The sequence below is a fragment of the Stenotrophomonas sp. YJH_SMC_64 genome (assembly GCF_059371375.1).
Genome location: NZ_JCAFUN010000002.1, coordinates 51,411 through 105,410, shown reverse-complemented (window position 1 = coordinate 105,410; position 54,000 = coordinate 51,411). Strand labels below are relative to the sequence as shown.

54 protein-coding genes and 8 tRNA genes (1 of these 62 cut by a window edge) are annotated in these 54,000 nt (G+C 65.7%); 45 read left to right on the top strand and 17 right to left on the bottom strand.

The window, feature by feature from the left end:
• The 4 genes from AC5P9L_RS02225 to AC5P9L_RS02210 all read left to right on the top strand — a co-directional run.
• Positions 1-412, top strand: partial view of a cytochrome b gene (locus AC5P9L_RS02225; RefSeq protein WP_005408840.1) — the final stretch only. 848 nt of this gene lie to the left of the window's left edge; only the last 412 of its 1,260 coding nucleotides appear in the window; its start codon lies beyond the left edge, outside the window; it ends in the stop codon at positions 410-412.
• Entirely contained in the window at positions 405-1,154 is a 750-nt protein-coding gene (locus AC5P9L_RS02220) for a cytochrome c1 (protein ID WP_005408841.1), read from the top strand. Before AC5P9L_RS02225 ends, AC5P9L_RS02220 begins: the two co-directional genes overlap by 8 nt.
• A gap of 134 nt (positions 1,155-1,288) precedes the next feature.
• Positions 1,289-1,924, top strand: coding sequence for a glutathione S-transferase N-terminal domain-containing protein (locus tag AC5P9L_RS02215; RefSeq protein ID WP_005408842.1), 636 nt, complete (start codon positions 1,289-1,291; stop codon positions 1,922-1,924).
• A gap of 84 nt (positions 1,925-2,008) precedes the next feature.
• Complete coding sequence (locus AC5P9L_RS02210) at positions 2,009-2,461, top strand: ClpXP protease specificity-enhancing factor (RefSeq protein ID WP_005412806.1); 453 nt, start codon at positions 2,009-2,011, stop codon at positions 2,459-2,461.
• 46 nt (positions 2,462-2,507) lie between these two features.
• Here AC5P9L_RS02210 and AC5P9L_RS02205 read toward each other — a convergent pair whose 3' ends face one another.
• From AC5P9L_RS02205 to AC5P9L_RS02190, 4 genes are all read right to left on the bottom strand, one after another.
• Complete coding sequence (locus AC5P9L_RS02205; RefSeq protein WP_005408844.1) at positions 2,508-2,858, bottom strand: DUF3301 domain-containing protein; 351 nt, start codon at positions 2,856-2,858, stop codon at positions 2,508-2,510.
• Positions 2,859-2,925: 67 nt separating this feature from the next.
• Positions 2,926-3,927: a DUF2272 domain-containing protein gene (locus AC5P9L_RS02200; protein WP_012479671.1), complete on the bottom strand. Its 1,002-nt coding sequence runs from the start codon at positions 3,925-3,927 to the stop codon at positions 2,926-2,928.
• A gap of 114 nt (positions 3,928-4,041) precedes the next feature.
• On the bottom strand, positions 4,042-4,893 hold the full coding sequence (gene nadC / locus AC5P9L_RS02195; RefSeq protein ID WP_005408846.1) for a carboxylating nicotinate-nucleotide diphosphorylase: 852 nt from the start codon (positions 4,891-4,893) through the stop codon (positions 4,042-4,044).
• A complete protein-coding gene (locus AC5P9L_RS02190) occupies positions 4,890-5,159 on the bottom strand; it encodes a Trm112 family protein (protein ID WP_005408847.1) in 270 nt (89 codons plus the stop codon). Before AC5P9L_RS02190 ends, nadC begins: the two co-directional genes overlap by 4 nt.
• Positions 5,160-5,217: 58 nt before the next feature.
• On the opposite strand from AC5P9L_RS02190, the gene purE reads away from it, so the two are divergent.
• The 3 genes from purE (at position 5,218) to AC5P9L_RS02175 (ending at position 7,319) form a co-directional block, all read left to right on the top strand.
• Positions 5,218-5,721 (top strand): 5-(carboxyamino)imidazole ribonucleotide mutase, encoded by a 504-nt coding sequence (purE, locus tag AC5P9L_RS02185; protein WP_005412808.1) that lies wholly within the window; start codon positions 5,218-5,220, stop codon positions 5,719-5,721.
• Positions 5,718-6,866, top strand: a complete 1,149-nt coding sequence (locus AC5P9L_RS02180) for a 5-(carboxyamino)imidazole ribonucleotide synthase (protein WP_005408849.1) — start codon at positions 5,718-5,720, stop codon at positions 6,864-6,866. Before purE ends, AC5P9L_RS02180 begins: the two co-directional genes overlap by 4 nt.
• A gap of 111 nt (positions 6,867-6,977) precedes the next feature.
• Positions 6,978-7,319, top strand: coding sequence for a carboxymuconolactone decarboxylase family protein (locus AC5P9L_RS02175; RefSeq protein ID WP_005408850.1), 342 nt, complete (start codon positions 6,978-6,980; stop codon positions 7,317-7,319).
• Positions 7,320-7,435: 116 nt separating this feature from the next.
• Here the strand turns inward: AC5P9L_RS02175 and AC5P9L_RS02170 are convergent, their stop codons facing one another.
• On the bottom strand, positions 7,436-8,014 hold the full coding sequence (locus AC5P9L_RS02170; RefSeq protein WP_032966020.1) for a superoxide dismutase: 579 nt from the start codon (positions 8,012-8,014) through the stop codon (positions 7,436-7,438).
• Positions 8,015-8,135: 121 nt separating this feature from the next.
• On the opposite strand from AC5P9L_RS02170, the gene grxD reads away from it, so the two are divergent.
• The 11 genes from grxD (at position 8,136) to AC5P9L_RS02115 (ending at position 21,612) form a co-directional block, all read left to right on the top strand.
• Positions 8,136-8,456, top strand: coding sequence for a Grx4 family monothiol glutaredoxin (grxD, locus tag AC5P9L_RS02165; RefSeq protein ID WP_005408852.1), 321 nt, complete (start codon positions 8,136-8,138; stop codon positions 8,454-8,456).
• Positions 8,453-9,229 (top strand): SDR family NAD(P)-dependent oxidoreductase, encoded by a 777-nt coding sequence (locus AC5P9L_RS02160; RefSeq protein ID WP_005412811.1) that lies wholly within the window; start codon positions 8,453-8,455, stop codon positions 9,227-9,229. Before grxD ends, AC5P9L_RS02160 begins: the two co-directional genes overlap by 4 nt.
• Positions 9,230-9,461: 232 nt before the next feature.
• Positions 9,462-12,710: a TonB-dependent receptor gene (locus AC5P9L_RS02155; protein WP_080101792.1), complete on the top strand. Its 3,249-nt coding sequence runs from the start codon at positions 9,462-9,464 to the stop codon at positions 12,708-12,710.
• A 252-nt stretch (positions 12,711-12,962) separates the two neighbouring features.
• A complete protein-coding gene (gene ppnN, locus AC5P9L_RS02150) occupies positions 12,963-14,351 on the top strand; it encodes a nucleotide 5'-monophosphate nucleosidase PpnN (RefSeq protein ID WP_005408855.1) in 1,389 nt (462 codons plus the stop codon).
• Between the two features lie 161 nt (positions 14,352-14,512).
• Positions 14,513-15,028, top strand: a complete 516-nt coding sequence (locus AC5P9L_RS02145) for a GspH/FimT family pseudopilin (RefSeq protein ID WP_005408856.1) — start codon at positions 14,513-14,515, stop codon at positions 15,026-15,028.
• Positions 15,025-15,525, top strand: coding sequence for a type IV pilus modification protein PilV (pilV, locus tag AC5P9L_RS02140; protein ID WP_005408857.1), 501 nt, complete (start codon positions 15,025-15,027; stop codon positions 15,523-15,525). Before AC5P9L_RS02145 ends, pilV begins: the two co-directional genes overlap by 4 nt.
• Positions 15,522-16,691: a PilW family protein gene (locus AC5P9L_RS02135; RefSeq protein WP_005408858.1), complete on the top strand. Its 1,170-nt coding sequence runs from the start codon at positions 15,522-15,524 to the stop codon at positions 16,689-16,691. The genes pilV and AC5P9L_RS02135 overlap by 4 nt, the downstream gene beginning before the upstream one ends.
• Before the next feature lie 3 nt (positions 16,692-16,694).
• Positions 16,695-17,216, top strand: coding sequence for a pilus assembly PilX family protein (locus tag AC5P9L_RS02130; protein WP_005408859.1), 522 nt, complete (start codon positions 16,695-16,697; stop codon positions 17,214-17,216).
• An 11-nt stretch (positions 17,217-17,227) separates the two neighbouring features.
• The gene (locus AC5P9L_RS02125) at positions 17,228-21,049 is read left to right on the top strand and encodes a pilus assembly protein (RefSeq protein ID WP_111118097.1); all 3,822 of its coding nucleotides are present in this window, start codon (positions 17,228-17,230) and stop codon (positions 21,047-21,049) included.
• A gap of 13 nt (positions 21,050-21,062) precedes the next feature.
• Positions 21,063-21,488, top strand: a complete 426-nt coding sequence (locus AC5P9L_RS02120; RefSeq protein WP_062607567.1) for a type IV pilin protein — start codon at positions 21,063-21,065, stop codon at positions 21,486-21,488.
• Between the two features lie 47 nt (positions 21,489-21,535).
• Positions 21,536-21,612 (top strand) — tRNA-Asn (locus AC5P9L_RS02115).
• Positions 21,613-21,660: 48 nt separating this feature from the next.
• Here AC5P9L_RS02115 and AC5P9L_RS02110 read toward each other — a convergent pair.
• Complete coding sequence (locus tag AC5P9L_RS02110) at positions 21,661-22,197, bottom strand: GspH/FimT family pseudopilin (RefSeq protein ID WP_099470581.1); 537 nt, start codon at positions 22,195-22,197, stop codon at positions 21,661-21,663.
• Positions 22,198-22,326: 129 nt separating this feature from the next.
• Here AC5P9L_RS02110 and uvrB point away from each other — a divergent pair, with 129 nt between their 5' ends.
• The 3 genes from uvrB to AC5P9L_RS02095 all read left to right on the top strand — a co-directional run bounded on the left by uvrB (position 22,327) and on the right by AC5P9L_RS02095 (position 24,706).
• Entirely contained in the window at positions 22,327-24,351 is a 2,025-nt protein-coding gene (gene uvrB / locus AC5P9L_RS02105) for an excinuclease ABC subunit UvrB (protein WP_005408863.1), read from the top strand.
• 107 nt (positions 24,352-24,458) lie between these two features.
• A tRNA-Val gene (locus tag AC5P9L_RS02100) sits at positions 24,459-24,533 on the top strand.
• Positions 24,534-24,631: 98 nt separating this feature from the next.
• Positions 24,632-24,706, top strand: a tRNA-Val gene (locus AC5P9L_RS02095).
• A 94-nt stretch (positions 24,707-24,800) separates the two neighbouring features.
• Here the strand turns inward: AC5P9L_RS02095 and AC5P9L_RS02090 are convergent.
• The 3 genes from AC5P9L_RS02090 to AC5P9L_RS02080 form a co-directional block, all read right to left on the bottom strand.
• Positions 24,801-25,133 carry a hypothetical protein gene (locus AC5P9L_RS02090; RefSeq protein ID WP_005408864.1) on the bottom strand — a complete coding sequence of 111 codons (333 nt, stop codon included), beginning with the start codon at positions 25,131-25,133 and terminating at the stop codon, positions 24,801-24,803.
• 257 nt (positions 25,134-25,390) lie between these two features.
• Positions 25,391-25,579 (bottom strand): hypothetical protein, encoded by a 189-nt coding sequence (locus AC5P9L_RS02085; RefSeq protein WP_005408865.1) that lies wholly within the window; start codon positions 25,577-25,579, stop codon positions 25,391-25,393.
• 112 nt (positions 25,580-25,691) lie between these two features.
• Positions 25,692-26,261 (bottom strand): TlpA family protein disulfide reductase, encoded by a 570-nt coding sequence (locus AC5P9L_RS02080; protein WP_005408866.1) that lies wholly within the window; start codon positions 26,259-26,261, stop codon positions 25,692-25,694.
• A gap of 162 nt (positions 26,262-26,423) precedes the next feature.
• Between AC5P9L_RS02080 and AC5P9L_RS02075 the strand changes: the two genes are divergently transcribed.
• Positions 26,424-26,564, top strand: coding sequence for a hypothetical protein (locus AC5P9L_RS02075; RefSeq protein ID WP_005408867.1), 141 nt, complete (start codon positions 26,424-26,426; stop codon positions 26,562-26,564).
• Positions 26,565-26,606: 42 nt separating this feature from the next.
• Here the strand turns inward: AC5P9L_RS02075 and AC5P9L_RS02070 are convergent, their stop codons facing one another.
• Complete coding sequence (locus AC5P9L_RS02070) at positions 26,607-26,891, bottom strand: hypothetical protein (protein ID WP_005408868.1); 285 nt, start codon at positions 26,889-26,891, stop codon at positions 26,607-26,609.
• Between the two features lie 30 nt (positions 26,892-26,921).
• A complete protein-coding gene (locus AC5P9L_RS02065) occupies positions 26,922-27,689 on the bottom strand; it encodes a MipA/OmpV family protein (protein WP_495230533.1) in 768 nt (255 codons plus the stop codon).
• A gap of 145 nt (positions 27,690-27,834) precedes the next feature.
• Here AC5P9L_RS02065 and AC5P9L_RS02060 point away from each other — a divergent pair, with 145 nt between their 5' ends.
• From AC5P9L_RS02060 to AC5P9L_RS01970, 19 genes are all read left to right on the top strand, one after another.
• A complete protein-coding gene (locus AC5P9L_RS02060; protein WP_005408870.1) occupies positions 27,835-28,506 on the top strand; it encodes a response regulator transcription factor in 672 nt (223 codons plus the stop codon).
• Between the two features lies 1 nt (position 28,507).
• On the top strand, positions 28,508-29,851 hold the full coding sequence (locus AC5P9L_RS02055; RefSeq protein ID WP_049397611.1) for a sensor histidine kinase: 1,344 nt from the start codon (positions 28,508-28,510) through the stop codon (positions 29,849-29,851).
• 59 nt (positions 29,852-29,910) lie between these two features.
• Positions 29,911-32,310, top strand: coding sequence for a DNA internalization-related competence protein ComEC/Rec2 (locus AC5P9L_RS02050; RefSeq protein ID WP_049417678.1), 2,400 nt, complete (start codon positions 29,911-29,913; stop codon positions 32,308-32,310).
• A 3-nt stretch (positions 32,311-32,313) separates the two neighbouring features.
• Positions 32,314-32,976: a MotA/TolQ/ExbB proton channel family protein gene (locus AC5P9L_RS02045; protein WP_005412819.1), complete on the top strand. Its 663-nt coding sequence runs from the start codon at positions 32,314-32,316 to the stop codon at positions 32,974-32,976.
• A gap of 3 nt (positions 32,977-32,979) precedes the next feature.
• On the top strand, positions 32,980-33,402 hold the full coding sequence (locus AC5P9L_RS02040; RefSeq protein ID WP_004152323.1) for an ExbD/TolR family protein: 423 nt from the start codon (positions 32,980-32,982) through the stop codon (positions 33,400-33,402).
• A complete protein-coding gene (msbA, locus tag AC5P9L_RS02035) occupies positions 33,399-35,147 on the top strand; it encodes a lipid A export permease/ATP-binding protein MsbA (protein WP_005412820.1) in 1,749 nt (582 codons plus the stop codon). The genes AC5P9L_RS02040 and msbA overlap by 4 nt, the downstream gene beginning before the upstream one ends.
• Positions 35,147-36,166 (top strand): tetraacyldisaccharide 4'-kinase, encoded by a 1,020-nt coding sequence (gene lpxK, locus AC5P9L_RS02030; protein WP_049397614.1) that lies wholly within the window; start codon positions 35,147-35,149, stop codon positions 36,164-36,166. The genes msbA and lpxK overlap by 1 nt, the downstream gene beginning before the upstream one ends.
• A gap of 74 nt (positions 36,167-36,240) precedes the next feature.
• Positions 36,241-37,014 carry a 3-deoxy-manno-octulosonate cytidylyltransferase gene (kdsB, locus tag AC5P9L_RS02025; protein ID WP_049397615.1) on the top strand — a complete coding sequence of 258 codons (774 nt, stop codon included), beginning with the start codon at positions 36,241-36,243 and terminating at the stop codon, positions 37,012-37,014.
• A complete protein-coding gene (locus AC5P9L_RS02020) occupies positions 37,011-37,499 on the top strand; it encodes a low molecular weight protein-tyrosine-phosphatase (protein WP_005408877.1) in 489 nt (162 codons plus the stop codon). The genes kdsB and AC5P9L_RS02020 overlap by 4 nt, the downstream gene beginning before the upstream one ends.
• Positions 37,496-38,908 (top strand): hypothetical protein, encoded by a 1,413-nt coding sequence (locus AC5P9L_RS02015; RefSeq protein ID WP_012479687.1) that lies wholly within the window; start codon positions 37,496-37,498, stop codon positions 38,906-38,908. Before AC5P9L_RS02020 ends, AC5P9L_RS02015 begins: the two co-directional genes overlap by 4 nt.
• A complete protein-coding gene (uvrC, locus tag AC5P9L_RS02010; RefSeq protein WP_005408879.1) occupies positions 38,905-40,749 on the top strand; it encodes an excinuclease ABC subunit UvrC in 1,845 nt (614 codons plus the stop codon). The genes AC5P9L_RS02015 and uvrC overlap by 4 nt, the downstream gene beginning before the upstream one ends.
• 18 nt (positions 40,750-40,767) lie before the next feature.
• A complete protein-coding gene (gene pgsA / locus AC5P9L_RS02005) occupies positions 40,768-41,394 on the top strand; it encodes a CDP-diacylglycerol--glycerol-3-phosphate 3-phosphatidyltransferase (protein WP_012510614.1) in 627 nt (208 codons plus the stop codon).
• Positions 41,395-41,629: 235 nt separating this feature from the next.
• Positions 41,630-41,705 (top strand) — tRNA-Gly (locus AC5P9L_RS02000).
• 138 nt (positions 41,706-41,843) lie between these two features.
• Positions 41,844-42,950, top strand: a complete 1,107-nt coding sequence (locus AC5P9L_RS01995; protein WP_049459966.1) for an NAD(P)/FAD-dependent oxidoreductase — start codon at positions 41,844-41,846, stop codon at positions 42,948-42,950.
• Between the two features lie 115 nt (positions 42,951-43,065).
• Positions 43,066-43,141, top strand: a tRNA-Gly gene (locus AC5P9L_RS01990).
• 369 nt (positions 43,142-43,510) lie between these two features.
• Positions 43,511-44,974: an efflux transporter outer membrane subunit gene (locus tag AC5P9L_RS01985; RefSeq protein ID WP_111118175.1), complete on the top strand. Its 1,464-nt coding sequence runs from the start codon at positions 43,511-43,513 to the stop codon at positions 44,972-44,974.
• Positions 44,971-46,110 (top strand): ABC transporter permease, encoded by a 1,140-nt coding sequence (locus AC5P9L_RS01980; protein WP_033835993.1) that lies wholly within the window; start codon positions 44,971-44,973, stop codon positions 46,108-46,110. Before AC5P9L_RS01985 ends, AC5P9L_RS01980 begins: the two co-directional genes overlap by 4 nt.
• A gap of 10 nt (positions 46,111-46,120) precedes the next feature.
• Positions 46,121-46,849, top strand: coding sequence for an ABC transporter ATP-binding protein (locus AC5P9L_RS01975; protein WP_012479691.1), 729 nt, complete (start codon positions 46,121-46,123; stop codon positions 46,847-46,849).
• The gene (locus AC5P9L_RS01970; protein ID WP_111118174.1) at positions 46,846-47,766 is read left to right on the top strand and encodes an HlyD family secretion protein; all 921 of its coding nucleotides are present in this window, start codon (positions 46,846-46,848) and stop codon (positions 47,764-47,766) included. The genes AC5P9L_RS01975 and AC5P9L_RS01970 overlap by 4 nt, the downstream gene beginning before the upstream one ends.
• A gap of 6 nt (positions 47,767-47,772) precedes the next feature.
• Here the strand turns inward: AC5P9L_RS01970 and AC5P9L_RS01965 are convergent, their stop codons facing one another.
• The 4 genes from AC5P9L_RS01965 to AC5P9L_RS01950 form a co-directional block, all read right to left on the bottom strand.
• Positions 47,773-48,216, bottom strand: a complete 444-nt coding sequence (locus tag AC5P9L_RS01965) for a hypothetical protein (RefSeq protein WP_043034359.1) — start codon at positions 48,214-48,216, stop codon at positions 47,773-47,775.
• Positions 48,217-49,917, bottom strand: a complete 1,701-nt coding sequence (locus AC5P9L_RS01960; RefSeq protein ID WP_043034358.1) for a hypothetical protein — start codon at positions 49,915-49,917, stop codon at positions 48,217-48,219.
• Between the two features lie 115 nt (positions 49,918-50,032).
• Positions 50,033-50,506, bottom strand: coding sequence for a hypothetical protein (locus AC5P9L_RS01955; RefSeq protein WP_100443202.1), 474 nt, complete (start codon positions 50,504-50,506; stop codon positions 50,033-50,035).
• Positions 50,499-50,900, bottom strand: a complete 402-nt coding sequence (locus tag AC5P9L_RS01950) for a hypothetical protein (RefSeq protein ID WP_043034356.1) — start codon at positions 50,898-50,900, stop codon at positions 50,499-50,501. Before AC5P9L_RS01950 ends, AC5P9L_RS01955 begins: the two co-directional genes overlap by 8 nt.
• Positions 50,901-51,030: 130 nt before the next feature.
• Here AC5P9L_RS01950 and AC5P9L_RS01945 point away from each other — a divergent pair.
• The 3 genes from AC5P9L_RS01945 (at position 51,031) to AC5P9L_RS01935 (ending at position 51,464) form a co-directional block, all read left to right on the top strand.
• Positions 51,031-51,106, top strand: a tRNA-Gly gene (locus tag AC5P9L_RS01945).
• Between the two features lie 142 nt (positions 51,107-51,248).
• Positions 51,249-51,324, top strand: a tRNA-Gly gene (locus AC5P9L_RS01940).
• A gap of 66 nt (positions 51,325-51,390) precedes the next feature.
• Positions 51,391-51,464: transfer RNA gene (locus tag AC5P9L_RS01935), tRNA-Cys, on the top strand.
• Positions 51,465-51,968: 504 nt separating this feature from the next.
• Here AC5P9L_RS01935 and AC5P9L_RS01930 read toward each other — a convergent pair.
• A complete protein-coding gene (locus AC5P9L_RS01930; protein ID WP_157806719.1) occupies positions 51,969-52,220 on the bottom strand; it encodes a hypothetical protein in 252 nt (83 codons plus the stop codon).
• 28 nt (positions 52,221-52,248) lie between these two features.
• Between AC5P9L_RS01930 and AC5P9L_RS01925 the strand changes: the two genes are divergently transcribed.
• The gene (locus tag AC5P9L_RS01925) at positions 52,249-52,482 is read left to right on the top strand and encodes a hypothetical protein (RefSeq protein ID WP_100443203.1); all 234 of its coding nucleotides are present in this window, start codon (positions 52,249-52,251) and stop codon (positions 52,480-52,482) included.
• Between the two features lie 140 nt (positions 52,483-52,622).
• Here the strand turns inward: AC5P9L_RS01925 and AC5P9L_RS01920 are convergent, their stop codons facing one another.
• Positions 52,623-53,117 (bottom strand): hypothetical protein, encoded by a 495-nt coding sequence (locus AC5P9L_RS01920; RefSeq protein WP_143566029.1) that lies wholly within the window; start codon positions 53,115-53,117, stop codon positions 52,623-52,625.
• Positions 53,118-54,000 lie beyond the last annotated feature (883 nt).

Here is a 54,000-nt window from a genome sequence, read left to right as displayed (position 1 = left end):
GGAGCACGACAACTTCACCGAGGCCAACCGCCTGGTGACCCCGGAACACATCAAGCCGGTCTGGTACTACACGCCTTACTACGCGATGTTGCGCGTGGTGCCGAACAAGCTCGGTGGCGTGCTGGTGATGTTCTCGGCCATTGCGATCCTGTTCCTGGTGCCGTGGCTGGACAAGGCCAGGGTGAAGTCGGTGCGCTACCGCGGCTGGATCTCGAAGGTGATGCTGGGCGTGCTGGCGGTGTGCTTCGTGTGGCTGGGCGTGATTGGTTCCGGCCCGGGCACCGACGTGCACGAGACCTACATCGGGCGGGTGCTGACCTTCCTGTACTTCGCGTTCTTCATCACCATGCCGCTATGGACACGGTTGGACAAGACCAAGCCGGTACCGGAGAGGGTGACCACCCATGACTGATCGCTGGATGGTCCGGTTGGCCCTGACGGCCACCCTGATGCTGGGCAGTTTCCTGGCCTCCGCCGCCGAAGGTGGCACCAAGCTGCTGCAGGCCGGCAACGATCTGGGCGACCGCGCTTCGCTGCAGCGCGGCGCGCAGCTGTACATGAACTACTGCTCCGGCTGCCACGCGCTGAAGTACCTGCGCTATTCGCGGATGGCGCAGGACCTGGGCCTGACCGAGGAAGAGGTGATGAACAACCTCAACTTCACCGGCTCGGCGATCGGCGACCCGATCCCGGTGGCGATGCCCAAGGAGAACGCGGAGAAGTGGTTCGGCAAGATGCCGCCCGATCTCAGCCTGATCGCGCGCGTGCGGGGCAGTGACTGGGTCTACACCTACCTCAAGTCGTTCTATCTGGACAGCAGCCGGCCGCTGGGCTGGAACAACGCGCTGTTCGCCAATGCCTCCATGCCCAACCCGCTGTGGGAGATGCAGGGCCTGCAGCATGCGGTCCATGGCAAGGCGGAAGCGCCCGGCATGGACCCGCCGGTGACCGGCCTGAAGATCGAAACGCCGGGTTCGGTTGATGCCGGGCAGTACGACCAGGCGGTGCGGGACATCACCAACTTCCTCGAGTATGCCGGCGAACCGGCCGCGCTCAAGCGCCAGCAGCTGGGCGTGTGGGTGATCCTGTTCCTGGCCCTGCTCACCTTCCTGCTGTACCTGCTGAAGAAGGAATACTGGAAGGACGTTCACTGAATCTGCCGCCGGCCATCGCACGGGCCTATTGGCTTTTGTGATGGTCGGTTGCACACTCGGGGAGGAGTCGACCGCCGGCACGGTGCCGGCGGCGCCGATGCGGCAGGCGGTCTCCTGTCGTGGGAGAGCCTTTGATGGCGGCGAGCGTACGCATGCGCAATACACTGACGCTGTTTTCCTCGAACGACGATGTACTGTGCCACCGTGTACGCCTGGTCCTGGCGGCCAAGGGTGTGACCTTCGACTTCGTTCCGGTCGATCCACAGAACCCGCCTGAAGACCTGATCGACCTCAATCCGTATCACTCGGTGCCGACCCTGGTCGAACGCGAGCTGGTGCTGTACGCCGCATCAGTGGTCAGCGAGTACCTGGACGAACGTTATCCGCATCCGCCGCTGATGCCGGTCGATCCGCTCTCGCGTGCGCGCATCCGCCTGGCGATGCTGCGCATCGAGCACGACTGGGTGCCACAGGTGCAGGCCATCCAGCTCGGCAACAAGACCCAGGCCGAGGCTGGCCGCAAGCGCCTGAAGGAGCTGCTGACCGCCTCGCTGCCGCTGTTCAAGGCCAGCAAGTTCTTCCTCAACCCGGAAATGAGCCTGGCCGACTGCGCGATGGCGCCGATCATCTGGCGCCTGCAGTCGCTGGACGTACCGCTGCCGAAGGACGGCAAGGCGATCGAGGACTACGGCAACCGCATCTTCCGCCACCCCGGTTTCGTCCGCAGCCTGACCGATCAGGAAAAGAAGCTGCGCGATCTGCCGGTCTGATCCGGGCCTGCGTTACCCGTCTGCACGCCGACCGGCGTGCAGGTGATCCGCCCCGGCGGGGCGCCGGGCGCGTACACTTCACGCATGACCGAAGACTTCTTCCACATGACCAGCCACCGCCCGTACCTGCTGCGGGCGCTGGTGGAATGGATCAACGACAACCAGCTGACCCCGCACATCCTGGTCGACGCCGGCGTTCCCGGCGTGCAGGTCCCGCCTTCGGCGGTCAAGGATGGCCGGGTCGTGCTCAACATCGCCGAACGTGCTGTCGTGCGGCTGATGATCGACAACGAGATGGTGAGCTTCTCGGCGCGCTTCTCCGGTACCAGCTACCCGGTGCAGGTGCCGATCAGCGCCGTGCTGGCCGTCTACGCCCGCGAGACCGGGCAGGGCATGGCGCTACCGGATGACATCCCGGGCAACGAGACCGCTCCGACCAGCGATGAGCTGCTGCACGAGGAAGGCACGCCGCCGGACGATACGCCGCCGGCCAGCCCGCCGCCGAAGGGGCGCCCGAACCTGCGCGTGGTCAAGTAACCAGGTAACGGTGGGTGCCGACCGTTGGTCGGCACGCCTTCAGCCCTTACACATCCTCGGCATCGTCCACATCCGCGCGGATCTGGCTGATCCGCGCCGCGCCCGGACCAGTGAATGAGATCAGCTGGTCGCCGCGCAGCACCATGCGGCCCACGTGGCGATCGATGCCGTCGTAGGAATACTCGAACTTGAAGGTACGTTCGAAGCCGAGCCGGCCATCTTCGCCGCGCGACAGGCGCAGGCCGGTGGCGTGCACCGCCTGATCCAGCCATTGCACGTCGGCAGCACGGCAGGCATTGCGCCCCAGTTCGACCGCGCGCTCGGCGGCCGAACGCGCCGCGTTCCAGAAGAAATAGATGATTCCGCCGGCAATCAGCAACAGCAGCAGGGTTGGCATGGCGTCAGCCGTCAGGGGTCGATCCCGCAAAGATGGCGGCGAACGCGCGCGGGATCAAGCGCTGCACTCACCGCCGCGGCTGCGGTTCGCTGGACATCGGCTGCGTGGGCACGATGACCGGTTGCGGTGCCGGAGTGGGCTGCATCGGCGTCGCAGTGGGCGAGGGCATCACCAGCGGTGAGGTTGCAGTCAGCTGCAGCAGCGCTGCCCAGTCCTGCCGGTTGAAGCTGCATTCGTCCTCGCGACCTGGTGTGCAGCCGGGGTCGATGCCGGTGCTGTTGCGTTCGCGTGCCGGAGGCAGCTTGATCAGCCCCGTACGATCCAGCTGCAGCAACCGCATCGCTACGGTGTTCATCACGTTGCCACCGACCAGGTACAGGGTCTGGTCGCCGCCGAGGTTGGCCGCCACCACCACTTCGCAATGCGATTTCCAGTGGCCCACCGAGCCATTGCCCAGTGCCTGCACCAGCCCGCTGTAGCTGAGCGTGGTGCTGCGGTCGCGCAGGAAGCACAGCAGGTCGCCCGGTGCGGGTTTGGCCGTGGCCGGGTCGACCAGCCGGTACGGCACGCCCGAGGGGCCGCCCTGGTAGGCGGCACGGATGTAGTCGATGTGGCGTGGCGACGTATTGAAGCCAGGAACGCCGGACTGCACCATCACCCAGGAAATGAACGCGGCCGACCACGGGTTGTCGATCAGGAAGGCGCGGCAGTCGCTGTCGGTGTAGCGCGTGCCCAACGGCGCCAGGCAGCTGCTGGCGCCCGCGATGCTGCCCATGGCATTGAGTGTGCCGCTGTTGCGCCAGTAGCCGGCCACGCGCTGCCAGGCGATCAGGCCATTGTCTGCCAAGTGATCGCTTTCGGCTTCGGTGACGCTGAGGCTGGCGGCACGGCCTTCACGATCGATGAAGGGCCGGTACCAGAGCCGGTGCTCATTGCAGGCGGTGTTGCGGATGGCCACCGCCAACGGACTCAGGCCGAAGCGGGGCGGAACATCGCAGGCCTCGGCGGCCGCTGCGGACAATGGTGCCGCGGCCAGCAGCAGGCAGGCAGGCAAGAGCATCCGGCGCATGCGCGGCTCCTGTGGGGGATACCTCAGCGTCGCAGCGCTGTCGTGAACGCCGGGTGTGAGAACGGGGTCAGATCCCTTTTCCCATGGACAACGGATCGGCCCCCACGCCAGGCCTCAACCCGGCGGCGGGCCCAGCTTCAGCGACAGATCGATGGCCTGCACGTGCTTGGTCAGTCCACCGATGGAGATGCAGTCAACGCCGTCCTCGGCGATCGAACGCAGGCCGCCCAGGCCCACGCTGCCGGACACTTCCAGCGGAATGCGGCCGGCCGTGATGCGCACTGCCTCGCGGCGCAGGTCGGGGCTGAAGTCATCCAGCAGGATGCGCTCGCAACCGGCTTCCAGCGCCTGGCGCAGCTGGGCCAGGTCCTCGACCTCGACCACCAGCGGCAGCGCGGGCCATTGCCGGCGCGCGGCGGCCACCGCCGCGGCCAGCGAACCGGCGGCACGGATGTGGTTTTCCTTCAGCATCACCGTGTCATAGAGGCCGAAGCGGTGGTTGTCGCCGCCGCCACAGCGCACTGCGTACTTCTGCGCCAGGCGCAGGCCAGGCAGAGTCTTGCGCGTGTCGAGGATGCGCGTGCCGGTACCGGCCACCGCCGCCACGTAGCGGGCAGTGGTGGTGGCGGTGCCAGACAGCGTCTGCAGGAAGTTCAGCGAGGTGCGTTCGGCGCTGACCAGGCTGCGGCTGCGCCCGTGCAGCAGGGCCAGCACGGTGCCTGCGGTGACCGCGTCACCTTCGGAGACACGCCATTCGATGCGCACGTCCGGGTCGAGTGCGCGGTGGGTGGCGTCGAACCACGGGCGGCCGGCAATCACCCCGTCCTGCTTGCACAGCAGGTAAGCGCTGTCGGCCTGGTCGGGCAGCAGGGCGGCGGTGACGTCGCCGCTGCCCAGGTCCTCGGCCAGCGCCCGCGCGACATCGGCGGCGACAACGGCCGCATCCGGCGTCGGCAGCGCGCTCATGCGGCCGGGAAGTCGGCGATCTGGGCGGTCGGGATGGCTTCCTCGGCCAGCAGCACCGGGATGCCGTCGTCAACGCGGAACACCTGCTTGCGGTCGCGGGTGACCAGGGCTTCGCGCAGCGGCTGCGCCAGCGGGTTGCCATCGGCCTTGTTCACCGCGCCGGCGGAAATGGCCTTGTTGAGGGCTTCCAGGCCCTTGCCATCCAGCAGGGACAGGGGCTGGCGGGTGTCCGGCGACACCAGCAGGTCGAGCAGCTTGCGATCCATGGTTCTTCGTCTTGCGTGGAAGATGGCTAGAATACGTCTTTAAGGCAGGTGACGGCCAATGACCCCCAACCCGATCGCGCCGCTTGTCGGCATCGTCATGGGTTCCCGTTCCGACTGGGAAACCATGCAGCACGCCGCCCAGAAGCTTGAAGCCCTGGGTGTTCCGTTCGAAGTGAAGGTGGTGTCCGCGCATCGGACGCCGGATGTGTTGTTCAGTTACGCCGAGCAGGCGGGCCCGCGTGGCCTGCGCGCGATCATCGCCGGTGCCGGCGGGGCCGCCCACCTTCCGGGCATGATCGCCGCCAAGACCGCCGTGCCGGTGCTGGGCGTGCCGGTGCAGTCCAAGGCCCTCAACGGCATGGATTCGCTGCTGTCGATCGTGCAGATGCCGGCCGGCATCCCGGTCGCCACCTTCGCCATCGGCAATGCCGGCGCGTCCAACGCGGCGCTGTTCGCTGCTGCGATGCTGGCCAGCGACCAGCCGGCGATCGGCCAGGCGCTCGACGCCTTCCGTGCACGCCAGACCGAAGACGTGATGGCCCACGACGATCCGCGCCAATGAGCCTGACCGTCGGCATCCTGGGCGGCGGCCAGCTCGCCCGCATGATGGTCCTGGCCGGTGCGCCGCTGGGACTGCGCTTCCAGCTGTACGACCCGGCGGCCGACGCCTGCAGTGGCCCGCTGGCGCCGCTCACCGTCGGTGCCTTCGATGACCGCCACGCGCTGGCGGACTTCGCCGCCAAGGTCGATGTGGTCACTTTCGATTTCGAGAACGTGCCCGCAGACAGCGCGCAGTTCCTGGCCGACCGCGTGCCGGTCTATCCGCCGCCGGCCGCGCTGGCGGTGGCCCAGGACCGATTGAGCGAGAAGACCCTGTTCCAGCAGTTGGGCATCCCGCTGCCGGCCTTCGCTGATATCCGCAGCCGTGACGAGCTGGCTGCGAAGGCGGCTGAGTTCGGCCTGCCGTGCATCCTCAAGACCCGCCGCCTTGGTTATGACGGAAAGGGCCAGTTCCGCCTGCGCAGCGAGGCCGACATCGACGCCGCGTGGGATGCACTGGGCGCGCAGGTCGAGCGTACCGGCCTGATCCTGGAAGGCTTCGTGGCGTTCCAGCGCGAGGTCAGCGTGGTCGCCGTGCGTGGCCGCGATGGCAGCTTCGAAGCCTGGCCGGTCACCGGCAACTGGCATGTCGACGGCGTGCTGTCGGCCAGCGTGGCACCGGCTGTGCTGTCCGATGCCGAGCAGCAGGCCGCGATCGGCTATGCCCGCCGTGTCGCCGAGCACCTGCAGTACGTCGGCGTGTTCGCGCTGGAGCTGTTCTGTCGCGATGGCGAGCTGTTGGCCAACGAGATGGCGCCGCGCGTACACAACTCCGGCCACTGGACCATCGAGGGCAGCGAGACCTCGCAGTTCGAGAACCATCTGCGTGCCGTGCTGGGCCTGCCGCTGGGCAGCACCCGCATGCTCGGCCACGCCTGCATGCTGAACTGGCTGGGCGCGATGCCGGACCCGGCACCGGTGCTGGGCCAGGCCAGCGGCCATTGGCACGACTATGGCAAGGAGCCGCGCGAAGGCCGCAAGGTCGGCCACGCCACGTTGCGCGATGACGATGCTGCCGCGTTGGCCGATGCGCTGGAGCAGGTCGGCCTGGAGCTGGATCGCCAGGCCCAGGTGGCGCCGGCGGTGCACGCGCTGCGCAATCGCTGAGCCCGGTAGTGCCGGCCGCTGGCCGGCAGTGCAACGCTGTGAAGCGCCGGTGCAGGCATCGGCGCAACATTCCCGGTGGTAGCGTGGAGCTCCTCTCACAGGAGTCACCCCATGCTCGACTGGAATGCCTACCGCAAGGAACTGAAGGGCCGTATCGGCGAGATCGGCAAGCTCTCGCCGGATACGGTGAAGGGTTACGCCACGCTGGCCAATGCCGGTGCCCAGACCAACCACCTCGATGCGAAGACCCGCGAGCTGATCGCGTTGGCGGTGGCGGTCACTACCCGCTGCGACGGTTGCATCACCGTGCACGTGGATGCCGCGCTGAAGCACGGTGCCAACCGCGAGGAAATCGCCGAGGCGCTGGGTGTGGCGGTGTCGCTCAATGCCGGTGCGGCGCTGGTGTACTCGGCGCGGGTGATGGATGCGGTGGCCGCGCACGAGAACGCGTGAAGCCACGCTCTGCTTTCCGGTAGTGCCGGCCGCTGGCCGGCAGATTCGCCATCTCTGTACACCGATGGGGGGATGCCGGCCAGCGGCCGGCACCACCCCGGGGCGGTGCCGCTGCCTCAGCGTAGCTGGCTCTCAGCGAATTCCCAGTTGACCATCTGCCAGAACGCGTCCAGATAGCGCGCGCGATCATTCTGGTAGTCGGTGTAGTAGGCGTGCTCCCAGACATCGCAGCACAGCAGCGGCGTGCTTTCACCCGTCAGCGGCGTGCCGGCATTGCGGGTCGCCTGGATGCCCAGCTGTCCGCCCGGATGCTGCACCAGCCACACCCAGCCGGAGCCGAACAGGCCCAGCGCGGTGCGGTTGAATTCCTCGCGCAGGCGCTGCACGTCGCCGAACTGGCGCTTCACCAGCTCGCCCAGGCGACCCTGCGGTTCGCCACCGCCACGCGGTCGCAGGCACTGCCAGTAGAAGCCGTGGTTCCACGCCTGGGCGGCCGCATCGAACAGCTTGCCCTGGGCCTGGCGGACGATCTCTTCCAGTGACGCGTCTTCCCACTCGGTGCCGAGGATGCCGGCATTGACCGCATCCACGTAGGCGCGATGGTGGCGGCCGTGGTGCAGCTCCAGGGTCTGTGCGGACAGGTGCGGCTGCAGGGAGCCGGAAAGGTAGGGCAGGGCAGGCAATTCGACAGGCATGGACAGGTTCGTGGCCAGAGGGGCGGCGGCAGCCGGTTCCATCCGCTTACAATGGCGGCTACCGTGGGCAGTCTAGCCGACCACCGCGGTCGGTTTGTCCGGCGAAGCAAGGAGTGAGGTTGTGGCGGTAATGCAGCAAATCCAGGCCGAGGTCGATCGTTACCCGCTCGTGCTGTTCATGAAGGGTACCCCGCAATACCCGATGTGCGGTTTCTCCAGCCGCGCCGTACAGGCGTTGATGGCAGCCGGCGCGGTCACCCTGCGCACCGTCAACGTGCTGGAAGAACCCGAGATCCGCGCCAACCTGCCGCGGTTCTCCAACCTGCCGACCTTCCCGCAGCTGTTCATCAATGGAGAGCTGATCGGCGGCTGCGACATCGTCCTGGAACTGTTTGAAGCCGGCGAGCTCAAGCGCATCGTCGAAGAGGCGACCCAGGGATGAGTGCCTGGCCATCGACGTCACCGACCAACGGGGCGCTCGATGGCCGCCCGTTGCAGGATCGCGTGGTGCTGGTTGCCGGCGCCGGCGGTGGGCTGGGCAGTGCGGCGGCCGTTGCCGCCGCCGCCGCCGGGGCCACCGTGGTCCTGCTGGGCCGCAAGCCGCGCCGCCTGGACCGTGTCTACGCCCAGGTCCAGGCCGTCGGCCCGGAACCGCTGCTGTATCCGCTGGATCTGGAGGGTGCGGGCCCCGACGACTATGCCGAACTGGCCCAGGCCCTGCAGCGCGAGCTGGGGCGCCTGGATGGAGTGCTGGTCTGTGCCGCCCATTTCCCCGGATTGACCCCGTTCGAACTGGCCGACCCGGCCAGTTTCGCCCGTGCGGTGCATGTCACGCTCACTGCCCCGGCGTGGCTGGCCCAGGCCTGTCTGCCGCTGCTGCGGCAGCGCGAGGACGCGGCCCTGGTGTTTGCGGTCGATGCCTCCGAACGGGTGGGGCAGGCCTATTGGGGGGGATACGGTGTGGCCCAGCATGGCCTGCGCGGGCTGATCACCAGCCTGCATGACGAACTCGGCCGCAGCCCGGTGCGGGTCAGCGGCCTGTATCCGGGCCCCCTGCGCACGGCGCTGCGCGCCAGGGCCTATTCCGTCGACCAGGACCCGGCCGCCCGGGGCCCGGAGGCCGCCGCTGCGGCGGCCGTGACCCTGCTGTCCAGCGCTGGGCTTGCCTGGCGGGGCCGGATTCTCGACGCCAGTGAGGCGCCCCTGCCGGAATGAGGCCGGGGGAAAGGCGGAGTGAAGATCCCGTCACGATTGCGTTGCGATCCGGTGCCGTTTGTCGCACAACCGTCACATTGATGGCGTAGCGTGTTAATCTAGTGTTAACCGTTGTGGCTGCCTTCAGCCAAGCGGTAGGGAACCCCAGATAAATCTCCGACCAGCCACCCGCAGGGCTGTTTGGATGCGCTTTTTTTCCGCCATCGCCAACTCGCATCGAGGCTACCGAAAAATGACCCACCCACTCCGGATGTCCAAGCTCACCCTTGGTCTCGTGGCTGCGCTCGCCGCCGCTCCCGCCTTCGCCCAGAGCACCTCTGCCGGTGTCGGCGGCCAGGTGATGTCCGCCGCAGGCCAGCCTGTCGCCGGCGCTGAAGTCACCATCACCCACACCGAGTCGGGCACCGTTTCGCGTGCCACCACCGATGCGTCGGGTCGATACAACGCGCGCGGCCTGCGCGTGGGTGGTCCGTACACCATCACCATCACCAAGTCCGGTGAAGGCACCAAGACCGAAGAGGGTGTCTACCTGAACCTGAACCAGGTCAACACCGTCAACGCCAACCTGGGCGGTGACCTGGCTGCGACCAACCTGGACGCGGTGAACGTTGTTGCGACCGCCGGCGGCCTGGACCTGTTCAGCGCCAACAAGATGGGCACCGGCAGCAACGTGACGCGCGAAACGATGGACGCGCTGCCGTCGGCCAACCGCAACATCCAGGACTACATCCGCCTGGACCCGCGCATCTCGCAGGTCAGCAAGGCTGACGGCGCGATCTCGGCCGGTGGCCAGAACACCCGCTACAACGCCATCCGCATCGACGGCATCAGCGCCTCCGATCCGTTCGGCCTGGGCTCCAACAACCTGCCGACCGAGCGTCAGCCGGTGTCGATGGATGCCATCCAGGAAATCAACATCGACCTGGCCAACTACGACACCACCATCGCCGGCGGTACCGGTGCGGTGATCAACGCCGTGACCAAGTCGGGTACCAATGAGTTCCACGGCACCGTGTACGGCTCGTACCGCGACAAGGACATGGTCCGTTCGCGCCTGGAAGGTGACAAGTCGGACTTCAATGGTTTCAAGGACGAGAAGACCTACGGCATGACGTTCGGCGGTCCGATCCTCAAGGACAAGCTGTTCTTCTTCACCAACTATGAAAAGTACGAGCGTAGCGGCGGCGGCGTGAGCCTGAGTGACAGCCCGTACAACAAGGATCCGTCCAAGGGCGGCATCAGTGACGCCGACATCTCGGCAGTCCAGAAGCGCATGAGTGATCTGGGCTATCCGGTCGGCGGCGTTGACGGTCTGAACAACAAGACGACGATCGAAGAGTACGCCGTCAAGCTCGACTGGAACATCAACGAGAACCACCGTGCGGCCCTGCGCTACAACAAGATGAAGCAGGACGTCGTCCGCTTCCCGCAGGTCAGCAGCAGCGCGCTGTCGCTGAGTGACTTCTGGTACACCCAGCCGACCCAGTACGAAACCTGGATGGGTGAACTGTTCAGTGACTGGTCCGAGAACTTCTCGACCGAGTTCAAGGTTTCGCACAAGGACTACTCGTCCAATCGTGTCGCGGCTTCGCACCTGCCGCAGATGCGCGTGCGCTTCGGCAACAACTCGCTGTACCTGGGCACCGAGCAGAACACTCACACCAATCTGGTCGAGTCGAAGGAACTTAGCGCCTTCGGTGCCGGTACCTGGTACATCGGTGACCACACCGTCAAGTTCGGTTTCGATTACACCGACAATAACCTGATGAACTTCTACGGCCGTAATCTGTACGGCGCGTACGACTTCCGCGACTTGGCGTCGTTCCTGAAGGGTACCGCCAACGGCTACCAGCTGCGCGTGCCGCGTCCGGGTGGCAGCTTGGATGATATTCCGGCCAAGTTCCATCTGAAGAACACTGGCCTGTTCATCCAGGATACCTGGGCGATCAACTACAACCTGAGCCTGATGTTTGGTGTCCGTCTTGATATCCCGGACTTCACCAGCCAGAACAAGTACAACACCGACATCCAGTCGCGCTACGGCTACGACAACACCAAACTGGTGGACAAGAGCCTGTTCCAGCCGCGTGTTGGCTTCAACTACACCTTCGACAGCGATCGTCCGACCCAGCTGCGCGGTGGCGTTGGCTTGTTCGGCGGTGCAGCACCGAACGTGTGGCTGGCAGGTGCCTACCAGAACACCGGTCTGAACTACGTCGAGTACAACGTCAGTGGCAACCCGGGTGGTTTCAGTGCTGATGCCGACAATCCGTTCATTCCGGATCCGTCGAAGATCATTGCTCGCCAGAACGTGGACATTATCGCTCCGGGCACCCGCCTGCCGTCGGTGTGGAAGGCCAACCTGGCGTTCGACCATGAGCTGCCGTGGTACGGCATCGTGGCGTCGGCTGAAGTGCTGTTCACCAAGGTCAAGGATGGTCTGTACTTCGAACGTCTGGACCTGACGGACGGCAAGGGCAAGGGTGCGACCTTCGTTTCGGCGCAGGACGGTCGTGAGCTGTACTGGAACCCGGCAGGTCTGAATCAGGCCAACAGCAAGATCGACAGCCGTTCCGGCGACAACCTGGGCATGGAGAACGGCACCAACGGCGCGCTGAACCGCGCCAACCGTCCGAACAACATCGGTGACGTGATGTTGCTGCGCAACACCGACAAGGGTCGTGGCAGCCAGGCTACCTTCTCGCTGGCCAAGCCGCTGACCGAGAACTGGGGCTGGTCGCTGGGTTACACCTACACCCAGTCGAAGGAAGTTAGCCCGCTGACCAGCTCGCAGAACACCTCGAACTGGAACAACACCCAGATCCTGAACGCCAACGAGAACATCGCGTACAACTCGCGCTATGCAATCAAGGACCGTATCACCGGCACCCTGGAGTGGAAGCACAACTTCTTCGGTGACAACGCTACCCGTATCGGCCTCTTCTACGAAGGTCGCTCGGGCCGTCCGTACAGCTACGTGTTCTACAACGATGCCAACGGCGACAGCGCCATCGGCAACGATCTGTTCTACGTGCCGAAGGGTGTGGGCGACGTGCTGTTCACTGGCGGCGCAACGATGGAGAAGAAGTTCTTCGATTGGCTGGCGCAGAACCCGGAACTCGAGGCCTACCGTGGCAGCGTGGTCCCGGCCAACTCGCACCGCGCCAAGTGGGTCAACAGCTTCGACGTTCGTATCAGCCAGGAATTCCCAGGCTTCGTGAAGGGTCACAAGGGTGAAGTCGCCCTGGACATCATGAATGTCGGCAACCTGCTGAACAAGAAGTGGGGCCTCATTGACGACTACGGCTTCTATGCAACCCGCCGCGTGGGCAACTTCGCAGGTATCGATCCGGCCACCGGGAAGTATGTGTACTCGTTCACCGGTGCGGATGATTCCTCGATCCAGGAAAACAACAATGACAAGGGCAACACTGCCGTGTCGCGTTGGTCCATGCAGCTGACTGTGAAGTACAAGTTCTGATCCGTCAGAGCTTGATGATGTAAACGGAAACGGCCGGGGAAACCCGGCCGTTTTCCGTTCAGGCGAAAGTCCTTGCAGGCCACTCTGCATCGGCGTAGCATCCAGAAATGTGCGCGGTGCCAACGCCGCCGATGCGGTCCCGGAAAGGCGAACGCGGGGAGCACACATCCAACGGTCGGGCTTCCCGGCCGTTTTGCTTTTTAAGGGGGCGGCAGTACAGTCGGAAACCTTGAAGGAAGCAAAAAATTGGACATGACCACGAACGAAAAATCAGCCCGCGCACTGCCAGTGCAGGACGCGCGGATCTACCCGCGCGGTGGGCTGGATGTGCTGTCGCGGGCCGAAGTGGCCCGCTTGCGCGATGCCTCTGCCGGCGGCATGCACGAGCTGCTGCGCCGCTGCGCGCTGGCCGTGCTGACCAGCGGCAGTGCCTCTGACGATCCTCGCGCGGCGCGCGATCTGTATCCCGATTTCGACATCCAGGTGGCGCAGCAGGATCGCGGCGTGCGCATCGACCTGGTCAACGCACCGGCCATGGCCTTCGTCGATGGCGAGATCATCCGCGGTGTTGCCGAACTGCTGTTCGCCGTGGTGCGTGACCTGGCCTACATGGCCATCGAGATGGGCCCTGCCTACGCGGCCGAGCTGGAGTCGTCCGAGGGCATCACCAACGCGGTGTTCGGCCTGCTGCGCAATGCGCGCATCCTCAACCCGGGTGACCCGAACCTGGTGGTGTGCTGGGGCGGCCACTCGATCTCGCGCGACGAGTATCTGTACACCAAGCAGGTGGGCTATGAACTGGGACTGCGCGGCCTGGACATCTGCACCGGCTGCGGCCCGGGCGCGATGAAGGGTCCGATGAAGGGTGCCACGATCGCACATGCCAAGCAGCGCCGTACCGTGACGCGCTACATCGGCCTGACCGAGCCGGGCATCATCGCCGCCGAGTCGCCGAACCCGATCGTCAACCACCTGGTGATCATGCCGGACATCGAGAAGCGCCTGGAGGCCTTCGTCCGCATCGGCCACGGCATCATCGTGTTCGCCGGTGGCGTCGGGACCGCCGAGGAGATCCTGTACCTGCTCGGCATCCTGCTGCGCGAGGAAAACAAGGACCTGCCGTTCCCGCTGATCCTGACCGGACCGACCGTGGCGGCGCCGTACTTCGAGCAGATCGACCGCTTCATCCGCCTGACCCTGGGTGACGCGGCCGCCGAGCGCTACGAGATCATCATCGGCGACCCGGTGGCGGTGGCGAAGAAGATGGCCAATGGCATCAAGCGCGTGCGCGAGCACCGCCTGGCGCAGAAGGACTCGTTCTTCTTCAACTGGTCGATCGAGATTCCGTGGGAGTACCAGCAGCCGTTCGTGCCCACCCACGAGGCGATGGCCGCATTGGACCTGCACCACGGGCGTGCGCCGCATGCGCTGGCGGCCGACCTGCGCCGCGCGTTCTCGGGCATCGTCGCCGGCAACGTGAAGGAAGACGGCATGCGTCGCATCGAACAGTTCGGACCGTTCCAGATCCATGGCGACCCGGACATGATGCAGGCGCTGGACGCGTTGCTGCGCGCTTTCGTCGAGCAGCGCCGGATGAAGATCTCCGGCGAATACCAGCCCTGCTACCAGGTGCTGGCCTGAGCCCGGGCCGGTGCGATGGGGATCGCGCCGGCCGGGGTGGGAAGGTGCGGGTCGTCAAGGCTTTGACGCCCGTCGCCCTGGATTGACCGTTCATCCTGCCGCCGCTTGCCGGTGGCGGGACGATGGCCCATCGTGGCCATCAACACGCTGGGGAGCGTCCAATGTCTTTGCGCCGGCAAAACGGCTTCACGCTGGTCGAGTTGATGATCACGCTGGTCATCCTGGTCATTCTGGCCAGCATCTCCTATCCCAGCTTCCGCACCGCGATGCGCTCGAACCGGCTGACCACCACGAACAACGAGGTGATCGGTCTGTTGTCGCTCGCTCGCAGCGAGGCCATCCGCAACCGCCATGGTGGCGGGGTGTGCGGCAGCAGCAACGGCACGTCCTGCGATGGTGAGTGGAGCAAGGGCATGCTGGCCTGGGGCGACGCCGATGGCGATGGCTCCGTCAGCGGCAGCGAAAGCGTGCTGCGCTTCTCCAAGGGCAGCAGCAGCCTGGCGGTCGAGGCTCCCAGCCCAACCGTCATCACCTTCGATTCCCAGGGACGCCGCCGCGCGTCCGCCGACCAGGTCGTGAGCCTGGTGCCGCAAGGCTGCAAGACGGGTGACCCCATGCGGACCCTGACCGTCCTGTTCTCCGGCCAGGTCCGCTCCACCGCAGGAACCTGCAAATGAAACGTCGTCGTTCCGGCATGGGCGGGCCTGCCCGCAGTCGTGGCTTCAGCCTGATCGAGGTGCTGATCGCGCTGCTGGTGCTGGCGTTCGGCCTGCTTGGCTTTGCGCTGCTGCAGACCATGAACGTGCGGTTCGTGCAGAGCGCCAGCCAGCGCACCCAGGCCACCAGCCTGGCCTACGATCTGATCGAGCTGATGCGCGTACAGCGCAGCGAAACCCTCAACGGTGGCGAATACACCAAGGCCTCCTTCACTGCCGGCTCGGTCACCGCGCCGGCTGGCCCCTGCACCTGGCCCAACAGTGCCGACGTGACAGCCTCCAAGGCGAACGTGGCGCGCTGGCAATGCCAGGTCGTCAAGGTGCTGGGAGGCAAGGCCAGCGCCAACGTGACCGTCAATGATGGTCTGGTCACGGTGGGCATCGGCTGGGGAGACGAGCGATGGAACGCAGCCAATCCCGACAGCATCACCACGTTCACCCTGGTTACCCGTCTATGAAGCGCGCGCCTTCCGCTGCCAGCCATGCGGCTGGCCTCTCGCTGGTTGAACTGCTGATCTCGCTGGTCATCGGCCTGGTGCTGATGCTGGGCGTGACCCAGATCTTCATGGCTTCGCGGGCGGCCTCGCAGCTGTCCGAAGGTGTCGCGCGCACCCAGGAGAACGCCCGATTCGCGTTGGAGTTCCTCGAGCGCGACATCCGGATGGCCGGGCACATGGGCTGCGTGAATGACCAGGCGCACCTGGTGCGCGCCCAGGACAGTGTCAAGGTCAACATTGCCGGCGTGAAGTCGGGTGATGGCAGCCCGATGGACTTCTCGGTGCCGATCCAGGGTTACGAGGCACAGGGCACCGCGCCTGGCAACAAGCTGACCCTCGGCGCAAGCTGGGGGGCTGCCGGCAGCACGCCGTCGGCGATCACCAATCTGAAGCCCAAACCGCTTGGCGGCAGCGACATCATCGTGATGCGCTACCTTGCGCCGGAAGGCTCGCCGGTGCTGTCCATCGGCTCCGGTACTTCGCCGGACATCACGATCGCCAGTGACGCGGCGGCCCGCCTGTCGGCCGGTGCCGTCACCACGCCCTCGGCGTTTGCCGTGGCCGATTGCAGCAAAGTGGACGTGTTTGCCGGAAAAATCGCCGGCAGCACGATCACGGCCAGCAAAGCCGATCTCTCGGCGTATTCGGCCAACAACGCGGTGACCATGGTCTATCGGGTGGAATCGATGGCGTACTACGTGGCAACGAATACCGCCGGCGAACCCGCGCTGTACCGCGCGCGTGGCGCTGGCGACAACACGTTCGCCACCGGTGAGGAGCTGGTGGAGGGCATTGAGAGCCTGCAGTTCCTCTACGGCCAGGATACCGAGACGGCGATCAGCAGCACCGCGCCGCCGACCGGGGTAATCGCCTTCCAGAAGACTGCCAGCGGGGTCAGTACCGGTACCGATGCCGCCGCTGTCGCTGCGTGGCGACGGGTTGGCCTGGTGCAGTTTGGACTGCTGGTGCGCAGCCCGCAGCGCGCCGCGGCCGAGCAGGCCAATACGGCCGTGGCCCAGCTGGGCGTGCTCGGCGTTGGCTTCAATCCGCCCACGACCTACGACGATCGTTACCGTGCCTCCTACGAGGTGTCCGTGGCACTGCGCAACCGACTGTTCGGGAACTGACCCATGAAGCCCTCCGTCTCCCGTCGATTCCAGGGGCGTACGCAGCAGCGCGGTGCGGTGCTGTACGTGGCTCTGATGCTGTTGATCCTGCTGTCGCTGATCGGCGTGGTCGGCATGCAGGTGGCGAGCATGCAGGAGCGCATGTCCTCCAACTACCGGGCCGCCAACGTGGCGTTCCAGGCCAGCGAGCGGGCGGTCCGTGACGCCGAGCGGTCGATCGAGGAGATCGACAACAATACCGGCGACGGCGGCTCGTTGAAGGCTGACGCCATCAAGCGCATCTGCGATGACGGCTTCGATCCCACCCGCTGGGTGGGAGAGCAGAAACTGTCGGCGGCGCCGGTGGTCAGCGTGCGCCGCATCGACGCCTGCATCCAGGGCGAATCGACGCTGGGCATGGGCACGCCGGAAAGCGAAGAGCCCACCCGCGTCTACCAGATCACCGCGTTCGGCTCCGATCGCGATGCCGCCACCAGCAACGAGGGTACTTCCTCGGCGGCTGTCGACACTGTTTTCAAGCTTTGAGGAACCCGGTCATGGCGACCCGAAAGATCAAGATCCTGGCCGGCTCCGGGCTGTTACTGGCGGTGGCTGGCGGCACCTGGCTTGCGATGAACCTGTTCGCCGCGCAGGCGCAGGGCACATTGTCGCAGCACCCGATGAACCTGAAGGTCTCCGCGCCGCCGTCATTCATCATGGCGGTGGATGATTCGGGTTCGATGACCTTCCAGACCCAGTTCCCAGGGCAGGATGGAACGGCGTGCTGGAACTATGCCCGGCAGAGCTTCTTCAGATCCAAGGGTGTACTGAACACCGTTGACGACATCATCAGTGGCTACGATCGCTATGGAAATCCCATCTATGGCGCGGGTGAGTGCGACTACTTCTATGTACTGCCAGGTGCCCGAATCAACGACAACAGCGGCATTCCCGCGCTGGACGTATTCGGGTTCGCGCGATCGGCCGCCTACAATCCGGCGTACTACGATCCGAACATCAAGTACGAGCCTTGGCTGAACATCGTCAAGGAAGAGGTCGTGTCCTATCCTCAGGCCAATACGACAGCCACCCTCATTGATCCGCGTGACACGGGTAATTCGCTGTCGCTTGCTGCGAGCTACCTGGGTAAATCCAGTTGGGATGTCCAACGGATGCAGAAGGGCATGGTCGCGCCGCAGGGGCAGGCCTATGCGAATGTGACCCGATACGAGGATCGCTCGGGGAACGTAACGTATACATTCGGTAGCGAAAACAGCAATGGCAATAGCGCTGGCCGAAGCTGGACTTCGGCGGATTACGCATCTCTCAGGTACGTTCCGGCAACATTCTTCATGCCCTACAGCAGTGATGCGGACCCCCGTCCCCAGCTGCCGGGGACGACCAATGCATATGCGGGCGTGAAGCGCACCAGAATTGCGGGTGCCTGTGGCCCAGGCTGTGACATGTGGAAGTATGTCATCGCATCCGGTGATGCCGCCGCGCTCCAGAATTTCGCCAACTGGTACTCCTACTACGGTAACCGAAACCGCGCGATGATCGCTGGCATGACGCATGCGTTGAACGTCAACGACATGTATGTCGGCTACTTCAAGATCAACGACTTCCTGAAGTACAACAGCTCGTCGGATGATGCGAAGCGTCTCGCGATCCAGGACATGAGCCTGATCTCGCAAAAGGCGAAACTGTACAGCGACATGATTGCGCTGACCGCCAATGGCGGTACGCCCAACCGAAATGCGGTCAATGCGGCCGGCCTGCAGTTCATGCGAACCGACGATGCGGCCCCCATCAAGCTTTCCTGCCAGAAAAACGCGGTGATGCTGTTCACCGATGGCTATAGCAACAACGGCAACGGGTTCCCATCGAGTTCGATTCCCACCCCAGGGAACATTGACGGTGCCATGGGTGCCCCGTTCAAGGACAGCAACTCGGATACGATGGCTGATATCGCGGCGTACTATTACGTCAATCCGTTGCGCACCGATACCGCGATGCCCAAGGGCAATGTGCCGGTGCCGGAGCAGTGCGCGACCAGTACCGACAAGTCGCTGGACTGCAACAAGAACCTGCATATCAACTTCTACGGGATCACCCTGGGTGCGCGTGGCAACCTGTTCGATCCGGACAAACAGCAGAATCCGTATACCGATTCGGCCATCTACAACAACTGGCCGCCACGTCAGAACAACAACCCCAGCACCGTGGATGACATCTGGCACGCCGCGACCAATACCCGCGGTGAGTACATCAACGCGCGTACTCCGGCAGACATCACCACGGCCATGCGCCGGGTGCTCTCGTCGGTCACCTCCGGGCCAGCGCCTTCGGGCAGCCAGGGCCTGACCGGCGCGCGTATCGGTACCGGGTCGCTGGCGGTCACGCCCCAGTTCGAAGTAGCCAACGAGGAAACCGATTGGTTCAGCCGCCTGAAGGCATCCGCGCTTGCGGTGAACGACAAGACGCAGCAGACCGAGTACACGCAGGTGTGGGAAGCGGCGGAGAAACTGGGGGCGCAGCGTTCGCGCACCATCGTTGCCACCAAGGGCAACGCTGCAGTTGACTTCAGCAGCACCAACATCGCGTTCACCGACCTCTGCAACAAGGATGAGAAGCAGTATCCGGGCATTGCGCGCTGTTCCGCGACCGAGGCTGAAAAGCTGGGCGGCGACATCGCCACGGCCATGGCTTATCTGCGCGGCGACGCATCGCGCGAAGTACGCAACTCGGGGGGCATCTATCGCACCCGTACCACCGTGCTGGGCGACATCGTCAATTCCAGCCCGGTGATCAGTTCGCCCCGCGACGACTATGGCTACCAGCGCATCAGCACCGCTATGGCGACCTCGTATGCCACGTATCTGACCCGCAAGCGCAACAATGGCCGCTACATGGTCTATGTCGGTGCCAATGACGGCATGCTGCATGCCTTCGACGGTGGCATGAACGGCAATGGCGTAAGTGACGGTGCCGGTGGCAGCGAGACCTTCGCCTACATCCCTGGAACCGCGCTGGGCCACATGGCCAACCTGCTGTATCCCTACGTGGCGGCCAACAAGTCCGACCAGCGCTTCCGTCATCGCTACTACGTGGATGGACCGATCGCGGTGGCGGACGCGCAGATCGGTGGCAACTGGGCCACGGCACTGGTCGGTACGGCCGGCGCCGGTGGGCGCTCGGTGTTCGCGCTGGATGTAACCACGCCGTCCAGCTTCGGCACCGGCAATCGCCTGTGGGAAATCAGTGACGTGGCGCCGGGGCTCGACAGCACCATCAAGGCGAACATCGGCCATGTCCTTGGCAAGCCGGTGATCGTGCCGGTGAAGGAAGGGACCGGGGTGGCGTGGAAAGCGATCTTCGGCAACGGTTACAACAGCCTCAGCCGCAAGGCCGTGCTGTTCGTGGTCGACCTGGGATCGGGCGCGGTGCGGATGATCACTGCTACCGAGGCCGCAGCAACTGCACCCGCCGGTGACAATGGCCTGGGCAACATCGTGGCTGTCGACCGTTGGCGCGCCGACAGCGCCGGTGGGACGGGGCGTGTACGTGGCCGTGACGGCCTGGCGGACACGATCTATGCGGCCGACCAGCGCGGCGCGCTGTGGAAGTTCGACCTGGAAAGCACGGCGACCTCGGTCACCACGCCGGTGTTCACCACGGCGCGCCAGACCAACAACAACAACCAGGTGTATCGCCAGCCGATTACCGGTGGCATGACCGCCGTGACCGGACCCGGTGGTGGCGTGATGCTGGTGCTGGGTACCGGCAGCTTCTCCTTCGACAATGACCCCCAGGATCTCACCGCGCAGTCGCTGTACGGTGTCAACGACACCAGCAAGGACCAGCCGGAGGCCACGATCGTGCCCGCCAATCTGCTGGCCTATACGGTGACCACCACCAACAAGTTGCGCACGGTCACGGCCACGCCCTTCTCCGGGGCGGCGCGCGGATGGAGCATTGCACTGCCCGGCGCAGGTGAACGCTTTGTTGGTAATCCTGCCGTGGCGTCGGGAACGGTGTTCATGCCGACCTACATGCCTACCGCGGGTGGCCGTGGCTGTTCGACCGAGGGAAGCAACTGGCTGTTTGGCCTCAATCCGATCTCGGGTGTTGCATCGCTGGAGCAGGCGCGGGTCGGGTCCATTACCGGCACGCCCTACGGAGCGGGCACGGCTGGCGTGAGTCTCGACACCGGCGGCACCGCACCGGTGAAGGACGTCAATGTCTCGGTGATGCCGCGCCTGGCAAAGGGTGCCGATCGAGGCGGACGTGCCTGCTGGATGGCGGTCAACGTGGCGGGTGCTCCGACGATGTACGTGCCTTATCCCTGCGGTCGCCAATCCTGGCGCCAGATCCAGTAACGAAGACATGCCCATGAGCCTGAACACTCTTTCCAGTACCCTGCGTCGTCCCGGCAAACAGCACGGTTTCTCCCTCATCGAACTGATGATCGTGGTGATCGTGCTCGGCATCCTGGCCGCGATTGTCGTTCCGTCGTACCAGCAGTACATCCGCCAGTCGCACCGGGGCGTGGCCAAGGCGGACCTGGTGGAATACGCGCAGCGTGCTGAGCGCTACTACTCGGTGAACAACACCTACTCGGGCTTCGCGCTGCCCAGCAAGGTGTCGCCGCGCGAGGGCGGGACCACACGGTACGCGATCACGTTCGATGGCAAGGCGTCCTCGTTCACGCTGACTGCGACGCCTCAGGGCAACCAGACCAAGGACAGCTGCGGGACGCTGAGCGTGGACCAGGCCAACCGCAAAACGGCCAGCGGCACGGTTTCCGATTGCTGGTAAATCAGGTGTTGATCTTTCTCTGAACGCCCAGTATAATGCGCCTCCCCGCCCGAATAGCTCAGCCGGTTAGAGCACTTGACTGTTAATCAGGGGGTCGTTGGTTCGAGTCCAACTTCGGGCGCCAGATACTGCAAAAGCCGCGAGAAATCGCGGCTTTTGTCGTTTTGGCCCGTCAGCAGGGAAGGGTGCGGTCGACACGCTCGCTGCGGATGCGGCCGCCGTTGTTGATGACCAACCTGCCATGCAGCCGGTCTCCTGCGCAGATGCGCAGTGTCAGATTGGCACCGGGACTGCGCCCGTCAGGCTGGAAGAACAGCAGCGGCCGTCCACCGCTGGCCTGGGCGACGATGGCGATGTCGGTCCGGCCTTGATGGTGGATCAGGATGTCCTGGGCGGATGCTGGTGTCCCCCGGTGCCTGCCGCTGCGATAGATGATCCACCCTGCGCTCCAGTCGCGGGAGCACTGCTCACCGTCGTCGCTGGCGCACAGCCCGATCAGTTCGCGGCGCTTCAGGGCCTCGCTTCTGGCGCTGGAAAGACTGGCATGCAGGGTCAGCTGCAGGGCGTCGGCGCGTTGCCGCAACAGCACCGGGCGCAGGGCCGGCCAGCCCACGGCCAGCAGAACGGAAAGGATGGCGATCACCACCAGCATCTCGACCAGATGCATGCCGCGTGATGCTGAACGACAGTGGGCGGGAGTGCGATGCATGGCATCAAGCCTCGCGCCGCAGCGGGACGGCCGCCATCAGGCACTGCCGCGCCCGCCTGCCCGGAAAGCCCTCAGCCGGCCGTCACCCCTTGCCCCGTATACTTGTCCTTCCCGGGAACTGGCAACACCATGAGCGACCGTTTCGAACTCGTCTCGCCGTATTCGCCGGCGGGCGACCAGCCTGATGCCATCGCGAAGCTGACCAGCAACTTCGAGGCGGGCATCGCCAAGCAGACCCTGCTGGGCGTCACCGGCTCGGGCAAGACCTACACCATCGCCAACGTCATCCAGAACGTGCAGAAGCCGACGCTGATCATGGCACCGAACAAGACGCTGGCGGCGCAGCTGTATGGTGAGTTCAAGGCGTTCTTCCCGCACAACGCAGTCGAGTATTTCGTCAGCTACTACGACTACTACCAGCCGGAGGCCTACGTGCCTTCGTCGGACACCTTCATCGAGAAGGACAGTTCGATCAACGAGCACATCGAGCAGATGCGGCTGGCCGCGACCAAGACCCTGCTGTCGCGCCCGGATGCGATCGTGGTGGCCACGGTGTCGGCGATCTATGGCCTGGGTGCGCCGGAGGACTACCTGTCGCTGCGCCTGATCCTGTCCAAGGGTGAGCGCATCGACCAGCGCGACCTGATCAATCACCTGACCCAGCTGCAGTACACGCGCAATGAGTACGAGCTGCAGCGCGGCACGTTCCGCGTGCGTGGCGAAGTGATCGACGTGTTCCCGGCCGAGTCGGACAGCGAAGCGCTGCGCATCGAGCTGTTCGACGGCGAGGTCGAGAAGATCACCCTGTTCGACCCGCTCACCGGTGAGACGATGCGCAACATGCAGCGTTTCACCGTCTACCCCAAGACCCACTACGCCACTACCCGCGAGCGCGTGCTGGCCGCGGTGGAAACGATCAAGGTGGAGTTGAAGGAGCGGCTTGAGCAGCTGTACGCGGAAAACAAGCTGGTGGAGGCGCAGCGCCTGGCACAGCGCACGCAGTTCGACATCGAGATGATGGCCGAGGTCGGGTTCTGCAACGGTATCGAGAACTACTCGCGGCACCTGACCGGCAAGAACGCCGGCGAGCCGCCACCGACGCTGTTCGACTACCTGCCGCCGGACGCGCTGCTGGTCATCGACGAATCGCACGTGACCATTCCGCAGATCGGCGCCATGTTCAAGGGCGATCGCTCGCGCAAGGAGACCCTGGTCGAGTTCGGATTCCGCCTGCCGTCGGCACTGGACAACCGACCGCTGCGTTTCGAGGAATGGGAGGCGCGTTGCCCGCGCGCGATCTACGTGTCCGCCACGCCGGGCCCGTATGAGTACCGCGAGGCCGGCGACGAGATCACCGAGCTGGTGGTGCGCCCGACAGGCCTGATCGATCCGGTGGTGGAGATCCGCCCGGTGGGCACCCAGGTCGACGACCTGATGAGCGAGGCCAACGCGCGCATCAAGGCCGGTGACCGAGTGCTGGTCACCACGCTGACCAAGCGCATGGCCGAGAACCTCACCGAATACCTGACCGAACACGGTATCCGCGTGCGTTACCTGCACTCGGACGTGGATACGGTCGAGCGCGTGGAGATCATCCGCGACCTGCGCCTGGGCAAGTTCGATGTGCTGGTGGGCATCAACCTGCTGCGCGAAGGCCTGGACATGCCCGAGGTGTCGCTGGTGGCGATCCTCGACGCCGACAAGGAAGGCTTCCTGCGCTCCACCGGTTCGCTGATCCAGACCATCGGCCGCGCCGCCCGCAATGTGCGCGGCAAGGCGATCCTGTATGCGGACAAGGTGACCCGCTCGATGCAGGCAGCGATCGACGAGACCGACCGCCGCCGCGCCAAGCAGGTCGAGTACAACGAAGAACATGGCATCGTGCCGCGCTCGGTGGCGCGCCCGATCGTCGACGTCCTCGAAGGTGCGCGTTCGGATGCGGCGGAGAAGGAAGCCAAGAAGGGCAAGGGCAAGGGCAGGGCGGGTGTTGCCGAGGACGGAGCCGATTACCGTTCGCTCGGTCCGGCCCAGCTGGCGGCGCGTCTCAAGGCGCTCGAACAGCAGATGTACCAGCACGCCAAGGACCTGGAATTCGAGGATGCCGCACGGGTGCGTGACCAGATCCGGCAGCTGAAGGAAGCGAGTCTGGGCTGAACGCGGCGGTGCAGCATCTTCTTCACAAAAGTGTTGCGCTTCACGGCCGGCATCCGTAATATACGCGGCCTGCACCGACGCAATCGCGGACGTTCAGAAGCAAAAACGGGCGGTTAGCTCAGCGGTAGAGCACTACCTTGACATGGTAGGGGTCACAGGTTCGAACCCTGTACCGCCCACCACGAAGTCTCCGGAAGGAGGCTGTCGTGAACTGAAGAGCCCGGCCCTGGCGCCGGGTTTTTACGTAGCAGGGCCAGCTTTCGGGCGGCAAGAACAAGATGGGCGGTTAGCTCAGCGGTAGAGCACTACCTTGACATGGTAGGGGTCACAGGTTCGAACCCTGTACCGCCCACCACCTGGCTCCCGGCATTGCCGGTGCAGCGGTGGATCACGATGAAAGCCGGCCCTGTGCCGGCTTTTTCGTTTGCGACGGTCGCCGGTGCCCCAGGTCAGCGCTGGGCAACCCATTCGTCGATGCTGATCATGCGCTGCAGCCGCCAGTGCCCGTCCACGCGTTCCCAGACCTGCGCGAAACGTGCTGAACCGGCCTGATGCTGCTGGCCGCCTGCAGGCAGGCGCTGGTTGCCCACGCGCAGCACGCGGTCCTGGCGCAACCGGTACAACTGCAGGGCCGTCGGCTCCGGTGTCTGGTCATGTGCCGGGGGCACGCCCGCCTGCCCGACGTCGGCCTGCAGGATCTGGCTGCGCAGGGAGGCATCCCCGGCGTCGGCATCGCGGCCGAACAGGCCAGCGCACAACAGCAGCAGGGCAAGCATCGGCATGGCACGGTGCTCCGGAGAAGGGAGTCCAGCGTGGCACTGCCCCCCGCACTGTGAAACCGGTATGCGACGAAAGCCGGAAAAGCGCCCGCCAAGTCGCTGCGGGAAGGATGAATCCGGGCCAGGAAGTGCCGGGCCGCGCTTCAAGGCGGCCCGGCGTGGTGGGCCACTGCGGGGTGGCCCGGTCATGGCCGCGGCGCTGGCTCAGCTCCGCGGCGGGTGTGGCAGGTCAGCGATGCCGACCCCATGCACGGATCCGGTTACAACGGATCGCAGCACAGCAGCTGGCCGTGCTTGCCCGCGTTGCCGAACGGGCACTGCGGGTGTGGTTCGCAGCCCGGTGCATATCCGGTCTTGGGCGAGACGGCGAAGGCCTGGCTGGCGCCGAAGGCCATGGCCGCGACAACGACGATACCGGCGACGGACGAAAGCACTTTCTTTCCGATCATGTGTATCTCCTTGGTTGGCGTTGTGGAGTTGCAGTTGCCGAAGGCACGGGAGTGCCGGTTGTGGCGCGAATGCGGTAACAGGGGGCCGCGACGCAATGCGCGGCACGCGGGATCAGGGCAGCGCCGGCTTCGGTGCGAGCGACGCGACGGCAGCCTGCACGACCTGGGCGTCGAGCTGGCCGACATGCTTGTAGGCAACGCGGCCATCGGCAGCCAGCACCATCAGCATCGGCGTGACGGTGGCGCGATAGCGCGTGGACGCGGCGGCTTCGTTGTCGATGGCGATCGGGAAGCGCAGTGCATGTTTGCCGGCGTAGTCCGCCAGCTGGTCGTATGGCGGCATGCCGACACCGACCAGTTCGCTGTTGCCGCGGGCCGCAGCGATCTGTTGCAGCTGCGGTACCGAGGCCAGGCAGTAGCGGCATGCGGTGGAGAAGAAATAGAGGATCTGCGGAACCTCGCGGGCACCGCCGATATCGACGAAGGTCTGCTGCGTGGTGCGCAGCGCCAGCGCATCCGGGCGACTACCCAGTTCGAGGCCATGTGCTGCAAGACGCATGTCCTGCAGCTGCGTGGCCATCTGCTCATTGATCTGCCGCAGCTGGCGGTTCTGCCATCCGAGCGCGATGACCAGCACGGACAGCAGCAGGGCGACAACGGGGAACAGGACGCGCTTGAGCATCGATCATCCTTGAACACAGCGTTGGGTCGAACATACCCGAACTGGCGCGCAGGTTGTTAAGCGGATGTTCCCGGCACATCCTCCGACGGAGCGCATGTACTAGAGTTGTGCCCGCGCAGGCATGCGTGCATGCCCTCCACCCATCCCCAGGATCTTTCAACGATGAGCGATCATGTGCCGGTTTCCAGGCCCAATCCGTTCTTTGAACTGCTGTTCGGCGGCAACATGCTGGAAGGTACGTTCAAGGCAGTGATCTGGGTCGCCCTGTTGTCCGCTGTGCTGGCCTGGACCACGTTCCGCTGAGCGGGGGCGCGGCACTGCCGCCGCGTTGCGGCAGGCCGGTGCTCAGGCGCTGAAGGCCTGGCGCAGGCTGCGCAGGGTGGCCTGCCGGTGCTCTTTCGCGCTGGCCTCGCCCATTTCCAGTTCCTGCAGGCGCAGCCCGACCAGGGTCATCGAAAGCGCGTATCCCCGGGCTGCGTCGGCAACGCGCGACTGGCCGAGCGCGCGACGTGCAAGCGCGCTTACGTGCTCAAGGTCGGGCATCAGGCCAAGGTAGACGCGTTCGGCGCTGTCCAGATCGGGGGCTCGCAGGATCGCGTGTGCTTCGGAGGTGGGGGAGACGGAGGCCATGGGGAGTCCTTGTCCGTAGCGGGTGCTCGTTCAGAACGAGCGCATCAGGGAAATGAAGGCCGATGACTGAGTACCGCGTCGTGCCATCGGGCTGTCCTTTACTGCATTGCCGAACCACTGGTTGGCGACCACGCCGGTCGCGCGCCACTTCGTGCCCAGGGGCGTGCTGACCGCGATCTGCAGGCTCGGTGATGTCGCGCTGCCCGGGTTGTAGGCGGCAAGTCCCGAGCGCAGCGCTTCCTCATCGCTGATGCCGTAGTAGTAATCCAGCAAGCGTGCGCTGGAGTGGACCACGCCGACCTTCGGGACCCAGGTGAAGCGACCCGCCTGGATCGGATAGCTGTAGTGCAGGCGCGACTCCATGCCACCTCCGTGCCCGGTGACCTCGCGCATCACGCTGGCCTCGACGATGCCCCAGTCGGCGCTGTATTCACCATTGATGCCGGCCATGGCGGACATCTGCCGGCTGTGCAGCCGGCGCAGCTGCGGATCGTTCACGTCGTCGGTCTTGAAGCGCAGCGTGTAGGGCGTGACCGCCGCCGACAGGCGCAGGCCCTCGCGCTTGTAGAGGTACATGCCCAGCGAGCCCGGGCTGGCGAAGAAGCGCTGGCCCTGCCAGGCAATGGACGGGACCACCAGTGGCTTGACGTCGTAGTGCGCATACGCGCCCGAGGTCGCGCCAGCACTGATGCCGGCCTGTACGCCCGGGTTGCTGTCGGCGGCCTGCGCGAACACCGGCAGGCCAAAGGCAGCGGAGAACAGCAGCGGGCGCAGCAGGGTCGAGGGCAGTGGCGGCATCGGTCAACGACGTTGCGGAGGATGGCTGCGCATGATGGGGGAGCAACATTGTCAGAACATTGCGTCGGCGCATCCGCCAGGCCGAAGCGGAAAAAGTGGGCGCCAGGCACTATGATCGGCACCGTTTCCGGTAGCCGAGCCCCCGATGCGCATCCTCCTGGTCGAAGACGATCCTGACCTGTCCCGTGCCCTGCAATCGGGGCTGGAGCGGCAGGGCGTGGTCGCCGATGTGGTTGGTTGCCTGGCCGAAGCGGCCATCGCGCTGCGCGAACCGGTGCACCAGCTGATGCTGCTCGACCGCCAGTTGCCTGATGGCGATGGCGCTGGCTTCGTTGCCGTTGCGCGGGCCCTGCGTCCGAACCTGGCGGTGATCATGCTGACGGCCAAGGGCACGCTGTCGGACAAGGTCGAGGGCCTGGATGTCGGCGCCGATGACTATCTGGTCAAGCCGGTGGCGATCGAGGAACTGATGGCGCGCATCCGTGCGGTCTCGCGACGGCCCTCGGCAATGGTGACACCACGCTTGCGACTGGGCCGGCTGGAGTTCGATTTCGAATCGCTGCAGGCGCAGGTCGATGGCCAGCTGCTGGCGCTGCCCCGGCGCCAGGTGCTGGTGCTGCAGGCGCTGGCGATGCGGCAGGGGCGTACCGTCACCCGCAGTGCACTGGAGGCGGCGGTGTACGGCTTCGATGACGAGATCCAGTCCAATGCACTGGACGCGCATATCTCCAAGCTGCGCAAGGCGCTGCAACAGGCCGGGGCCGGCGTGGAGATCCATGTGATCCGCGGCGTCGGCTACCTGCTGGCGGAGGCCTGAGATGGCACGCCCGATCCGTTCCATCACCCTGGGCCTGGCCTGGCGCCTGTTCCTTGCGCAGGCGTTCACCGTACTGTTCGCGGTGGTCGCGCTGATCCTGACCTGGGGTGACAAGGACTCCTGGGGCATGGACATGTTCACGGCCGAGGCGGTGGCCAAAGCCGTGCACAGCGAAGGCGGCCGGCTGGAACTGGACCAGGCGCGCTGGGACAAGCTCAATGCCGGGGCCGGCGGCAACCTCTGGTTCGCGGCGGTTGATGACAGGGGCACGTGGCTGGAGCGCGGCACGATTCCTGCGGTCCACGCGCCATTGCTGGCACGCTTGCCGACAGTGGGCGCCACCGAACTGGGTTCACTGGTGCCACCCTATCTGGACGTGGCGCGGGTGATGATCCGCAACGAGGATGGACGCCGCATCACGGTGATGGTCGGTGGTGCTCCGAAGGGTGGGTTGCTGGATGGCGCGCTGATGGTGCTGCGCCTGATCGGCCTGTGGTTCTTCCTGCCGTTGATCGTGATCACGCTGCTGGTGATGCCGACGGTGATCCATCGCGCGATGCGCGGCGTGCGCCGCTCCGCGCAGCAGGCCAAGGAACTGGACATCGGCCAGCCGGGCGCGCGCCTGGATGCGCAGCTGGTGTCCACCGAGGTCGCACCACTGGTGGAAGCGTTCAACGATGCGATCGACAAGGTGCAGCAGGGCTATGCAGCGCGCGACAAGTTCCTCGCCGATGCCGCGCATGAGCTGCGCGTACCGATCGCGGTGGTGCAGGCGCGCCTGTCGCAGCTGCCGCAGGGTGAACTGAAATCGCAGTTGCTGACCGACGTCGCCCGCCTCGGCAACGTGGCTGAGCACCTGCTCGACCTGCAGCGTCTCGATCGCAATGTCGGCGCGCTGCAGCGGCTGGACCTGGCGTTGCTGGTGCGCGAGGCGGCCGCCGATCTGGCGCCGCTGGTGGTCGGCGCCGGTTATGGCTTCGAGGTGGATGCGCCGGAGTCGCCCGTGTGGATCCATGGCGACAGCCTGGCGCTGGGGCGGGTGATCGCCAACCTGGTGCACAACGCCATCGTCCATGGCGGCGGGCGCGGCACGATCTGCGTGCGCCTCGATGCACGCGGCCTGCTGGAGGTCAGCGACCAGGGCGCCGGCATTCCGGTCGGCGACCGCGAAGCGATCTTCGAGCCCTTCCACCGCCTGCGTGCAGCCGGCAGCGGCAGTGGCCTGGGCCTGCACCTGGTGAAGGAAATCGTGCAGCACCACGGTGGCTCGGTCAGCGTTGGCGAAGCGGCTGGCGGCGGCGCCAGCTTCAGAGTCAATTTCCACCGCGGTACCGTACGGCGCTGACAGGCGCACGGGGAAAGGCCCGATAGGCAGCCTGCGGCCTCCAGCGGCAGGCTGGGGAAATGGTTCCCGATCGATCCGCCCCGGCCCTGTTTGGCTTTGGCTGCGCTGCAGGCCTGGTGCTGGGGGCGCTGGCCTGCGTGCAGATGCCGATGTTGCTGCCGCTGTGGCTGAGTGTGCTGATGGCGATCGCCGGCGCCGGCGGCTGGCTGTTGCCCTGGCGCGGCCGTGCCTGGGCCGCGGCCCTGCTCGGCCTGGCCTGGGCAACGGTGCACGGGCACTGGGTCCTGCATGGCCAGCTGCCACCCGGCGCGCCACCGCAGGATGTGCAGGTGCGGGGCCGGGTTGCCGACCTTCCCCAGCAGGGGCCCGGCTACACGCGTTTCGTGCTGCATGTCGAAGATGCCGGCGCGCTGCCATCGCTGCGTGGCAAGCGCCTGCAGGTGACCTGGAACGATCCGTGGCGCGGATCGCCGGCGCACGAGGCGGAGGGCGAGCGCCATGCGGTTCGCGCAGGATCGCATTGGCAGTTGTCGCTGCGCGTGCGCGCGCCACGCTCGCGGATCAATCCCGGCGGCTTCGATGGCGAGCGCCACGCCGTGCTGCGGGGCATCTCCGGCAATGCCTCGGTGCGTGATCCGGCCCGTGCGCGGGAGTGGCTGCCGGCGCAGGGCCTGCAGGCCTGGCGGGAACGCAGCAGTGCGGCGATCGCCGTGCAGGTGGCACATCCTGCCGCGCGGTTCGTGCAGGCGCTGGCACTGGGCGATACCCGTGGCCTGTCCGATGCCGACTGGGAACACCTGCGCGCGCTGGGCCTGACCCATCTGGTCGCCATCTCCGGTTTCCACGTGGGCGTGGTGGCTGGCTTCGGTGTACTGCTGTGCCGCTTGTGGTGGTGGCTGTGCCCGCTGCTGGGACGGTACTGGCCACGGCCGCAGGCCGCCGCATGGGGAGCGGCGCTGGCCGCAGCCACCTATGCCGTGGCGGCGGGTGGTGCGCTGCCGACGGTGCGCGCAGCGCTGATGATCGGGCTGGTCGCACTGGCCAGGGCCGGGCGTCGCCCGGTGGGCGCAGGGCAGGGGCTGGCGTTGGCCGCGATGGTGATGCTGTTGCCTGCGCCGCTGTCGGTGCTCTCGGCTGGATTCTGGCTGAGCTTCGGTGGCGTGCTGTGGCTGCTCTGGTGCCTGCCGAGGACGGGGCCGGAGGGAATCGGTGGCGGGCTGCGCGGGTTCCTTGCCGCGCAGGGTGTTGCCAGCCTTGGGCTGCTGCCGCTGTGCATCGCCTTGTTCGGCGGGACGGCGCGGCTGGGGCCGCTGGTCAACCTGCCGATCATCCCGTGGTGGACAATGCTGGTTGTTCCGCTGTCGCTGCTCGGTACCGGCCTGCACGTGCTGCATGACGGCGCGGGGCGTTGGGCCTGGCGTGCCGCGGCCTGGCTGTTCGAGCTCAGCTGGGAGGCCCTGCAGCCGTTGGCACTGCATCCGCAGGCGATGTGGTGGCTGGCCGAGGCGCCGCGCTGGGCGCTACCCGTGGCCTTGCTGGGCGTGTTCTGGTGGCTGCTGCCGCGCGGCGCCGGCGGTGGCCTGGCGGGCCTGCTGCTGTGCCTGCCGCTGCTGTGGCCGGCCCGGCATGCACCGGCCGCGGGGGAACTGGAGCTGCTGGTGCACGATGTCGGCCAGGGCACGGCGGTGCTGGTGCGCACGGCGCGGCACGCGCTCTGGTACGACGTGGGGCCGCCGACTGGCGGCGAGGGCAACGAACGCATCCTGGTCCCGGCCCTGCGCGCGCTCGGCCAGGGGCCGCCCCGGCAGGTGATGCTCAGCCATGACCACCTGGATCACACCGGCAGCCTGCCCAGCCTGCGACGGCAGTTGCCCGGGCTGCAGCTGCTGGCGCCACCGGGCAGCACCATCGGCGGCGCCACGCCCTGCCAGCAGGGGATGCGCTGGAAGTGGGACGGGGTTGATTTCCAGGTCCTGCACCCGGCGCCGGGCGGCCGGCAAGCCGAAAACGAGGACAGCTGCGTGCTGCGCATCGCCAGCCGTCACGGCGTGGTCCTGCTGCCGGGTGACATCGGTCGACCGGCCGAGGGGGCGCTGCTGCAGGCGTATCCGCACGCGCTGAGGGCGGACGTGGTACTGGTGCCGCACCATGGCAGCGGCGGCAGCTCCAGTGCGCCGTGGGTTGCGGCGGTGGCGCCGCGGCTGGCGGTGGTCTCGGCCGGGCACCGGAACCGCTTCGGCCACCCGCGCCAGGAGGTGGTCCAGCGCTGGCAGGCGCAAGGCGCGGAGGTGCTGGCCACGGCCGACTCCGGGGCGATCCGCGTATGGCTTGGCGCACAAGGCCTGCAGCTGCGTGAACAGCGCATCCATGCATCCCGGTGGTGGGATGCCGCTGGGCGGGCGCGGTCGGCTGCTATCCTATCGCCGATCGAACAAGCGGCCGTTGGGCCGGAGGGTTGAAACGTGTGGGAACTGGTCAAGGCCGGTGGCTGGCCGATGGTGCCGCTGCTGCTGTTGGGCGTACTGGCTTTGGCGATCATCCTGGAGCGTTTCTGGTCCCTTCGGCGGACTGAAGTGCTGCCGCCCGGCCTCGGCCAGGAAGTGCGCAACTGGGCCGCTCGCGGCAAGCTCGACCCGGCCCACCTGCAGACCCTGCGGGCGAACTCGCCGCTGGGCGCGCTGCTGGCTGCCGCTCTGGAAGCCCGCAACCGCCCGCGCGACCAGATCCGCGAGCGCATCGAAGACACCGGCCGCCACCTGGTACACCGCATGGAGCGATTCCTGAACGCACTGGGCACCATTGCCTCGGCCGGCCCGCTGCTGGGCCTGCTCGGCACGGTGATCGGCATGATCCAGATGTTCCTGGGCATCCTCGACCACGGCGTGGGCGACGTGAACCAGCTGGCCGGCGGCATCGGCAAGGCGCTGGTGTGCACCGCCACCGGCATGATCGTGGCGATTCCGGCGCTGATGTTCCATCGCTACTTCAAGGGCCGCATCCACGGCTACGTGGTGGAGATGGAGCAGGAAGCCAGCGCCCTGCTGGATACACTCGACGGCCGCCCCGGGGTGATGAACCCGGCCCCGGCCGCGCGCCAGTCCGGCGCCGCCACGGCGAAGGCCTGATCGATGCGTATCGGCAACGACCGATCCCAGGATGAGCCGCATATCGACCTGGTGCCGCTGATCGACGTCATCCTGGTGCTGATCATCTTCTTCGTGGTCACCACCACCTTCGACGCGCGTTCGACGCTGCAGGTGCAGTTGCCGACCGCCAGCCAGCAGCAGACCAACGAGCCGCCGCGCTCGCTCAGCGTGCTGATCAACGCCGAAGGCCGTTACTTCATCAACGACCAGGAAGTGCTGCGCAGCGACGTAGAGTCGGTCAAGCAGACCATCGCCGCCGTGGCCGGCAGCGATCGCGAGCAGACCGTGCTGCTGCGTGCCGACGCACGCACTCCCTACCAGGCCGTGGTGACCGCGCAGGACGCGCTGGGTCAGCTCGGCTTCCGCCGTATTGCCATTGCAACAGCACCCGAGGTGCGTCCATGAGTTCCAATCACGCGCCGGTGTGGCCGATCTACAAACGTCTGCTGGGGTACACCCGCGCCTATTGGGTGTTCATGGTGGCCGCGGTCATCGCCATGGTGGTCGAAGCCCTGGCGGGCTACCACTTCACCAAGTTGATGGAGCCGCTGGTCAACCGCGGTTTCGTCAACCCGGAACCGCGCATGGCGGTGATCCTGCCGCTGACCATCCTGGGCCTGTTCCTGATGCGCAGCGTCGCCACCTGGGTGAGCGACTACGCGCTGGCCAAGACTGGTCGCAGCGTGGTGCGCGACCTGCGCGAACAGGTGCTGGCCAAGTACCTGCACCTGCCGTCCTCGCATTTTGATACCGAAGCGACGCCGGTGATGGTCAGCCGCCTGAACTTCGATACCGAACAGGTCACCCAGGCCAGTGCCGACGCACTCAAGACCGTGGTGGCCGACACCCTGACCATCATCGCCATGCTGGCGGTAATGCTGCAGATGAGCGTGAAGGTCACCGTGGCGATGCTGGTGGTGGTACCGCTGATCGGCGTGATCGTGTCCTACGTGGGCAAGCGCTACCGCCGCATCAGCCGTGGCATCCAGGATGGTATGGGTTCGATGGCGCAGACCGCCGAACAGTCGCTGGCGGCGCAGCAGGAAGTGAAGGTGCACGGCACCCAGCAGCATGAGATCTCGCGCTACTCGCGCCTGGCCAACCGCATGCTGTCGCTGAACATGAAGGTGGAAGTCACCCGTGCTGCCGCCTCCAGCGTGGTGCAGTTCCTGGCCGCGCTGGCGCTGGCGGTGATTGTCTGGGTGTCGACGCGTGAAGCGCTGGCCGGTCGCCTCAACGCCGGCCAGTTCATGGGCCTGATGACCTCGATGATGGCCATCATTCCTTCGCTGCGCCGCCTGACCAGCGTGCAGACCTCGATCTCGCGCGGCGTGGCCGCCGCAGAGCGCCTGTTCGGCATCCTCGACATGCAGGTCGAGCGTGACGAGGGCCGCAACAGCGTGCAGCGCGTACGCGGCGAACTGGCCTTCGACCACGTCATGCTGCGCTACCGCGAGGACAGCGGCATTGCCCTGGACGACATCAGTTTCGTTGCCAAGCCCGGCACGGTCACCGCCATCGTGGGTCGTTCCGGCAGTGGCAAGACCAGCCTGATCCGGCTGGTGCCGCGCTTCTATGAGCCCAGCGGTGGTGTGATCACCCTCGATGGCGTCGCGCTGGATGACTATCCGTTGGCCGACCTGCGTCGGCAGGTGGCGATGGTCGGGCAGAAGGTCATGCTGTTCGATGACACCATCGCGGCCAACATCGCCTATGGCATGGAAGCGAGCGAGGAACAGATCCGTGCGGCGGCCGAAGCGGCCAATGCGTGGGAGTTCATCGCGCGCATGCCGCAGCAGCTGCAGACCCCGGTCGGCGAGAACGGCGCGCTGCTGTCCGGCGGCCAGCGCCAGCGCCTGGCGATCGCCCGCGCGATCCTGCGTGACGCCCCGATCCTGATCCTCGACGAAGCCACTGCCGCGCTGGACAACGAATCCGAGCGACTGGTGCAGGATGCGCTGCAGCGCCTGATGCCCGAACGCACCACGCTGGTCATCGCGCACCGCCTGTCGACCATCGAGCATGCCGATCAGGTGCTGGTGATGGACCACGGCCGCATCGTTGAACGGGGTACCCACAAGGAGCTGCTTGCCATGGGTGGCCTGTACCAGCATCTGCACAGCATGCAGTTCCGCGAAAGGCAGGACTGATGGCTGGCAAGGGTACCCAGACCCCGCCGTACTGGTACGACGGCAGCCCGGTTCCGTGGGCGATGCGCCTGCTGGCGCCGCTGTATGCCGGCGTCACCGCGCTGCGCCGCCGTGCCTACCGGCGTGGATGGCGCAAGCGCTACGCGCTGCCGGTGCCGGTCATCGTGGTTGGCAACATCACCGCCGGCGGCACCGGCAAGACGCCGCTGACCATCGCCCTGGTCGAGCGCCTGCGTGCGGCCGGCTGGAAGCCGGGCGTCGCCAGCCGTGGCTATGGCCGTGAAGACGCTGACAAGCCGCTGTGGGTGCAGGCCGACACGCCGACCGCCAAGGGCGGTGACGAACCGGTGCTGATCGCCTGGAAGACCGGCGTACCGGTGCGCGTGGACGCTGACCGCGTGGCCGCAGGCAAGGCACTGATCCAGGCCGGCTGCGACGTGATCGTCTGCGATGACGGCCTGCAGCACTACCGGCTGGCGCGCGACATCGAGATCGAAGTGGTCGATGCCCAGCGGCGCTACGGCAACGGCCGGATGATTCCCGCCGGCCCGCTGCGCGAGCCGGTCAGCCGTGCCGGCGAATGCGATTTCCGCGTGGTCAACCTGGGCCAGGCCGATGAGGAAAGCGCGGCACAGGCCTGCGGTTTCGGCCAGTGGCCGATGGCCCTGCACATCGACAGTGCGCAGCCGCTGGCCGGTGGCCGCGCGCGCCCGTTGTCGTACTTCAAGGGCCAGCGTGTTCATGCGGTTGCCGGCATCGCCCATCCGCAGCGCTTCTTCGACATGCTGCGCGCGCGTGGCATCGGCGTGGTGCCGCACGCCTTTGCCGACCACCAGGCCTACCAGCCGCAGGACCTGTCCTTCGGCAGCCAGCTGCCGGTGCTGATGACCGAGAAGGATGCGGTGAAATGCCGCGCGTTCGGCAACGATTGGCATTACGCGGTGCCGTTGCGTGCCGAGCTGCCTGCCGCGTTCTGGGTGGCGCTGACCGACCGCCTGGACAAGCTGCGACCGAACTGAGCGGCGCGGCGGCGCTTGCATTCACGTGCCGCCGGCCGCATCCCCATTGTAACGAGCCTGCCGAGTATTGCCCCATGACCGAATTCGTCGTCGCCATTCCGGCCCGCTATGCCGCCTCGCGGCTGCCGGGCAAGCCGCTGCGCCTGCTGGGTGGTGAGCCGCTGGTGCTGCACGTGGCGCGCCGCGCGCTGCAGGCCGGCGCTGGCGAGGTCTGGGTTGCTACCGACGATCAACGCATCGCCGACGCGCTGTCCGGGCTGGCCGAGGTGAAGGTGGCCATGACCGCCACCTCGCATGCCTCCGGTACCGACCGCCTGGCCGAGTGCGCGCGCATCGCCGGCTGGGCCGACGACACCGTAGTGGTCAACCTGCAGGGGGATGAACCGTTCGCGCCGGCTGCGGGAATCCGTGCGGTGGCCCAGGCGCTGGTTGAAGGCAATGCGCCGATGTCGACCCTGGCGACCACCGTGGAGGATGCAGAAACCCTGTTCGATCCGAACGTGGTCAAGCTGGTGCGCAACGTGCGCAACGAGGCGATGTACTTCAGCCGCGCGCCGATTGCCTGGCACCGCGATGGCTTCGCGCGCAGCCGCGACGTGCTGCCGGAAGGGCATGCCTGGCTGCGCCACATCGGCATCTACGGCTACCGCGCCGGTTTCCTGCAGCAGTTCGCGGCGATGCCCCCGGGTCGGCTGGAGCAGGTCGAATCGCTGGAGCAGCTGCGCGTGCTCGAGTCCGGCTACCCGATCAGCGTGGCGATCTCGCCTGAACCATTCCCGGCGGGCATCGACACGCCCGAGGACCTGGAGCGCGCCGAAGCACTGCTGCAGACGTTGGCTGCCCGATGAAGCTGCTGGTCGTCTGCCTCGGCAACATCTGCCGTTCGCCGATGGCCGAAGGCGCGCTCCGCGCACGCCTGGACGCTTCGCCACTGGCGGGGCGCGTGCAGGTGGATTCGGCCGGCACCGGTGACTGGCATGTGGGCGAGCCGCCGGACCGGCGTGCGATCGCCTGCGCGGCCGGGCACGGCGTGGACATCGGCGGCCTGCGTGCGCGCCAGCTGCACGCCGCTGATTTCGACCGCTTCGACTGGATCCTGTGCGCCGACGAGGCGAACCTGCGGGACGCGGGACGCTTGGTGGCACCCGCCCAGCGTGAGCGGCTGGCGCTGTACCTGCCCTGGTCGGGCGGGGAGGGGCAGGCGGCCATCCCGGATCCCTACACCGGCGGCAGCGATCACTTCGAACAGGTCTGGACGCTGGTCGACAATGCTGCAAAACGTGCAGTGGCACGACTGTTGCATGACGCCGACTCCGGCATAATCGGGCCATGAACGTCCAGCCCGTCCCGGACCTGCCCGAGTTCGCCACCTGGCTCAATGCCGCCCCCTGTACCCTGACCGAACTGCGCGGTCGGCCGGTGGCGCTGTTGTTCGTCAACGCCGCTTCTGCCTGGAGCGCGCAGCGCCTGGCCGAATTCAGTCAATGGCTGTCGCGTCACCCTGGCATGCTGCAGCCGCTGGTCCTGCAGGTACCCCGCTTCGATTTCGAGCGTGACGCCGGCGCCGCACTCAAACTGCTGCGCCGCCAGGGGCTGTCAATGCCGGTCCTGCTCGATGCCGACTGGGATGGCTGGCGTCGCTTCGGCATCACATCGTGGCCGACCGTGGTGCTGCTGGACGCGCAGGGTCGCGAGCAGCAACGGCTGGTCGGGCTGGGGGCTCCGGGAGATCTTGAGCGTGCGTTGAATGCGCTGTGCCACGGCGCGCCGTCGGCACCGCCGCGCGGCGGTACCGAGCTGCATCCGGAGCCGCGGCAGGCCCTGCGTTTTCCGCTGGGCCTGGCGGTCAGCACCGAACGCCTGTACATCGCCGACAGTGGGCATCACCGCATCCTCGAATGCAGCCACGGCGGCCGCATCCTGCGTCAGTTCGGGCTGGGGACGGCCGATTTCATGGACGGCAACCTCGCCGAAGCGGCGTTCCATCGCCCGCAGGCGCTGGTGCTTGAGCGCGACGCACTGTACGTGGCCGACACCGGCAACCATGCCGTGCGCCGCATCAACCTGCTGACCGGCATCGTCGACACGCTGTGCGGCAATGGCCGCCCCGGTGCGCCGGTGGAGGGCCCGGTAGCACAGGCGCGGCAGGTCTCGCTGGACCACCCGGTCGGCCTCGCCATCGCCGATAACCAGCTGCACATCGCCATGGCCGGCGACAACCGTATCTGGAGCTACCACCTGGGTCAGCGCAGCCTGCAATGGCGTGCCGGCAGCGGTGCCATCGACGAGCGTGACGGCAGCGGCCATCTGGCCGCGTTTGCTCAACCGACTGCACTGGCCGTGGTGCAGCAGGTGCTGTACGTGGCCGATGCGCTGGGCTCCTCGATCCGTGCACTGCAGCTGCGCGGGGATCTGGTGCAGACGCTGGTCGGGCAGGGCCCCTGGCGTTTCGGTGACGAAGATGGCCCGCGCGCGCAGGCCAGCCTGCAGTTCCCACAGGCGATCGCGCTGAGTCCGGATGCGCCGCTGCTATGGATTGCCGATACCGGCAATGGCCGCCTGCGCACGCTGCGTCTGGGCGGTGGCGAACTGACCACCCAGCCGCTGCCGCGCCGCCTGCACGGCCCGGCCGGGTTGGCCGTGGGTGCCGGTGCGGTGTGGATCGCCGAGACCGACGCCCACGCCATACTGCGATTCGACCCCGAAAGCGGCGTGCTCAGCGAAGTGCCGATCAGCGAATGACCGACGTTCCCGCCCCGGCCTTCGACGGCAAGGCCTTCGCGGCCCAGCTCAGTACCGCCCCCGGTGTGTACCGCATGTACGCGGCCGACGACACCCTGCTGTATGTCGGCAAGGCGCGTGCGCTGCGTAACCGAGTCGGCAGCTATTTCAACGGCAGCCCGAAGAATGCGCGGATCATGTCGATGATCTCGCAGATCGTGCGCATGGACGTGACGGTGACGCGCTCGGAAGCCGAGGCGCTGCTGCTGGAAAACCAGCTGATCAAGTCGCTGTCGCCGCGTTACAACGTCTCGCTGCGCGACGACAAGACCTACCCGCATGTGCTGCTGACCCGCGAGGACTGGCCGCGCATCGCGCTGCATCGCGGCCCGCGCGCCATTCCCGGCCGCTACTTCGGGCCGTATCCCGGCGTCACTGCGGTGCGCGAAACGCTGAACCTGATGCACAAGCTGTTCAAGCTGCGCAGCTGCGAGGACAGCGTGTTCCGCAACCGCTCGCGGCCGTGCCTGCAGTACCAGATCGGCCGCTGCAGCGCGCCCTGCGTGGAGCTGGTGGCGCCTGCCGAGTACGCCGAATCGGTGCGTCGCGCTGCATTGTTCCTGGAAGGCAAGAGCGACGAACTGACCCGCGAGCTGGGCGAGCAGATGCAGGCCGCCAGCGAGGCACTGGAATTCGAGCAGGCCGCGCGCCTGCGTGACCTGATTTCCTCGCTGCGCAGCATGCAGACCCGCCAGTACGTGGATGGCCGTGCTGCCGACCTGGACGTGCTGGCGGTGGCCATGCAGGGCTCGCAGGCCTGCGTGCTGCTGCTGGCCTTCCGTGATGGCCGCAACCTCGGCACCCGCCCGTTCTTCCCGCGCACCAATGGTGAAGAAAGCCCGGAGGAAGTGCTGGCCGCGTTTGTCTCGCAGTACTACATCGAATTCGAGCCACCGCGCGAGATCCTGCTGGACCGCGAGATCCCCGATGCCGACCTGCTGGTCGCCGCGCTGTCGGCCTCGGCCGAGCGCAAGGTGCAGCTGAAGTGGAACGTGCGCGGCGAGCGCGCCGGCTACGTGGAACTGGCCAGCCGCAACGCGCAGCTGACCCTGGCCACCGAACTCAACAGCCGCAACGCGCAGCATGCGCGCAGCGACGCACTGCGCGAGATGCTGGGCCTGGCCGAGCCGGTCAAGCGGGTCGAGTGTTTCGATATCAGCCACACCCTGGGCGAGGCTACCGTGGCCTCGTGCGTGGTGTTCGACGCTGCCGGTCCGGTGCGCGCGCAGTATCGCCGCTTCAACATCAGCGGCATCGAGCCAGGCGATGACTACGCCGCCATGCGCCAGGCCATCGACCGCCGTTTCCGCCGTGCGGTGGAAGAGCAGGGCGTGCTGCCGGACGTGCTGCTGATCGACGGCGGCGCCGGGCAGCTGGCGCAGGCGCAGGCCGCACTGGCCGACCTGGGCGTGGAAGGTGTGCTGCTGGTGGGCGTGGCCAAGGGCGTGGAGCGGCGCGCTGGGCATGAAGCGCTGGTGATGCCCGACGGCCGCGAGCTGCGCCCCGGCGCCGCCAACCCGGCGCTGCAGTTCATCCAGCAGGTGCGCGACGAGGCGCACCGCTTCGCCATCACCGGCCACCGCGGCCGCCGGCAGAAGGCGCGGATGACCAGCAAGCTGGAGGACATTCCCGGTATCGGGCCGCGCCGCCGCGCCAGCCTGCTCAAGCATTTCGGCGGCCTGGTGGGCCTGAAAGCCGCTGGCGAAGCGGAAATCGCCAAGGTGGAAGGCATCAATGACGCCCTCGCGGCACGTATCTACGCTAACCTGCACGGGTTGGCCACGCCTGATGCGGCCGAGTAGAGAGAGAAGCACGCAAGCATGAAGTTGACCCTGCCCACCTGGCTGACGTTGTTGCGGATCGTGATGATCCCGGTGCTGGTGCTGGTGTTCTACCTGCCCTACACCTGGACCAACTTCGCTTCGGCGGCGATCTTCGGCCTGGCCGCGATCACCGACTGGCTCGACGGCTGGATTGCTCGCCGTTACCAGCTGGAGTCGGCCTTCGGCGCCTTCCTCGACCCGGTCGCGGACAAGCTGATGGTGGCAGTGGCACTGTTCCTGATCGTGCAGGGCCATCCGACGCCGTGGATGGCGTTCTGGGCGGCGGTCATCGTCGGCCGTGAGATCGCGGTATCGGCGCTGCGCGAATGGATGGCCGAGCTGGGCCAGCGTGCGAAGGTGCGCGTGGCGATGATCGGCAAGGTCAAGACCACCGCGCAGATGGTCGCGCTGCTGTGCCTGCTGTACTCGGTGGCCCCGAACGTGCCGGTGGAAGACATCTGGATGGGCTGGCCGGTGTTCCATATCGGCGACTGGACCCTGGCGATTGCCGCGGTGCTGACCCTGTGGTCGGGACTGCAGTACCTGCACGCCGCCTGGCCGAGCCTGCGCGATGACGAGCGCGCTGCGCGCGAGCGTGCGCGGCAGAAGAAGCTGGGCAACTGAGCCCGGGGTCGGATCCCTTTCCGCAGGAAAGGGCTCTGACCCCACGGTTGCTGCCATCCACGCATGGCGTGGATCTATTGGAAATGCCGCATCCACGGAGGGGGCGGATCCATCAGTTTGCGGAGACGCTGTAGTAGATCCACGCCATGCGTGGATAGGCGGTGCAAGGCGCCTCACAGACCCTGAAAAAAGCGCTTGACGCCATCCTTGGAATAGGTAAAATTTCGCCTCCCAAGCGGGAATAGCTCAGTTGGTAGAGCGCAACCTTGCCAAGGTTGAGGTCGCGAGTTCGAGTCTCGTTTCCCGCTCCAGATTCAAGAGAAACGCTCCCGCAAGGGAGCGTTTTTCGTTTGCGTGTTCCACGCTTCATCCTCACTTCACCGCCACTCCTTCGCCTCACCACGCGGCAGTTCGAAGCTGCATCTCCGACGCTCCACGGCGATGCCGCAATGCCTCACACTCTCTCCGCCTACGACCACGACGTCGTCATCGTCGGCGCCAGCTTCGCCGGTGCCGCCTGCGCACTGGCTGCCGCCCAGTACGGTCTGCGCGTCTGCGTGCTTGAACGCAAGGCCGACCCCGGCGAGCGCCTGCACACCACCGGCATCGTGGTGAAGGAAGCGATGGAGCAGACCTGGCTGGGGCGCATGCCCGAGCATCTGGTGCAGCGGGTCGCAAACGTGCGCCTGTATGCGCCGAACCTGCGCAACGTGTTGCTGGCCGCGCCGGGCTATTACTTCCTCACCACCGATACACCGAACCTGATGCGCTGGCTGGCCAGCGAGCTGCGCGCGAATGGTGTCGACCTGCGCCTGCAACGGTCTTTCACCGATGCCCATCGCAGTGGTGATGGCTGGCAGGTGGATGGGGCAGGGCGATGCGCCTATCTGGTTGGTGCTGATGGCGCACGCTCACGCGTGGCCCAGCGCACCGGCCTTGGCCAGGTGCGCGACACCCTCTACGGCGTCGAGCGCGAGTTCGCCGGCCTGCAGGTGGCGCAAGGCAATGCGCTGCATTGCTTTGTCAGCAAGCGCTACGCGCCGGGCTACATCGGCTGGGTCGCACAGAATCCGACCGGGCTGCAGGTGGGATTGGCGCTGCGTCATGACCCGCAACAGGTGCGGCCGCCGGATATCGATGGCTTCCTCGACCACGTGCGCGATGTGGTCGGCATTCCGCCTTCGGCGCGTCCCTCGGCCACCCGCGCCGGCTTGGTCCCGTGCGGCCGGCCGGATGGGCCGTTCACCGGCCAACGCGTGATCCTGACCGGCGACGCGGCAGGCATCGTCTCGCCGCTGTCCGCCGGGGGCATCCACTCCTCGTGGCGGCACGGCTGGGCGGTCGGCGAGGCGATTGCCCGCCATCTGCGTGGGCAAGGGCCGGAAGCGGAACGGGTGGCGCGGCGGGTGGCGCCGGCATTCCATGGCAAGCGCCTGCTGCGCTGGGCGATGGACCATCTGCAGGCCGACTGGCCGCTCAATGCACTGCTGCACACGGCGGCCACGCGGCGCATCGCCGAGCAGGTCTACTTCCACCGCCGTGGCCTGCGAACCTGAGGTATCGGTCCTGGGGGCCTGAACGCCTCCCCGAAATGCAGGCGAAAATTCCTGTTGACGCCGTGCAGCAATATCGACACAATAGCGCTCCTTCGACGCAGGTCGAACGAAATCTGCGGGAATAGCTCAGTTGGTAGAGCGCAACCTTGCCAAGGTTGAGGTCGCGAGTTCGAGTCTCGTTTCCCGCTCCAGATTCAAGAAGAACGCTCCCGCAAGGGGGCGTTTTTCGTTTGTCATGACGTTGGCGGCACGGGGCGCTACAGTCGCGCCATGGCGTCGTCATGGCGGGCGTGATATCGGCGGCCTGGCGGGACGATTCCAGCGTTAGTGTCGCAATCGGAATGGCGGGGCGTATCGGTCGTGGGGATGACCGCAGGGGCGGGGCTCGGGGAAGTTGGCAACAAGACGCAATGGCCCGGATGTCGCACCAGCGTTCCGTGCGTCGCATGCAGTGAAAGGCTGGCGAAAGGCCAACGCCATCGTTGCCTGAACCGCATGCGTGTTGTGACCTTTTTCGGACCAATTCTCCATGTTCGCTCCACAATCGCACGGTAGCCTTCATGCTCCTTCTACACGTTGGCGGGCTGGTGGTCAGGCGTATCACTTCAGTGGCAGTGCCCAGGACCGGGCGCGGACTCTCCCTGCAGGCAGTGCTGCGCCCCGGTGCGTTGTTGGCAACCCTGGCCCTGGCCGGCTGCATGTCGGTGCCCGTCCCGGACCTGCCTGATCGCACACCCAGCGCCTGGACCCAGGTACCGCAGGGCCAGGGCGTGGCGGTGGACGCCAGGCAGTGGTGGAAGGTGCTGGCCGACCCGGCGCTGGATGGCCTGGTCGATCAGGCGGTCGCCGGCAATCTCGACCTGCAGCAGGCCACCTTGCGCCTGCAGGCCGTTCGGATCGTCGCTGGCACGTCCGACTCGCGTTTCCTGCCGGAAATCTCCGCCAGCGCCAAGCAGGTGCAGGACGCCGCCGCTGTCGATACCTACTTCCATGCCGGCATTGAAGCGATCTGGGACCTGGGCCTGTTCGGCGCCGCCGAGAGTGCGCAGCTGAGCGCGCAGGCCTCGGCCGGCAATGCCGAGGCGCTGCGCAATGCCGCGCAGGTAGCGGTGATTGCCGACGTGGTGCGCAGCTATCTGGACCTGACGGTGGCGCAGGCCCAGCAGGATCTGCTGGCCCGACAGCAGGCCGTGGATGATCGCGGCGAACAGCTGGCGCTGGTCCGCCAGCGCCTGCGTCTGGACGAGCCGGGCGAACTGGATCGCCTGCGTGCACGCCAGGTCGCCACCCGCGCGGCCACGGCACAGGCCCGGGAAAACGCTGACAACGCGGCCCGCGCGCTGGCAGTGTTGCTGGGCCGAGATGGCCCGGATCCGGCCTGGCGCGCCTATCGCACGCCGCCGACGCTGGGCACGTTCTCGCTGCAGCAGGTCCCCGCCGATCTGCTGCGCCATCGGCCGCAGATCCTGCTGGCCGAGTCGGAAGTGATGCAGGCCGCCGCCAGCAAGGGCTCGGCGCGCGCCGCGATGTACCCGCGGATCAGCCTCGGCGGCTCCATTCTGTACGCCTACAACCTTACCCAGAACGCGCGCTCCAATTCCGACTCCAGTCCGTCGATCGGCCCGTACGTCGATATTCCGCTGTGGGACTGGGGCCAGCGCCGCGCGCGGTTCCATGCCGACGAAAAGCAACTGGACGCCGCCTTGCTCGGCTACCGCAAGGCCGTGCTGGAAGGCGTGAGCGAAGTGGAAGGCGCGCTGGGCAGCCTGGCGCGCCAGGACAGCAGCATCCAGTCGCTGCGTGCGGCCAATGATGCCGCCAACCAGCAGGTCAAGCGCCAGGCGCGGCAGGTGCAGCTGGGCCTGTCCAGCGAATTCGACGGGCTGGACACGCAGCGTGCCGCGCTGGCCTCGCAGGTCGACCTGATCGGTGCGCAGGGCGCACGCGTGCTCGCCTTTGCATCGCTGTACCGCGCGCTTGGCGGCGCACCGCTGCCGGTCGAGGCTGAGGGCGAGGCGCAATGATCGCGCTGGCCCGCAAGACCCTGGCCTACGAGTGGCGCCGGTTCCTGCCGGTGGTGCTGGCGATGTGCTTCGCCGGCGTGCTGCTGATCGTGCAGGCGGCGCTGGTGCTGGGCATCTTCGGTACCGCCGCGATCTATGTGAAGGCATCCTCGGCTGATATCTGGGCCGGTTTCCCCGGCACCCAGAGTGTCAACTACGGCCATGCAATCAGCGCGGATGTCGAAAGCCACCTGCGCATGGACCCGGATGTCACCCGCGTCGAACCCTACGAGTGGGTTGATGGCGAATGGCGTTCCAGTGCCCAGGGTACGGGCAACGTGTCGGTGTATCTGTCCGGCATCTCCACCCGCGACGACGCAATGATGTTCGCGCGCATCCTGCCCGCCGACCTGCGTGCACAGCTGCGCGAACCGGGCGCCGTGATCGTGGACAGCGCCGACCTGGATACGCTGGGCGTGGACCTGCAGAACAACCGTGCCTGGATCAACGGCAAGGCCGTGCGCGTGGTTGCCGCGCAACCGGGCCTGCGTGGCCTTGGTGGCGTCAACGTGCTGGCCTCGCTGGATACTGCGCGTGCCATCGCCGGTACCGACCCACATGAGGGCAGTACCTACTTCGTGGCGGGCCTGCGCTCGCCGGACCTGGCCGATCGTGTGCGTGACCGCTTGTCCGCGTCGATGGGCCGGGCCACGCCGGTCGAGTTCTGGACCGCGCCGGAGTTCGCCAGCCGCTCGCAGCAGTACTGGCTGTTCGACACCGGTGCCGGCATCGCGGTGTTGTTCATGGCCGTCATCGTCTGCTTCGTCGGCGCGGTGATCACCAACCAGTCGTTCGCGTCGGTGGTGGCTGGCTCGGTTCGCGAGTACGCCACGCTCAATGCACTCGGCGCCGGTCGCTATGCGCTGGCGCGGGTGGTGTTCGAGCAGGCGTTGCTGATCGGCGGTGTGGGCATGTTGCTGGCGGCGGCCTTCAGTACCGTGGTGCTGCTGATCGCGCAGACCCAGCGCGTGCCGGTGCAGCTGACGCCAATGGTGATCCTTGGCTGTGTTGCCCTGGTTGCGGTGATGGCCATGCTGTCGAGCATCATGGCGGTGCGCAGTGTCGTCCGCTCCGATCCATCGTTGCTGCTGCGTTGAGGACCGGCCGATGACTTCCACACGCGCCGTCGCCCCGACCCTGCGGGCCGATGCACTTGAAAAGGGCTTCATGTCCGGCGATGTGCAGGTGCCGGTGCTGCGCGGCCTGTCGCTGGACATCTATCCTGGCGAGCTGACCCTGGTATCGGGCCCGTCGGGTTGCGGCAAGAGCACGCTGTTGTCGCTGCTGTCCGGCCTGTCCGCGCCCGATGGTGGCCGCGTGCACGCACTTGGCCAGGATGTGGGGCACATGACCCGAAGCGAGGTGGAGCGCTTCCGCCTGCACCATGTCGGTTTCGTGTTCCAGGGCTTCAATCTGTTCCCGGCACTGACTGCGCTGGAGCAGGTGCAGCTGCCGCTGGGCTACCGCGGCATGCGCAATCGCGAAAGCGAACCGCTGGCGCGCAAGGCGCTGGAAGAAGTGGGCCTCAGCCACCGCAGTCACATGCGCCCGGCGCAGCTGTCCGGCGGCGAGAAGCAGCGTGTGGCCGTTGCCCGCGCCTTCGCCAAGTCGCCGACGCTGATCTTCGCAGACGAACCCACCAGCGCGCTGGACGCCGAGAACGGCCAGCGCGTGATCGACATCCTGCATCGCTACGCACGTGCGCATGGCGCCACCGTGCTGTGCGTGAGCCACGATCCGCGCCTGATCCGGCATGCCGATCGGGTGATCGCCATGGAAGACGGCATGGTCCGTGATGACCGCCGCCAGAACGAAACTGTAGAGTCCGCCCCATGACCAAGACGTCGCACCTGCTTCCCCTCAGCCTGGCCCTGTCCGCGGCACTGCTGCTCGGCGCCTGTTCCAGGGACGCGCCTGCGCCTGCACAGTCGCCTTCGGGCAAGGCCGGTGCAACCGCCGTCGGCAAGGTCGCGGTGGCGCGCGGCATCATCGACGTCGAGGGTGGCCTGATCGCGCTGGCACCGCCGGTGGATGGCTCGATCACCGCCGCACCGGTGAAGGAAGGCGCCACGGTGAAGAAGGGGCAGCTGCTGCTGTCGCTGGATGGTGCCTTGCTGCAGCAGGAGGTGGCGATGGCCAGCGCCGATCTCGCCCTGGCCAATGACCGCCTGAAGGGCAGTCAGGCGCAGCTGCGCGAACTGGAGCGCAACGCTACTCGCCTTTCCACGGGGGCCAGCGAAGGCGTGTCGTCCAACCAGCAGGCCGATGCGGCCAAGCAGCAGCTGGCGGGTGTGCGCGCCGATGTTGACGTGGCCGGTGCGCAGGTCGACCTGGCCCAGCACAAGCTGGAACACGCCAGGCTGAAACTGCAGCAGATGTCGCTGAGCGCGCCGGAAGCCGGCACCGTGGTCGGCCAGGTGCCTGGCCTCGGAGCTTTCGTGCAGGCGGGCAAGCCGGCGATCTCCCTGCTGCCCGCGCGCCCGCTGCAGGTACGTGCCGAACTCAGCGCCGCCTATGCCGATGCCGTGCAGGTGGGCATGAAGGCTACCGTGGTGCCGGACAGCGATGGTGCCGAGAACACCGGCACGCTGCCGTCCGCACGCGTGGTGCGCATCAGCCCTGTGTTCGCGCAGGCACGCCTGCCTGAAGATGCAGGGCGTGGCGTGGCCAAGGTAGTGGAGTGTGTACTGGAGTTCGATGGCGAGGCCAAGGCGCGCTTCGGCCAGCATGTGCGGGTGGAGTTCCGGAAGTAGGTCCGGTCAGCCGTTGAGCCAGCGGCGTAGGCGCGGGCAGACGGAGGCCGGGACCACGACCAGCAGCGCCAGAAGAAGGATGCCGCTGGTTGCAAGCAACCAGAACAGGTGCACATCGCGCACGGGAGACTGATGCATGGCGGTCACGCCCCAGAGTGTTGTCCAGCCCAGCCAGGGGAAGGCGCAGACAAGCATTCGCAGCCACAGACGGTGAAATCGCCATGGCTGCACGATCAGGCCCAGGGCAACAATCTCCACCAGAATGATCAGCGTTAAGGTGACGACTGAACTTGTGGGGTAAGGCAGTGTTCCAGACTCGGTGTGACGCAGTTGCCAGTAGTCTGGCTTGAAGCCGGCATGGATGAGTGCGAACGCCAGTAGCAGCCATACAACGGATGCGGATAGCCAGAAGACCTGGATTGCCGTCGGTTTCTGAAAGAGGTTTGGCATCTACTCGGGCAGGTATCCCTGCTGCTTCCAGAAGTTCATCGCGAACGCATGGTCTTTCGCGAGGTAGGGTGTTCTTCCTTTCAGTAAGCCCGAATTTGTGCCGCGCATTTCCCTTGCGCCACGCTTGAACAGGTGTAGTGCGTCGGCCAGCGCCTCCCCTCCGACGGGATCTATCTGAACCGGCGAGTCTTCAGTGCGCAGGTCTGCCTTGTAACGAATGTGAACGCGCTCCCCTCCATCCATGCATGTCTCAATGCAGTAGTAGTAGCTTTCGATGACGCTGCTACCGTCGACCTGTTGAAGTTCCCGTGAAAGGCGGAGCATGGGCTCCTCGCGGCCAGGCCCGCGTTTCTCTTGGCGAAATGCAGCATGACAGTGACCCACCCAGAATCCGCAACGTTCACCATCGCCGTAGTCGTCGTATGGCTGGCAGATCGGAAGCGCCAGGAGATCGCGTATCTCGGCCGCTGAAATTGTCTCCGTGGTCCTTTGGCGGTTCGATGCGCCTTCCTTAAGAAATCGCCACCCGTCGAGGATAAGTGCGATGAAGGGGGGCTGGATGTCGTGTGACTCCACCTCGTCCCATTCGGGCTGAACTTGTCCAGCATCGCTGCAGACGTATTTCAATAGGCTCCAACCAGATCCAGCACCTCCCATGTGAGAGGCTGTGGTGCTGGCGGTCGCTTCAGTGCGCCGCATTACGAGGCGTGCAGCGATGTTCTTCGATGGATCTTCCATCTGCACGGTGTATGCGCGGGCGTCGGCGTCGGTGTTGTCCGCACTTGCTAGAAGTGAGATGCCGCTGCGGTGGAATTCATAGGTCCGGGTATCCATGGGAAGCATGTCTTCTCCACAGACGCGTAGCAGACTTTCTGGGCTGACAGTTGCATCGCCAAACAGGTTCACTGTGCATAGCGTCGGGTCCGGCGCTGACAGACCCTCCGCACGGATGACGCTCTTCCCGGCAGTGAGCCTTTGCAGCATGGCTCCTGCATCCAGTGACCAGAAGCTGTCCGGACCCTCGGATTCGCGTGAGAGGCAATCGGGCTCGATGATCTGCTCAATTCCGTCGTCAATGATGGCTTCGTCGTCCATCCTGCGAATGCAGTGAACCGAGCCATCGAATTGCATGGAGTAGTCGGTCTGAATGAGAAGCGCTGCCTGGGTGTTCCCGACCACGTGCAGTTCCCCGTGGTTGTAGTCGCCCCAGAACAGCTCGCGTATCAGCAGGTTGCCGCCTACGCGGATTTCCTGTCCGCCGGCGATGGCATTGGTTGTCGTCAGGTCGCCCGAGACAAGCAATCCGCATGCGCCGTCGGTTTCAAGGCTGTGAACATGGCGCGCTATCTCTGCATTGCCGCGAACCAGGATGAAACGGATGTACGCACCAAGATCTTCTTCCCGCCACGGGGCCAGCGGGTCGTCCAGGTCCAGCGTGTCGAGCTTGAGGTCGCCATCAACCAAGAGAACTAACTCATCGGGATCACCCCAGACGTAGTGCTCTGGTGCGTATGTTGAGTCCTGCGGTACCTCACCCTTGATGTCGGCGTATCGGACGACCTGAAAGGGGCAGGCTGCGGAAAGTCGCGTGGCAAGTTCCAGGGGAGTAATCGGCCGGTCTCCAGCCATCGCTGGTAACGCTGCCTCAAGCGGATCCGCGTCGTCGGGGAGCTGTGATGCCTGCTGGCTCGACTGCTGCATGAATTATCCCGGTTTGGCAGAGGCATATGCAGAGCAGCGACAGTGAAAGTATTGCCGGCTCTGTGGGCCTCGGGTCAGGTACTGTCCTTCGCCGGTCCGCTGCGGGTCCATGCAACTATTCTGAAATGCGTAGGCCATCTCTGCGCGTCTTCTCCCTGCGGAAGCCATGCGGTGAGCTTATGAAAGCCCGCCACGCGCTCACCGCCGACACCAAGCACAGCGCCAGCAGTAGTCCCACGTCCAGCATCAACAACCACAGCAGATGCATGCCGTGTACCGGCGGCTGGTGCATGGCTGACAGCATCCACGGCACCGACCATGCCAGCAGCAGGGCGAAGGCGATCAGCAGGCGCAGCCACAGTCGTTTCAGTCGCCACGGCCGCACGATCAAGGCGGCTACCACCAGTTCGACGGTGCCCAGCAACGCGAACACGATGACAGTGCTGGTCGGGTAGGGCGACTCGGCGCCTTCCAGGTGATGCAGCAGCCAGTAGTCTGGGGTGAAGCCGGCATTGACCAGTGCGGCGATCAGCGCCAGCCAGGTCAACGCAACCAGCAACCAGAACAGGCGGACGTAGCGTCTAGGCATCGGCGGTGTCCGTGGTGGCAGGCAGGCGCTTGCGTGATGCATACCACGCGGTTGTGACGATCGCGGCCAGTGCCAGCAGGCCGGGCCCGAGGGTGAAGTACAGCAGGCGCAGCGGATGGTTGTGCATCAGTGTCCAACTCGCGAACGCCAGGGGAATCGCCAGCACCAGCAGCTTGGCAAACAGTGGCCGCAGCACCGCGATCAGCGGCTGGGCGCCAATGAACATCCAGAACAGATAGAACTGGGCGATGCCCAGGCCGATGTCACGATGTGAAGCAAAGCCGAAATGGTCGCGATACCAGTTCATTCCCATCGGCATCAGCGCCCAGTACAGCAGGGCCACCAGCAGATGCAGCAGCAGGGCGATCAACAGAGGCGTGCCGCGAAGGAGCATGGGCGAACGGGGCCGGGCGGGGCAGCGTACCCCACTGCGGACGCCCGTGACTGCATGATGTGAAGACTGTTGACGGCGTGAAGGAATTTGGACACAATAGCGCTCCTTCGACGCAGGTCGAACGGAATCTGCGGGAATAGCTCAGTTGGTAGAGCGCAACCTTGCCAAGGTTGAGGTCGCGAGTTCGAGTCTCGTTTCCCGCTCCAGATTCTACAGGGCCCCGGCAGGGGCCTTGTTTTTCTCCCGCCACGGCAAGGCGGGGCACGTTGGGCCACAAGGCTTTGCGCGCAGTCAGAAATGTGAAATCGCTGGTGTGTTTTCCGGATTTCCGGTAGCATGTCGGCTTACGCGGGAATAGCTCAGTTGGTAGAGCGCAACCTTGCCAAGGTTGAGGTCGCGAGTTCGAGTCTCGTTTCCCGCTCCATGTTCCGACAGGCCCCATCATGGGGTTTTGTCTTGTCAGGGCCCAGTTCCTGGCGCGCAGTACGTTGGCCTCATGGCAGAGTGGCTATGCACCGGATTGCAAATCCGTTTACAGCGGTTCGATTCCGCTTGAGGCCTCCAATTGAAAAGCCCTGACTCCGGTCAGGGCTTTTTTTTGCGTGGCGTTCGATGCCTTTGTGCAGAATCTCCTGATTCGGCCATGAAATCATCTGTTTGCCACCCGTTGTCAGCAGGTCCTATGAAGCCGAGGAACGAGTATGTACGTCGTCTGGACGTGCTGCTTGACCGCGGCGTGGTGCCGGAGGAGCTAGCCAACACCGAGGCGGCAGCGGAGAATCTGCGACGCGAACACGCCTCTCGATGCCATCAGCGGCTTGGCCGGGGCAAGTGTCGCGGTGGTGTGCAGTCCGACCCGGCGCAGCCGGTGTTGCGGGTTCGGGCCAGCTATCCAGTCAGCCCGTAGCTTTGGCGGGAATCACCTCCTGATCACGTTGTGCAGGAGGACATCGTCCTTGCCGAGAGCCTCCAGATGCGTAGCGAACCGCTGCACGATGCGGTGGTGGTCACTGGTGAGCTGCCGGGAAAGGGCGTCACCTGCAAAGTACGCAAGGACGGTGAGGCAGGTCAGCTTTTCGCACAGCAGGTCAGCAGCCCACTGATCATGCTGCTGCCGTCGGCGCCGAGCGCGGGCGGAACATCCTTGGTGAACGAAGTGAGCAAGCGGCCGTCGACCTCACTATGCCGCTGTTCCCCAAGCCGATTAAGCCAGGTGAGGTCGGCCCAGTCATGCCATTGGACCTGGTGGAAGTGGTTGGCGCTGCGGGGAGATGGCATGGGCAGTGCGAGTCGCTGCGCGTTGATGTTGTGATCGAGCACACCGTAACCCTCGAAAGGCACTACAACGATGCGAACTGACCTTTGGGATCAATTCGGCGAACTGGTCAGCAGCAATCCTCGATTGCTGGCGACCGTCACCGCGCACAACAGTGATGGCACCAGCAAGCTGACGACGTATGACGGGGTACAGGTGCGGGCTTTCGGCCAGCGGCGGCAAACCATTCCTTACAACGTCTGGGTTCGAGGTGGTCGCCTGATTGAAGCGGCTCCCAACCTTCCAGTGATGGAGGTCACCATCTAAATACTCCTCACAGGAGAAGCGTATGTGCTATTACGCCCGGATCATCGCTGCCTACTGGAATCTGGTCAGGATGACCGGCGCGCGTGGCATTTGTGAGAAAAGCCCTGCTCGTTGAGTGAGCTGGGCTTTGCATCGGTAAATCAAATTTGCTGGACTGGGCCGACATCTATCCTGCCACTGCAGTTGCCGACACATCCACCGCCAAAGTTGGTGCCACCGACGCCAACTCCGCCACCCCCATTCTCGGTGCCGCCTCCGCCAGTCTCCACGCCGCCGCCTTCGTAGATTGGCTCGGGCATAACACCCTCGCGAGGGGTCCGGCCTTCGCCCACCCAATTGGATTCAAAATTCTCGTGATAGACGGTGCAGTGGGTGGGATTGCATATCTGGTACGTTGTTCCAGTCGCCCACGCAAAGAATGGCACATAGTCGATTGGTGCCCGCGAGTCTTTAATGACCTCTAGGGTTCTTGCGTCGGGTACCGGTGATTCGACGTGACAATCGGTGCAGAAGTAGGGGCCGCGTTCGAAAGCGAACGTGCTTGCTGCGAGTGCGATCGCAGCGACGACTATCAGAAGTAGAATGGCCTTGCGGCGGGGGATGCGGAAGAACTTCTTATCTGCAGCATGAGTCATAGAGTTGATTTCCCTTTCGAAGTGCCAAGTTCAGCTGTTCTGCACTTAGCGATTTGTCCAAGGTACTAACTTGTCGAGCTGGCACTATCGACGGATCTGCGAGACGAACTGCTTCAAAGTAAGCTCTGCTTGTAACTCGGTCCTCGTCGACAAGTACACCAGCGTGATAGGCATTACCAAGCTGTAGGAGTGCGTCCGCACTGCCTTGGTTTGCCATTTCTTGCAGATAGCCAACAGCTGTCTGCTTGTATTCCTTCGTGCGGTCTGGATTGCGAAGCAGCTCCGCTGGTCCTCCAAGGGCGGATTGTGAGTCCGCGGCATAAAGGAGTCGTGCTCCAATGTTCCCCTGCTCTGCTGCAAGCGAGAGCCATCTACTGGAACTCAGTTCATCTTCAGCGGATAGTTCAATGCACGCGGTCGCGACATTCTCGGAAGCGTGAAGTGCGACGCCTCGAGACGCGCGTCGATTGATGTCCTTACACTCATTGAGCTTCTGGAATATTCCGTAGGACGCTGTCGCATCACCAGCTAATGCCAACGGCGAAAGTCTTGAAATGACTTCGTGCACTGTCCCTGGTGGGATTGGTCCATAGTCTTCCACTGCGTACGCGCGTCCGGACAGTTGCCGCACACGAACTAATCTGTTGGCCGCAGACCCTGGTGTGGATCTTGAAGAGACCGGCCGCGAGGCGGAGATCGCGGGCCCTCGAGTGGCGTGCTCCAGAGCGCTGGATGGCTCTGACGATGAGGCGGCTTTGTTTGGCTGCGTACTCGGTGCGGTTGTTCCGTACCAAACTGCCGCTCCTGCCAGCATGGCTAGTACAGCGAGGCTCAGGGCTTTGATCCGTCGACTCATAGCGCTCCTTTGTTGCTGATGAACGTA

What these genes read in the sequence shown, in the direction of transcription:
- AC5P9L_RS02220 (WP_005408841.1), top strand. Translation starts at nt 405, where the DNA reads ATGACTGATCGCTGGATGGTCCGGTTGGCCCTGACGGCCACCCTGATG.
- AC5P9L_RS02215 (WP_005408842.1), top strand. Translation starts at nt 1,289, where the DNA reads ATGGCGGCGAGCGTACGCATGCGCAATACACTGACGCTGTTTTCCTCG.
- AC5P9L_RS02210 (WP_005412806.1), top strand. Translation starts at nt 2,009, where the DNA reads ATGACCGAAGACTTCTTCCACATGACCAGCCACCGCCCGTACCTGCTG.
- AC5P9L_RS02205 (WP_005408844.1), bottom strand. Translation starts at nt 2,858, where the DNA reads ATGCCAACCCTGCTGCTGTTGCTGATTGCCGGCGGAATCATCTATTTC.
- AC5P9L_RS02200 (WP_012479671.1), bottom strand. Translation starts at nt 3,927, where the DNA reads ATGCGCCGGATGCTCTTGCCTGCCTGCCTGCTGCTGGCCGCGGCACCA.
- nadC (WP_005408846.1), bottom strand. Translation starts at nt 4,893, where the DNA reads ATGAGCGCGCTGCCGACGCCGGATGCGGCCGTTGTCGCCGCCGATGTC.
- AC5P9L_RS02190 (WP_005408847.1), bottom strand. Translation starts at nt 5,159, where the DNA reads ATGGATCGCAAGCTGCTCGACCTGCTGGTGTCGCCGGACACCCGCCAG.
- purE (WP_005412808.1), top strand. Translation starts at nt 5,218, where the DNA reads ATGACCCCCAACCCGATCGCGCCGCTTGTCGGCATCGTCATGGGTTCC.
- AC5P9L_RS02180 (WP_005408849.1), top strand. Translation starts at nt 5,718, where the DNA reads ATGAGCCTGACCGTCGGCATCCTGGGCGGCGGCCAGCTCGCCCGCATG.
- AC5P9L_RS02175 (WP_005408850.1), top strand. Translation starts at nt 6,978, where the DNA reads ATGCTCGACTGGAATGCCTACCGCAAGGAACTGAAGGGCCGTATCGGC.
- AC5P9L_RS02170 (WP_032966020.1), bottom strand. Translation starts at nt 8,014, where the DNA reads ATGCCTGTCGAATTGCCTGCCCTGCCCTACCTTTCCGGCTCCCTGCAG.
- AC5P9L_RS02160 (WP_005412811.1), top strand. Translation starts at nt 8,453, where the DNA reads ATGAGTGCCTGGCCATCGACGTCACCGACCAACGGGGCGCTCGATGGC.
- AC5P9L_RS02155 (WP_080101792.1), top strand. Translation starts at nt 9,462, where the DNA reads ATGACCCACCCACTCCGGATGTCCAAGCTCACCCTTGGTCTCGTGGCT.
- ppnN (WP_005408855.1), top strand. Translation starts at nt 12,963, where the DNA reads ATGACCACGAACGAAAAATCAGCCCGCGCACTGCCAGTGCAGGACGCG.
- AC5P9L_RS02145 (WP_005408856.1), top strand. Translation starts at nt 14,513, where the DNA reads ATGTCTTTGCGCCGGCAAAACGGCTTCACGCTGGTCGAGTTGATGATC.
- pilV (WP_005408857.1), top strand. Translation starts at nt 15,025, where the DNA reads ATGAAACGTCGTCGTTCCGGCATGGGCGGGCCTGCCCGCAGTCGTGGC.
- AC5P9L_RS02135 (WP_005408858.1), top strand. Translation starts at nt 15,522, where the DNA reads ATGAAGCGCGCGCCTTCCGCTGCCAGCCATGCGGCTGGCCTCTCGCTG.
- AC5P9L_RS02130 (WP_005408859.1), top strand. Translation starts at nt 16,695, where the DNA reads ATGAAGCCCTCCGTCTCCCGTCGATTCCAGGGGCGTACGCAGCAGCGC.
- AC5P9L_RS02125 (WP_111118097.1), top strand. Translation starts at nt 17,228, where the DNA reads ATGGCGACCCGAAAGATCAAGATCCTGGCCGGCTCCGGGCTGTTACTG.
- AC5P9L_RS02120 (WP_062607567.1), top strand. Translation starts at nt 21,063, where the DNA reads ATGAGCCTGAACACTCTTTCCAGTACCCTGCGTCGTCCCGGCAAACAG.
- AC5P9L_RS02110 (WP_099470581.1), bottom strand. Translation starts at nt 22,197, where the DNA reads ATGCATCGCACTCCCGCCCACTGTCGTTCAGCATCACGCGGCATGCAT.
- uvrB (WP_005408863.1), top strand. Translation starts at nt 22,327, where the DNA reads ATGAGCGACCGTTTCGAACTCGTCTCGCCGTATTCGCCGGCGGGCGAC.
- AC5P9L_RS02090 (WP_005408864.1), bottom strand. Translation starts at nt 25,133, where the DNA reads ATGCCGATGCTTGCCCTGCTGCTGTTGTGCGCTGGCCTGTTCGGCCGC.
- AC5P9L_RS02085 (WP_005408865.1), bottom strand. Translation starts at nt 25,579, where the DNA reads ATGATCGGAAAGAAAGTGCTTTCGTCCGTCGCCGGTATCGTCGTTGTC.
- AC5P9L_RS02080 (WP_005408866.1), bottom strand. Translation starts at nt 26,261, where the DNA reads ATGCTCAAGCGCGTCCTGTTCCCCGTTGTCGCCCTGCTGCTGTCCGTG.
- AC5P9L_RS02075 (WP_005408867.1), top strand. Translation starts at nt 26,424, where the DNA reads ATGAGCGATCATGTGCCGGTTTCCAGGCCCAATCCGTTCTTTGAACTG.
- AC5P9L_RS02070 (WP_005408868.1), bottom strand. Translation starts at nt 26,891, where the DNA reads ATGGCCTCCGTCTCCCCCACCTCCGAAGCACACGCGATCCTGCGAGCC.
- AC5P9L_RS02065 (WP_495230533.1), bottom strand. Translation starts at nt 27,689, where the DNA reads ATGCCGCCACTGCCCTCGACCCTGCTGCGCCCGCTGCTGTTCTCCGCT.
- AC5P9L_RS02060 (WP_005408870.1), top strand. Translation starts at nt 27,835, where the DNA reads ATGCGCATCCTCCTGGTCGAAGACGATCCTGACCTGTCCCGTGCCCTG.
- AC5P9L_RS02055 (WP_049397611.1), top strand. Translation starts at nt 28,508, where the DNA reads ATGGCACGCCCGATCCGTTCCATCACCCTGGGCCTGGCCTGGCGCCTG.
- AC5P9L_RS02050 (WP_049417678.1), top strand. Translation starts at nt 29,911, where the DNA reads ATGGTTCCCGATCGATCCGCCCCGGCCCTGTTTGGCTTTGGCTGCGCT.
- AC5P9L_RS02040 (WP_004152323.1), top strand. Translation starts at nt 32,980, where the DNA reads ATGCGTATCGGCAACGACCGATCCCAGGATGAGCCGCATATCGACCTG.
- msbA (WP_005412820.1), top strand. Translation starts at nt 33,399, where the DNA reads ATGAGTTCCAATCACGCGCCGGTGTGGCCGATCTACAAACGTCTGCTG.
- lpxK (WP_049397614.1), top strand. Translation starts at nt 35,147, where the DNA reads ATGGCTGGCAAGGGTACCCAGACCCCGCCGTACTGGTACGACGGCAGC.
- kdsB (WP_049397615.1), top strand. Translation starts at nt 36,241, where the DNA reads ATGACCGAATTCGTCGTCGCCATTCCGGCCCGCTATGCCGCCTCGCGG.
- AC5P9L_RS02020 (WP_005408877.1), top strand. Translation starts at nt 37,011, where the DNA reads ATGAAGCTGCTGGTCGTCTGCCTCGGCAACATCTGCCGTTCGCCGATG.
- AC5P9L_RS02015 (WP_012479687.1), top strand. Translation starts at nt 37,496, where the DNA reads ATGAACGTCCAGCCCGTCCCGGACCTGCCCGAGTTCGCCACCTGGCTC.
- uvrC (WP_005408879.1), top strand. Translation starts at nt 38,905, where the DNA reads ATGACCGACGTTCCCGCCCCGGCCTTCGACGGCAAGGCCTTCGCGGCC.
- pgsA (WP_012510614.1), top strand. Translation starts at nt 40,768, where the DNA reads ATGAAGTTGACCCTGCCCACCTGGCTGACGTTGTTGCGGATCGTGATG.
- AC5P9L_RS01995 (WP_049459966.1), top strand. Translation starts at nt 41,844, where the DNA reads ATGCCTCACACTCTCTCCGCCTACGACCACGACGTCGTCATCGTCGGC.
- AC5P9L_RS01985 (WP_111118175.1), top strand. Translation starts at nt 43,511, where the DNA reads ATGCTCCTTCTACACGTTGGCGGGCTGGTGGTCAGGCGTATCACTTCA.
- AC5P9L_RS01980 (WP_033835993.1), top strand. Translation starts at nt 44,971, where the DNA reads ATGATCGCGCTGGCCCGCAAGACCCTGGCCTACGAGTGGCGCCGGTTC.
- AC5P9L_RS01975 (WP_012479691.1), top strand. Translation starts at nt 46,121, where the DNA reads ATGACTTCCACACGCGCCGTCGCCCCGACCCTGCGGGCCGATGCACTT.
- AC5P9L_RS01970 (WP_111118174.1), top strand. Translation starts at nt 46,846, where the DNA reads ATGACCAAGACGTCGCACCTGCTTCCCCTCAGCCTGGCCCTGTCCGCG.
- AC5P9L_RS01965 (WP_043034359.1), bottom strand. Translation starts at nt 48,216, where the DNA reads ATGCCAAACCTCTTTCAGAAACCGACGGCAATCCAGGTCTTCTGGCTA.
- AC5P9L_RS01960 (WP_043034358.1), bottom strand. Translation starts at nt 49,917, where the DNA reads ATGCAGCAGTCGAGCCAGCAGGCATCACAGCTCCCCGACGACGCGGAT.
- AC5P9L_RS01955 (WP_100443202.1), bottom strand. Translation starts at nt 50,506, where the DNA reads ATGCCTAGACGCTACGTCCGCCTGTTCTGGTTGCTGGTTGCGTTGACC.
- AC5P9L_RS01950 (WP_043034356.1), bottom strand. Translation starts at nt 50,900, where the DNA reads ATGCTCCTTCGCGGCACGCCTCTGTTGATCGCCCTGCTGCTGCATCTG.
- AC5P9L_RS01925 (WP_100443203.1), top strand. Translation starts at nt 52,249, where the DNA reads ATGCGAACTGACCTTTGGGATCAATTCGGCGAACTGGTCAGCAGCAAT.
- AC5P9L_RS01920 (WP_143566029.1), bottom strand. Translation starts at nt 53,117, where the DNA reads ATGACTCATGCTGCAGATAAGAAGTTCTTCCGCATCCCCCGCCGCAAG.